The organism is Brooklawnia cerclae, from assembly GCF_011758645.1.
GTDB lineage: Bacteria > Actinomycetota > Actinomycetes > Propionibacteriales > Propionibacteriaceae > Brooklawnia > Brooklawnia cerclae.
The window spans coordinates 57,672-115,342 of the sequence record NZ_JAAMOZ010000003.1 but is presented as its reverse complement, the minus strand read 5'-3'; the positions used below and the strand labels follow the sequence as shown (position 1 = coordinate 115,342).

At 66.3% G+C, this 57,671-nt stretch carries 53 protein-coding genes (2 of these 53 cut by a window edge); 23 read left to right on the top strand and 30 right to left on the bottom strand.

The features are described from left to right. The 17 genes from FB473_RS15130 to FB473_RS15050 form a co-directional block, all read right to left on the bottom strand. Positions 1-371, bottom strand: partial view of an autoinducer 2 ABC transporter substrate-binding protein gene (locus tag FB473_RS15130; protein WP_167170661.1) — the start only. It extends 676 nt beyond the left edge of the window; 371 of the gene's 1,047 nt are visible here — the first part of the coding sequence; its start codon is at positions 369-371; its stop codon lies beyond the left edge, outside the window. Positions 372-460: 89 nt separating this feature from the next. Beyond that, entirely contained in the window at positions 461-2,164 is a 1,704-nt protein-coding gene (locus FB473_RS15125) for a dihydroxyacetone kinase family protein (RefSeq protein ID WP_167170658.1), read from the bottom strand. Between the two features lie 203 nt (positions 2,165-2,367). Then, positions 2,368-3,174: a spermidine synthase gene (locus tag FB473_RS15120; protein WP_167170655.1), complete on the bottom strand. Its 807-nt coding sequence runs from the start codon at positions 3,172-3,174 to the stop codon at positions 2,368-2,370. A gap of 5 nt (positions 3,175-3,179) precedes the next feature. Beyond that, the gene (locus tag FB473_RS15115; RefSeq protein ID WP_167170652.1) at positions 3,180-3,653 is read right to left on the bottom strand and encodes a flavodoxin family protein; all 474 of its coding nucleotides are present in this window, start codon (positions 3,651-3,653) and stop codon (positions 3,180-3,182) included. A gap of 299 nt (positions 3,654-3,952) precedes the next feature. Beyond that, positions 3,953-6,541, bottom strand: a complete 2,589-nt coding sequence (clpB, locus tag FB473_RS15110; RefSeq protein ID WP_167170649.1) for an ATP-dependent chaperone ClpB — start codon at positions 6,539-6,541, stop codon at positions 3,953-3,955. A 79-nt stretch (positions 6,542-6,620) separates the two neighbouring features. Next, the gene (locus tag FB473_RS15105) at positions 6,621-7,196 is read right to left on the bottom strand and encodes a hypothetical protein (protein ID WP_167170646.1); all 576 of its coding nucleotides are present in this window, start codon (positions 7,194-7,196) and stop codon (positions 6,621-6,623) included. A 631-nt stretch (positions 7,197-7,827) separates the two neighbouring features. Next, positions 7,828-8,907: an inositol-3-phosphate synthase gene (locus FB473_RS15100; RefSeq protein WP_167170642.1), complete on the bottom strand. Its 1,080-nt coding sequence runs from the start codon at positions 8,905-8,907 to the stop codon at positions 7,828-7,830. After that, entirely contained in the window at positions 8,904-9,491 is a 588-nt protein-coding gene (locus tag FB473_RS15095) for a PadR family transcriptional regulator (RefSeq protein WP_167170639.1), read from the bottom strand. Before FB473_RS15095 ends, FB473_RS15100 begins: the two co-directional genes overlap by 4 nt. A gap of 132 nt (positions 9,492-9,623) precedes the next feature. Further along, positions 9,624-10,052 carry a heat shock protein transcriptional repressor HspR gene (locus FB473_RS15090; RefSeq protein WP_167170636.1) on the bottom strand — a complete coding sequence of 143 codons (429 nt, stop codon included), beginning with the start codon at positions 10,050-10,052 and terminating at the stop codon, positions 9,624-9,626. Then, positions 10,049-11,224, bottom strand: a complete 1,176-nt coding sequence (gene dnaJ, locus FB473_RS15085; protein ID WP_167170633.1) for a molecular chaperone DnaJ — start codon at positions 11,222-11,224, stop codon at positions 10,049-10,051. Before dnaJ ends, FB473_RS15090 begins: the two co-directional genes overlap by 4 nt. A gap of 36 nt (positions 11,225-11,260) precedes the next feature. Next, positions 11,261-11,887 (bottom strand): nucleotide exchange factor GrpE, encoded by a 627-nt coding sequence (locus tag FB473_RS15080; protein WP_167170630.1) that lies wholly within the window; start codon positions 11,885-11,887, stop codon positions 11,261-11,263. A gap of 66 nt (positions 11,888-11,953) precedes the next feature. Continuing rightward, the gene (dnaK, locus tag FB473_RS15075) at positions 11,954-13,804 is read right to left on the bottom strand and encodes a molecular chaperone DnaK (RefSeq protein WP_167170626.1); all 1,851 of its coding nucleotides are present in this window, start codon (positions 13,802-13,804) and stop codon (positions 11,954-11,956) included. A 405-nt stretch (positions 13,805-14,209) separates the two neighbouring features. Continuing rightward, on the bottom strand, positions 14,210-15,046 hold the full coding sequence (locus FB473_RS15070; protein ID WP_208390843.1) for a tripartite tricarboxylate transporter substrate binding protein: 837 nt from the start codon (positions 15,044-15,046) through the stop codon (positions 14,210-14,212). Positions 15,047-15,267: 221 nt separating this feature from the next. Then, positions 15,268-16,908: a tripartite tricarboxylate transporter permease gene (locus tag FB473_RS15065; protein ID WP_167170619.1), complete on the bottom strand. Its 1,641-nt coding sequence runs from the start codon at positions 16,906-16,908 to the stop codon at positions 15,268-15,270. Positions 16,909-16,921: 13 nt separating this feature from the next. After that, complete coding sequence (locus tag FB473_RS15060) at positions 16,922-17,494, bottom strand: tripartite tricarboxylate transporter TctB family protein (RefSeq protein ID WP_167170616.1); 573 nt, start codon at positions 17,492-17,494, stop codon at positions 16,922-16,924. Further along, positions 17,491-18,510 carry a 4-hydroxythreonine-4-phosphate dehydrogenase PdxA gene (locus tag FB473_RS15055; RefSeq protein ID WP_167170613.1) on the bottom strand — a complete coding sequence of 340 codons (1,020 nt, stop codon included), beginning with the start codon at positions 18,508-18,510 and terminating at the stop codon, positions 17,491-17,493. Before FB473_RS15055 ends, FB473_RS15060 begins: the two co-directional genes overlap by 4 nt. 254 nt (positions 18,511-18,764) lie before the next feature. Beyond that, the gene (locus FB473_RS15050; protein WP_167170610.1) at positions 18,765-19,487 is read right to left on the bottom strand and encodes a GntR family transcriptional regulator; all 723 of its coding nucleotides are present in this window, start codon (positions 19,485-19,487) and stop codon (positions 18,765-18,767) included. A 617-nt stretch (positions 19,488-20,104) separates the two neighbouring features. Here FB473_RS15050 and ahpC point away from each other — a divergent pair. The 4 genes from ahpC to FB473_RS15030 all read left to right on the top strand — a co-directional run bounded on the left by ahpC (position 20,105) and on the right by FB473_RS15030 (position 25,040). Then, positions 20,105-20,668, top strand: a complete 564-nt coding sequence (gene ahpC / locus FB473_RS15045) for an alkyl hydroperoxide reductase subunit C (RefSeq protein ID WP_167170606.1) — start codon at positions 20,105-20,107, stop codon at positions 20,666-20,668. 131 nt (positions 20,669-20,799) lie between these two features. Continuing rightward, positions 20,800-22,374: an alkyl hydroperoxide reductase subunit F gene (gene ahpF / locus FB473_RS15040; protein ID WP_376837125.1), complete on the top strand. Its 1,575-nt coding sequence runs from the start codon at positions 20,800-20,802 to the stop codon at positions 22,372-22,374. A 222-nt stretch (positions 22,375-22,596) separates the two neighbouring features. Then, a complete protein-coding gene (locus FB473_RS15035) occupies positions 22,597-23,160 on the top strand; it encodes an NADPH-dependent FMN reductase (RefSeq protein WP_167170600.1) in 564 nt (187 codons plus the stop codon). An 83-nt stretch (positions 23,161-23,243) separates the two neighbouring features. After that, complete coding sequence (locus FB473_RS15030; RefSeq protein WP_167170596.1) at positions 23,244-25,040, top strand: alpha/beta-hydrolase family protein; 1,797 nt, start codon at positions 23,244-23,246, stop codon at positions 25,038-25,040. Positions 25,041-25,059: 19 nt separating this feature from the next. On the opposite strand, the gene FB473_RS15025 is transcribed toward FB473_RS15030, so the two are convergent. Then, positions 25,060-26,223 (bottom strand): MFS transporter, encoded by a 1,164-nt coding sequence (locus FB473_RS15025; RefSeq protein ID WP_243864048.1) that lies wholly within the window; start codon positions 26,221-26,223, stop codon positions 25,060-25,062. Between FB473_RS15025 and FB473_RS18080 the strand changes: the two genes are divergently transcribed. Next, positions 26,153-26,362 (top strand): hypothetical protein, encoded by a 210-nt coding sequence (locus FB473_RS18080; protein ID WP_243864064.1) that lies wholly within the window; start codon positions 26,153-26,155, stop codon positions 26,360-26,362. The two genes, FB473_RS15025 and FB473_RS18080, sit on opposite strands and share 71 nt — an antisense overlap. On the opposite strand, the gene FB473_RS18630 is transcribed toward FB473_RS18080, so the two are convergent. After that, the gene (locus FB473_RS18630) at positions 26,328-26,924 is read right to left on the bottom strand and encodes an ArsR/SmtB family transcription factor (protein WP_167170590.1); all 597 of its coding nucleotides are present in this window, start codon (positions 26,922-26,924) and stop codon (positions 26,328-26,330) included. The genes FB473_RS18080 and FB473_RS18630 overlap by 35 nt on opposite strands. Positions 26,925-27,002: 78 nt before the next feature. On the opposite strand from FB473_RS18630, the gene FB473_RS15015 reads away from it, so the two are divergent. The 6 genes from FB473_RS15015 (at position 27,003) to FB473_RS14990 (ending at position 33,156) form a co-directional block, all read left to right on the top strand. Then, positions 27,003-27,803 (top strand): class I SAM-dependent DNA methyltransferase, encoded by an 801-nt coding sequence (locus FB473_RS15015; RefSeq protein WP_167170587.1) that lies wholly within the window; start codon positions 27,003-27,005, stop codon positions 27,801-27,803. 169 nt (positions 27,804-27,972) lie between these two features. Next, positions 27,973-29,148, top strand: coding sequence for a radical SAM protein (locus FB473_RS15010; protein WP_167170584.1), 1,176 nt, complete (start codon positions 27,973-27,975; stop codon positions 29,146-29,148). Between the two features lie 206 nt (positions 29,149-29,354). After that, positions 29,355-30,200, top strand: coding sequence for a hypothetical protein (locus FB473_RS15005; RefSeq protein ID WP_167170580.1), 846 nt, complete (start codon positions 29,355-29,357; stop codon positions 30,198-30,200). 179 nt (positions 30,201-30,379) lie between these two features. Further along, positions 30,380-30,883, top strand: coding sequence for a DoxX family protein (locus FB473_RS15000; protein ID WP_167170577.1), 504 nt, complete (start codon positions 30,380-30,382; stop codon positions 30,881-30,883). Between the two features lie 49 nt (positions 30,884-30,932). Then, positions 30,933-31,661, top strand: coding sequence for a response regulator transcription factor (locus FB473_RS14995; protein WP_167170574.1), 729 nt, complete (start codon positions 30,933-30,935; stop codon positions 31,659-31,661). Continuing rightward, positions 31,639-33,156 carry a sensor histidine kinase gene (locus tag FB473_RS14990; protein WP_167170571.1) on the top strand — a complete coding sequence of 506 codons (1,518 nt, stop codon included), beginning with the start codon at positions 31,639-31,641 and terminating at the stop codon, positions 33,154-33,156. Before FB473_RS14995 ends, FB473_RS14990 begins: the two co-directional genes overlap by 23 nt. Positions 33,157-33,386: 230 nt before the next feature. Here FB473_RS14990 and FB473_RS14985 read toward each other — a convergent pair whose 3' ends face one another. Continuing rightward, positions 33,387-34,334, bottom strand: coding sequence for an N-acetylglucosamine kinase (locus tag FB473_RS14985; RefSeq protein WP_167170568.1), 948 nt, complete (start codon positions 34,332-34,334; stop codon positions 33,387-33,389). Between the two features lie 143 nt (positions 34,335-34,477). Between FB473_RS14985 and FB473_RS14980 the strand changes: the two genes are divergently transcribed. From FB473_RS14980 to FB473_RS14950, 7 genes are read left to right on the top strand one after another with little or no spacing between them, the layout of a single operon-like run. Continuing rightward, positions 34,478-35,776 (top strand): sugar ABC transporter substrate-binding protein, encoded by a 1,299-nt coding sequence (locus FB473_RS14980; RefSeq protein WP_167170565.1) that lies wholly within the window; start codon positions 34,478-34,480, stop codon positions 35,774-35,776. 5 nt (positions 35,777-35,781) lie between these two features. Then, positions 35,782-36,768 carry a carbohydrate ABC transporter permease gene (locus tag FB473_RS14975; RefSeq protein WP_167170562.1) on the top strand — a complete coding sequence of 329 codons (987 nt, stop codon included), beginning with the start codon at positions 35,782-35,784 and terminating at the stop codon, positions 36,766-36,768. Continuing rightward, positions 36,765-37,616: a carbohydrate ABC transporter permease gene (locus FB473_RS14970; RefSeq protein ID WP_341770150.1), complete on the top strand. Its 852-nt coding sequence runs from the start codon at positions 36,765-36,767 to the stop codon at positions 37,614-37,616. Before FB473_RS14975 ends, FB473_RS14970 begins: the two co-directional genes overlap by 4 nt. Beyond that, positions 37,613-39,040, top strand: a complete 1,428-nt coding sequence (locus FB473_RS14965) for a glycoside hydrolase family 3 N-terminal domain-containing protein (protein ID WP_167170559.1) — start codon at positions 37,613-37,615, stop codon at positions 39,038-39,040. The genes FB473_RS14970 and FB473_RS14965 overlap by 4 nt, the downstream gene beginning before the upstream one ends. Then, complete coding sequence (locus tag FB473_RS14960) at positions 39,037-40,188, top strand: anhydro-N-acetylmuramic acid kinase (protein ID WP_167170556.1); 1,152 nt, start codon at positions 39,037-39,039, stop codon at positions 40,186-40,188. Before FB473_RS14965 ends, FB473_RS14960 begins: the two co-directional genes overlap by 4 nt. Continuing rightward, positions 40,185-41,153 (top strand): N-acetylmuramic acid 6-phosphate etherase, encoded by a 969-nt coding sequence (locus tag FB473_RS14955; RefSeq protein ID WP_167170553.1) that lies wholly within the window; start codon positions 40,185-40,187, stop codon positions 41,151-41,153. Before FB473_RS14960 ends, FB473_RS14955 begins: the two co-directional genes overlap by 4 nt. After that, positions 41,150-42,040, top strand: coding sequence for a MurR/RpiR family transcriptional regulator (locus FB473_RS14950; RefSeq protein ID WP_167170550.1), 891 nt, complete (start codon positions 41,150-41,152; stop codon positions 42,038-42,040). Before FB473_RS14955 ends, FB473_RS14950 begins: the two co-directional genes overlap by 4 nt. Positions 42,041-42,091: 51 nt before the next feature. On the opposite strand, the gene FB473_RS14945 is transcribed toward FB473_RS14950, so the two are convergent. Beyond that, complete coding sequence (locus tag FB473_RS14945; protein WP_167170546.1) at positions 42,092-42,877, bottom strand: enoyl-CoA hydratase/isomerase family protein; 786 nt, start codon at positions 42,875-42,877, stop codon at positions 42,092-42,094. Between the two features lie 292 nt (positions 42,878-43,169). Between FB473_RS14945 and FB473_RS14940 the strand changes: the two genes are divergently transcribed. Beyond that, positions 43,170-44,159 (top strand): LacI family DNA-binding transcriptional regulator, encoded by a 990-nt coding sequence (locus FB473_RS14940; RefSeq protein ID WP_243864046.1) that lies wholly within the window; start codon positions 43,170-43,172, stop codon positions 44,157-44,159. 80 nt (positions 44,160-44,239) lie between these two features. On the opposite strand, the gene FB473_RS14935 is transcribed toward FB473_RS14940, so the two are convergent. The 7 genes from FB473_RS14935 to FB473_RS14905 all read right to left on the bottom strand — a co-directional run bounded on the left by FB473_RS14935 (position 44,240) and on the right by FB473_RS14905 (position 52,653). Then, on the bottom strand, positions 44,240-45,241 hold the full coding sequence (locus tag FB473_RS14935) for a zinc-dependent alcohol dehydrogenase (RefSeq protein ID WP_167170540.1): 1,002 nt from the start codon (positions 45,239-45,241) through the stop codon (positions 44,240-44,242). Next, complete coding sequence (locus tag FB473_RS14930) at positions 45,241-46,098, bottom strand: SDR family oxidoreductase (RefSeq protein ID WP_167170536.1); 858 nt, start codon at positions 46,096-46,098, stop codon at positions 45,241-45,243. The genes FB473_RS14935 and FB473_RS14930 overlap by 1 nt, the downstream gene beginning before the upstream one ends. A gap of 184 nt (positions 46,099-46,282) precedes the next feature. After that, complete coding sequence (locus FB473_RS14925; RefSeq protein ID WP_167170533.1) at positions 46,283-48,274, bottom strand: acetoacetate--CoA ligase; 1,992 nt, start codon at positions 48,272-48,274, stop codon at positions 46,283-46,285. Further along, complete coding sequence (locus tag FB473_RS14920; RefSeq protein ID WP_167170530.1) at positions 48,274-49,464, bottom strand: type 2 periplasmic-binding domain-containing protein; 1,191 nt, start codon at positions 49,462-49,464, stop codon at positions 48,274-48,276. The genes FB473_RS14925 and FB473_RS14920 overlap by 1 nt, the downstream gene beginning before the upstream one ends. Next, positions 49,461-50,678 carry a CaiB/BaiF CoA transferase family protein gene (locus tag FB473_RS14915; protein ID WP_208390840.1) on the bottom strand — a complete coding sequence of 406 codons (1,218 nt, stop codon included), beginning with the start codon at positions 50,676-50,678 and terminating at the stop codon, positions 49,461-49,463. Before FB473_RS14915 ends, FB473_RS14920 begins: the two co-directional genes overlap by 4 nt. Positions 50,679-50,768: 90 nt before the next feature. After that, positions 50,769-51,251, bottom strand: a complete 483-nt coding sequence (locus FB473_RS14910; protein ID WP_208390839.1) for a MaoC family dehydratase — start codon at positions 51,249-51,251, stop codon at positions 50,769-50,771. Continuing rightward, entirely contained in the window at positions 51,217-52,653 is a 1,437-nt protein-coding gene (locus FB473_RS14905; protein ID WP_167170527.1) for an MFS transporter, read from the bottom strand. Before FB473_RS14905 ends, FB473_RS14910 begins: the two co-directional genes overlap by 35 nt. A gap of 156 nt (positions 52,654-52,809) precedes the next feature. Here FB473_RS14905 and deoC point away from each other — a divergent pair, with 156 nt between their 5' ends. The 3 genes from deoC (at position 52,810) to FB473_RS14890 (ending at position 55,208) form a co-directional block, all read left to right on the top strand. Then, on the top strand, positions 52,810-53,469 hold the full coding sequence (gene deoC, locus FB473_RS14900; RefSeq protein WP_167170524.1) for a deoxyribose-phosphate aldolase: 660 nt from the start codon (positions 52,810-52,812) through the stop codon (positions 53,467-53,469). A gap of 14 nt (positions 53,470-53,483) precedes the next feature. Beyond that, positions 53,484-54,479 carry a substrate-binding domain-containing protein gene (locus FB473_RS14895; protein WP_167170521.1) on the top strand — a complete coding sequence of 332 codons (996 nt, stop codon included), beginning with the start codon at positions 53,484-53,486 and terminating at the stop codon, positions 54,477-54,479. Between the two features lie 69 nt (positions 54,480-54,548). Beyond that, positions 54,549-55,208 carry a hypothetical protein gene (locus tag FB473_RS14890; RefSeq protein ID WP_167170518.1) on the top strand — a complete coding sequence of 220 codons (660 nt, stop codon included), beginning with the start codon at positions 54,549-54,551 and terminating at the stop codon, positions 55,206-55,208. Between the two features lie 151 nt (positions 55,209-55,359). Here FB473_RS14890 and FB473_RS14885 read toward each other — a convergent pair whose 3' ends face one another. Continuing rightward, the gene (locus FB473_RS14885) at positions 55,360-56,559 is read right to left on the bottom strand and encodes a serine hydrolase domain-containing protein (protein WP_167170515.1); all 1,200 of its coding nucleotides are present in this window, start codon (positions 56,557-56,559) and stop codon (positions 55,360-55,362) included. Between FB473_RS14885 and dcd the strand changes: the two genes are divergently transcribed. Beyond that, entirely contained in the window at positions 56,558-57,154 is a 597-nt protein-coding gene (dcd, locus tag FB473_RS14880; protein WP_167170512.1) for a dCTP deaminase, read from the top strand. The two genes, FB473_RS14885 and dcd, sit on opposite strands and share 2 nt — an antisense overlap. A gap of 212 nt (positions 57,155-57,366) precedes the next feature. On the opposite strand, the gene FB473_RS14875 is transcribed toward dcd, so the two are convergent. After that, positions 57,367-57,671, bottom strand: partial view of an RDD family protein gene (locus tag FB473_RS14875; RefSeq protein ID WP_167170508.1) — the end only. It continues 1,228 nt past the right edge of the window; 305 of the gene's 1,533 nt are visible here — the last part of the coding sequence; its start codon lies beyond the right edge, outside the window; its stop codon occupies positions 57,367-57,369.

The following is a 57,671-nucleotide window of genomic DNA, read 5'->3' as shown; positions in this document are numbered from 1 at the left end:
TGTTTCAGCACCTGCTCCACCGCGTCGGGCTGGAACGGGGTCACCAGGAGCGCGGCCACCTTGGACGCGATGAGGTCCTGGAGCACCTTGACCTGGGCGTTCGCGTCGGCCTGGCTGGAGCCCTGGTAGTAGGCGTTGTTGCCGGTGTCGTCCGCATACATCTTGACGCCCTGTTCCATGCGGTTGAACCACGCGATGCCGGTGAGCTTCGGCACCGTCACCATGGCCCCGCTCCCGCCGCTCGACGCGCCCCCTGCGCTCGACGCCGAGCTGCCGGTGTCGGAGGTGGTGCCGCAGGCACCCAGTGCCCCCACCGCGGCGACGCCCGCGCCCACGTAGATGAACTGGCGTCGGCTGAACTGAATGGACATGTGCTGCTTCCTTCCCGAAGATGGGTCCGACGGACCCGCGGATGTGCTTCCGGGGGTGGGTGATGCCGATGCTCGACGACCGGCGACCGTCAACGGACGGCGGCGCGGATCTCCTCCAGCAGCCGCAGGAAGGCGACCGACCCGGGGTCACGGTGGCCGACGGAGCGTTCCCCGACCCAGGCGGCGCGTCCCCGCTGCGAGATCTGGCCGGCCTGACGCTCGACCACCTCGCCGGCCACGCGTACGGCGCCATCGGCGAGCTCGGTGGCCTCGTCGGTCTGAGCCTCGTCGAGATAGTTCGCCACCGCGTCGATGACGTCGATCACGGTCTTGTCACCCACCTCGGCCCCGCCACGGGCCTTGATGCGGTTGACCATGGTGTGCGCCGCCAGCGCCAGCGAGCGGCGGTCGACCGTGTCGTCGGCGAACACACCCGACGCGCCGATCAGCGCGCCACCCAGCAGTGCGGCGAAGGTCGACGGATTGGCGGACGAGAACGCGACGCCCGCAGCCTTGAGCACCTCTCCGGGTGCCGCGTCGCCGGGCAGCGCCTCGACGGCGGCGTGCTGGGCCCGCGCGCCCGCGCCGACGGTGATGCCCAGGTCGCCGTCGCCCAGCGCCGCGTCCAGGGCCCGCAACTCGTCGCTGTGCGACGGCAGAGCCAGCGTGACCGCCAGGACGATGTCACGCAGCACCCCGGGGGCCTCGACGGTCCGCACGGTCACGGTCCCCGGCTCGGCACCGGTCGTCCGGTGCTCGGCGGTCCTGCGAGCGGCATCGGCCGGGGCCACCGACCCGTGCTGGAAGAACGGCGAGCGCGCGGGCGCGTCGATGAGCTCGGCGAGTTCGTCGTCCAGGACACACAGCGACAGTGAGGCGCCGGCCATCTCGAGTGACGTGGCGTACTCACCGATGAACAGGGAACAGACCTCTGCGCCTCGCCCGGTGATCGCCTGGTGGGCGCGGCGGTACACGACGTAGAGCTCCTCCAGGGGAGTGGCGCCCAGGCCGTTGACGAGGACGGCTAGCCGTGTCCCCGGGCGCAGGTCGATCTCGGTGCCCAGTTCGGCCAGGAAACGATCGGTGATCTGGTCGGCGGTCTCCAGTGGCCCACGGAACTGACCCGGCTCACCATGGATGCCGATGCCGATCTCCATCTCGCCCTCGCCGAGCTCGAAGGTCGGCTCGCCCGCCGCCGGGAGGATCGTCGGGGACAGGCCGACCCCCATCGTCCGCGTGTTGTCGCAGGTGCGCTGGGCGATCTCGGTCACGCGGTCGAGGTCGTAGCCTCGCTCGGCGGCTGCGCCGGCGGTCTTGTAGGCGAAGAACAGGCCCGCGACCCCACGCCGGGTGTCCGCCTTCTCGGCGGGCGCCGACAGGATGTCGTCGCGGCCCAGCACAGTGGTGGTACGGATGCCGTCGGCGGCGGACAGGTCCGCGGCGATGTCGAAGTTGAAGACGTCACCGCCGTAGTTGCCGTACAGGTACAGGACGCCAGCCCCGTCGTCGGAGGCCACCGTCGCCGCATGGATCTGCTGGGGTGACGGAGAGCTGAACACGTTCCCGACCGCGCATCCCGAGGCCAGCCCCCGGCCGACGTAACCCAGGAACAGCGGCAGATGCCCCGAACCGCCACCGGTGACGATGCCGACCCGCCCGTTCGTCCCCGCGTCGGCACGCACGAGTGCACGACGAGCAGGGTCCGCGGCCTTCAACTGATCGGGATGCGCCCGCAGGATTCCGTCGACAACCTCGTCCACGAAATCGCCGGGCTGGTTGATGATCTTCCGCATGGATGTACTCCCTTGTACTCTCCAATGGTGCAGTAGCACACACGATATACACCGCCTCCGACGCCCGGCAAGGGTCGTTAAGGGTGCGGCGGTCGCGGGCACGGCGACCTCACGATCGTGACTTCGCGCCTCCCGTCACGAACATCGGGGTTGATCGCGGGTCATAGTCGACCCACGATCAACCCCGATAATCCAAACGCTCTTCACTCGAAGTGGAGCAGCCCCCGCTCCACGGCCGGTGAGGGCAGCGAGTCCGCGTCCGCGAACGGCTCGGCGCTCCCCACGAAGCGTCCCAGGACGAGCCCGTGCAACACCCGGTAGCCGAACACCGAGGCGGCCGCCCGCCGGGTCACGACATCGATCGGGAGCCGAGCATCACTGGCGGCGATCACCAGGTTCCCGTGACGTCTGCCCTTCAGCGTGGCCGACTCGGCGCTCATCGCCACCTCACGGAAGCGCTCGGCCAAGCCGGCGAGAACGCGTTTCGTCCACCCGAACGGGTGTCGATCGATCGCGTTGACGAGCAACAGCCCCTGGTCGGTCAGGACGCGCGCCACATCAGCGAAGAACTCCTCGCTGACAAGGTCGGCGGGCACACATGCGTCGTCGAAGGCATCCAGGATGATCACACGCGCGTAGTCGTCGGGCATCGCCGCCAGCCCGCTGCGGCCGTCGGTCGCCCGCACCTTGATGCCGGAATGGGCAGGCAGCGGCATCTCCCGGCGTACCTCGTCGGTCAGTGCGACGTTGGGTTCGAGAACGATCTGCGGTGATGTCGGACGCCGCGCAGCGACGTAGCGGGCCATCGCCATGCCCGCCCCGCCGATGTGGACCACGCGCATGCGCTCCCTCGGGGGGGCGACGGCATCCAGGTAGTCGGCCATGCGCAGCATGTACCCGAACTCGAGCCGGGTGGGGTCGTCCGGGTGCACCCACGACTGGGCGACCCCGTCCATGACCACTTGAACGCCTTCGCCGTCACGGACGAGACGAAACGACTCGGATGCCATGCAGGCTATGGTCGCACGGAAAGCGCCCGGCCCCACTCGCTCGCACGATCGAGTTCGCCCTCGGCCAGTGGGCCCGCATTGCCCAGCACCTTGAACACCTCGCCGCGCTCGACATCGGTGAACCCGGCTTTCTTCAGCGCCTTGGACGCGGCCTTCGCGGCGGTTCCGAGGAATGTGGAACTCGACGTGTCGAACGTCACCACGTGCACACCCGGGCGTCCCCTCACCGTGGCGGCCCATTCGCGGACGCCCGTGTGCATCTCGGGCGCGCCGTTCTCGGCGGCAGACTTGCGGGTGTTCTCGGACGACAGGCCCAACACGTGGGTCGGGGCGCCCACGACGAGCAGGGAGACCTCTTCGGGCAGTTCGGTCGGGGCATCGGCGACCGGTGTGGCCTCCACGCCCAGGGACTCGGCGACCCGCTGGGCCACCTGAGCTGTGTTGCCGAACAGGGATTCGTAAATGACCAGGGACGACATCGGGGTTCCTCTCGGTCGATGACGACGGAATGGGATATCGCGTGAGCTTCGGTGGAACATTGCGTCGCACGAATTCTCCCCGATCCGGACGCCGGGAGGAGCCCCCACAACCGAACCCCAGGGGCGAGTCAGGGATGCCCCGTCCGTCCTGCCCGGTGGACGACCACACCCAGCAGGACAAACGGGGCACGCAGCGTGACTCAGTTCCTTCAATTCGCCAGCAGCCCGACCAGCGATGGCGTGTGACTACCGCAAACGCCACTCAGGCCCAGCGCTCGACGCAATTTGAAGGAACCTGGTCACATCGTCGGGATGACCCGCAGCCCCGACCGGTCGCTGGTGACATCGAATGTCACCGTGGCACCGTCGGTCACCTCGCCGGCGAGCAGGCGGCGGGCGAGTTCGTCCTCGATCGTGGTCTGCAGCAGCCGGCGCAACGGCCGCGCGCCGTAGACGGGGTCGTAACCGGTCTCGGCCAGCCACTCGTGACCGGCGTCGGTGACCACGATGTTGATCCGGCGGTCGGCGAGCCGCTTGTTGATGCGGCCCAGGTTGATGTCGACGATGCGCGCCAGATCCTCGCGGCTCAACGGTGTGAACATGACGACCTCGTCCAGCCGGTTGAGGAACTCCGGACGGAACGCCTTGCGCACGACGCCCATGACGGCGTTGTACTTGGCCTGCTCGTCGAGCCCGGGGTCGGCCAGGAAGTTGCTGCCGAGGTTGGAGGTCATGATGAGGATGACGTTGCGGAAGTCGATCGTGCGCCCCTGCCCGTCGGTCAGACGGCCGTCGTCCAGCACCTGCAACAGGATGTTGAAGACGTCGGGGTGTGCTTTCTCGACCTCGTCCAGCAGCACCACCGAGTACGGACGACGCCGCACCGCTTCGGTGAGCTGACCGCCCTCCTCGTATCCGACGTAGCCGGGAGGGGCTCCGACGAGCCGCGAGACGGAGTGCTTCTCCATGTACTCGCTCATGTCGATGCGCACCATGGCCTGCTCGTCATCGAAGAGGAACTCGGCCAGGGCTTTGGCCAACTCGGTCTTGCCGACGCCGGTCGGGCCCAGGAACAGGAAGCTTCCGGTGGGCCGGTTGGGGTCGGAGATGCCCGCGCGGGCGCGGCGCACCGCGTCCGACACGGCTTTGACGGCCTGCTTCTGGCCGATCAGGCGGTCGCCGATGCGCTGCTCCATCTCGAGCAGCTTCTGGGTCTCACCCTCGAGCATCTTGCCGACCGGGATGCCGGTCCACGCGCTGACGACCTCGGCGATATCGGTGGAGGTGACCTCCTCGCGCACCATCGACCGAGCTTGGGCCTCCTCGTCGGCCTTCGCCGCGGCCTCCATCTGCCGTTCCAGGGCTGGGATCTCGCCGTAGATGATCTGCGCCGACTTCTCGAGGTTGCCCTCGCGCTGGTACTTCTCGGCGTCGGTGCGCAGGGCGTCGATCTGCGTCTTCAGCTCGCCGACGCGGTTCAGCCCGGCCTTCTCGGCCTCCCACTGTGCCTCCAGGGCACGCAGTTTCTCCTGTGCGTCCGCCAGTTCCGCGTTCAACGCGTCCAGGCGCGCACGCGACGCGGGATCGCTCTCGTTGCCGAGCGCGAACTGCTCCATCGTCAGGCGGTCGACCTGGCGCCGCAGCTGATCGATCTCCTCGGGGGAGGAGTCGATCTCCATCCTCAACCGGGACGCAGCCTCGTCCACGAGGTCGATCGCCTTGTCGGGAAGATAACGGTTGGTGATGTAGCGGTGCGACAGCGTGGCTGCGGCGACCAGGGCTCCGTCGGTGATGCGCACCTTGTGGTGTGCCTCGTAGCGCTCGCGGATGCCGCGGAGGATCGCGATGGAGTCCTCGACGCTCGGCTCGCCGACGTAGACCTGCTGGAACCGGCGTTCCAGGGCGGGATCCTTCTCGATGTGCTCGCGGTACTCGTCGAGCGTCGTCGCGCCGATCATGCGCAACTCACCGCGGGCCAACAAGGGCTTCAGCATGTTGGACGCGTCCATCGCGCCCTCGGCGGCACCCGCTCCGACGACCGTGTGCAGTTCGTCGATGAAGGTGATGATCTGCCCCTGGGCCTCCTTGATCTCGTTGAGGACGGCCTTCAGGCGCTCCTCGAACTCACCGCGGTACTTGGCACCAGCGACCATGGACGCCAGGTCGAGCGACACGACGCGGCGTCCGCGTAGCGAATCGGGCACATCGCCCGCGATGACGCGCTGGGCCAGGCCCTCGACGACGGCGGTCTTGCCGACGCCGGGCTCACCGATGAGCACGGGGTTGTTCTTCGTACGGCGCGACAGCACCTGGACAACGCGCCGGATCTCGGCGTCGCGCCCGATGACCGGGTCGAGGTGGCCCTCGCGGGCACGCGCGGTCAGGTCGACCGAGTACTTGTCGAGAGCGGATTGCCCGCCCTCGGCCTCCGCACTCGTGACGCGTTTGCTGCCCCGGGCCTCGCTGAAGGCCTGGGCGAGCTTGTCGGGCAGCGCGCCCGCACGGTTGAGGATGGTCGCGGCCTCGGAGGTCACCGCCGCCAGCGAGATGAGCAGATGCTCTGTGGCGACGAACTGGTCACCGAGTTCCTCGGCGCGGGTCTCCGCGTCCGCCATGACGCGGGCGAGCGGGCCGGACAGCTGAGGTTGGGTGACCGAGGCGCCCGAGGTGCTGGGTAACCGCTTGACGGCAGCGAGCGCCTGCTGGTCGATCTGGCCGGCGTCGGCGCCGACCTTGGCGAGCAAGGGGGCTACCGAGTTCTCGGGGACGAGCAGCAGCGCGTGCAGCAGGTGCACCGGCTCGGCCGAGGGGTTGCCGTTGGTGAGGGCGAGTCGCAGCGCAGTCGATACCGCGTCGCGGCTCATGGTTGTGAGTTTCTCCGTATCCATGGGGTCTCCGCGTTCGGTGAATCAGGACAAAGTTGAGTCTATGTCACTCAACCCTGGAACGAAGGCTGATATTCCCCAGTCATTCCCCGGATGCGAACCGGATTCCGGTCGCCTCGCAGGCTCTCCGGAGTTGTTCGACGCGCTCGGCATTGCCACCCACACCCACGTCGGCCAGCATCGCGGACCCGGTGGCGGACAGCACCGTCAACCGCCAGGTCGGACGCTGCAGCCCTCGGCGACGCCGTGCCGCCCGCGTGGAGCGCAGGCTCCCGGGGTGATCGACCACCCCCGGGCCACGACCGGAGGCGAGACCGCCGTCACGGACGGGCGGATCAAGACGGATGCCGCCGATCTGGCCTCGCGGAAACCGGACCTCGTCGCCGCGCCGTGGGACGAGCGCCACCTCGTCGTCCCCGACGGTGACGACTGCCCCGGGAAGTGCCCTGAACTCGAGCACCAGCGACGCCAGTGCCAGCACGACCACTCCCACCCCGAGAATCACGGTGCCCTCGTTCACCTCACCGGTCAGAGCCGTACTGAGCGCGAGGAAGACACCGACCACCAGCCCCAGTCCCACCCAGACGAAGGCATCGAACAGCTGGTATCGGGTCGGCCCCAGGTCGATCCTCGCCGGAGGGTTCTCGGCAGCGTCCATGCGGCTCATCCTAGTGAGGTGGGTTGCGTGCCCCTTCTCGGCGTCGTTTCGACAAGCTCAACGACCACAGACCCACGATCCTTGAGCCTGTCGAAAGGACCACCTCGTTCCGGCAGGCTCAACGAGCACAGACCCACGATCCTTGAGCCCGTCGAAAGGACCACCTCGTTCCGGCAGGCTCAACGAGCACAGACCCACGATCCTTGAGCCCGTCGAAAGGACCACCTCGTTCCGGCAGGCTCAACGAGCACAGACCCACGATCCTTGAGCCCGTCGAAAGGACCACCTCGTTCCGGCAGGCTCAACGAGCACAGACCCACGATCCTTGAGCCCGTCGAAAGGACCACCTCGTTCCGGCAGGCTCAACGAGCACAGACCCACGATCCTTGAACCCGTCGAAAGGACCACCTCGTTCCGGCAGGCTCAACGAGCACAGACCCACGATCCTTGAACCCGTCGAAAGGACCACCTCGTTCCGACAGGCTCAACGAGCACAGACCCACGATCCTTGAACCCGTCGAAAGGACCACCTCGTTCCGACAGGCTCAGCGAGCGGAAGAGCGGCGGAACGGCACGGGGCGGGCCCCGAAGGACCCGCCCCGTGCGAGAGACGACGTGCTCGCCGTGCCGATCAGCGCTCGACCTCTCCGCGGATGAACGCCTCGACCGACTCGAGAGCGTCCTCGTCGTGACGCTGCTCCGGCGGGGACTTCATGAAGAAGCTCGCGGGAGACAGCAGCGGGCCGCTGATGCCCCGGTCCAGGCCGATCTTGGCCGCACGGATCGCGTCGATCACCACGCCGGCGGAGTTGGGGGAATCCCACACCTCGAGCTTGTACTCCAGGCTCACCGGTGCGCCGCCGAAGTTGCGCCCCTCGAGGCGGACGAACGCCCACTTGCGATCGTCCAGCCAATCGACGTAGTCGGACGGGCCGACGTGGATGTCGCGATCCTCGAAGTGATGCTCGACGTTGCTGGTGACGGCTTGGGTCTTGGAGATCTTCTTCGACACGAGGCGCTCGCGCTCCAGCATGTTCTTGAAGTCCATGTTGCCGCCGACGTTCAGCTGGTAGGTGCGCTCGATCTGAATGCCGCGCTCCTCGAACAGCCTGGCCAGCACGCGGTGCGTGATGGTGGCACCGATCTGGCTCTTGATGTCGTCCCCGACGATCGGCAGACCGGCGTCGACGAACTTCTGTGCCCACTCCGGGTTGGAGGCGATGAAGACCGGGAGGCAGTTGACGAACGCGCACCCGGCGTCGATGGCGCACTGCGCGTAGTACTTGTCCGCCTCGTCGGAACCCACCGGCAGGTAGCTGACGAGAACATCGACCTTGGCGTCCTTGAGCGCCTGAACGACGTCCACCGGCTCCGCGGGCGATTCCTCGATGGTCTCGCGGTAGTACTTGCCCAGGCCGTCGAGGGTGACACCACGCTGGACGATGACGCCCGTGGGCGCGACGTCGCTGATCTTGATGGTGCAGTTGTCACTCGCATTGATGGCATCGGCAAGGTCGAGGCCGACCTTGAGGGCATCGACGTCGAACGCGGCCACGAACTCGATGTCACGGATGTGGTAGTCGCCGAACTGGACGTGCATCAAGCCGGGCACAGTCTCATCCACAGGGGCGTCCCGGTAGTACGTCACCCCCTGGACGAGGGATGACGCGCAGTTGCCCACGCCGACAATCGCGACGCGAATCGTGCTCATCTGTTCTCCTTGGTTGAGTAGGCGCCTGACGGGACAGTCCCGTTCACGGACGCGTTTTCTTCTGCGGCGATGACCTGGTCGAGCCAGGCCACTTCCTGCGCGACGCTCTCGCGCTGGTGCCGCACAAGCTCCTGGGTATAGGCGTCCTGGTCGGGCTGGACGCACTCGTCGAGCGCCACCAGCCGGGACCAGATGTGGTCACGTCGTCCACGCAGGACGAACAGCCGGGTGCGGGGATCGGTGATCCCGAACAGGCTGAAGCGGACGCCGAAGTCGTCGTCCGACACCGCCTGGCGCTCGGCAGCGGCCAGTTCACGCGTGAGGTGCTCCTGGCCGGAGGTGGTGAGGTGGTACACACGTCGCGAACGGTTGCCGACGATGAGGGTCGTCCGGCCCGCTCCGCAGTCACAGATGAATCCGCTGTCCAGCAGGCGCCGCAGCGCCGGGTAGAGGGATCCGAAGGAGACCTTGTGCAGGTATCCCATGACCACGTTGACGTGCTTGCGCAGTTCGTACCCGTGCGAAGGCCCGCGCATCAAGCGACCGAGGATCGCCAGATCCAGGGTCTGCTGGCGCAGTGACATGGGAATCCTCACACTCGGGACGACTTACGACGCGTTCAATATATCGTGCCGATGTATCACTGCAGCAACGACGCCTTTCAGGTTAGGACGTTTCGCGGTCCCGCGCCACCATGCGCGACCCCGGGAGGACCCTCAACTCCCGGGTAGGGCCAACGGCCGACGGGGACGACGCCCCTGCGCCACGTATCCCGATGATCCCGCGGCGAACACGCGCGGGGCCATCGTCTCCCGTTGTTCGGCGAACTGCCGGACGAGCGAGGCCAACTCGTCCAGACGATGGCGGGTCTCGTCCAACTCGGACTGGAGGTCGATGATCCGCCGGATGCCGTTGAGGTTGATGCCCTCCTCGTGCGACAGATGCTGGATCAGTCGCAGCTTGCCGACGTCACGCGGGGAATAGCGTCGTCCTCCGCCTCGTGCCCGGCTGGGGACGACGAGCCCCAGCCGGTCGTAGGTGCGCAACGTCTGGGGATGCATGTCGGCCAGCGCCGCCGCGACGGAGATGCTGAACGCCGGGGCGTCCGGGTCCATCAGCTGAGGGAGCCGCTCGGAGGTGTTCATCGCGCCCGCGCCAGCAGCCCGGCCCGCGGATTCGGCTCACCGGCGGCGCCGGCATAGGCCTCGAGGGCCTCGCGAGCGGCGTTCGACAGCGATCCCGGTACCTGCACCTCGATGGTGACGAGCAGGTCACCCCTGGTCCCCGACGACTGGGCTCCGGCCGATCTGGCGACGCCACGGCCCCGGACACGGAACGTCCGCCCGTTGGGTGTCCCCGCCGGAACCCGCAGCTTGACCGTCGAGCCCTCGATCGTGGGCACCTCGATCTCCGCCCCGAGCGCGGCCTCGGCGAACGTCACGGGAACCGTGACCGTCAGGTTGTCCCCCTGGCGTCCGAACACCGGGTGCGGACGCACATGGACGACCACGTACAGGTCGCCGGCCGCTCCACCGTTCTCGCCCGCGCTGCCCTTGCCCTTGATGCGGATCTTCTGCCCGTCGATCACGCCGGCGGGAATGCGCACCTGCATCGTGTGCCGGCTCTGGGAACGCCCGGAACCGTGGCAGACCTCACAGGGATCGTCGACGATCAGGCCGCGGCCGTGGCATTCGCGGCATGGCTCGGCGACCTGGAAGACGCCCCCCGAGGTCGACTGCTGCATGCCCGATCCCTGGCAGGTCGGGCAGACGCGCGGTGACGTTCCCGCCTTTGCCCCGGTGCCGTGACAGGCGGGGCAGGCGTCCTCACTGATCATCTGGACGCCGACGGTCGCACCCTCGACCGATTCGTTGAAGCCGATGGTGACCTCGCCCTCGACGTCAGCCCCACGACGCGGGCCACGGCCGGACGCGCGTCTGGTCGGCGAGGTCGCCTGTCCGAACAGGTTGCTGAACAGATCGCCCAGACCCGTGTCGCTCACCGTACGGAAGACGTCCTCACCCGACGCGTGAGCGGTGCTCGCCTGACCCCCGCGAGGGAAGTGGAAGCTCGAGCCCCCGCCGAACAGACTGCGCTGATCGTCGTACTCGCGCCGCTTCTGCGGGTCGGAGAGGATGTCGTGGGCCTCGGAGGCCTCCTTGAACCGCTGCTCGGCGGCCTTGTCGCCGGGATGCTGGTCGGGGTGGTTCTCGCGCGCGATCTTGCGGAACGCCTTCTTGATCTGCTCGGGCTTGGCGTCCTTCGACACACCGAGGACCTTGTAGTAGTCCTTCTCCAGCCAGTCTCTCGAGCTCACCGTTGGATCCCCCTTCCCATCGTCACCGGGTCGCCGTCACCGAGCCTCGTCGGCCTCCGGTCGCGCCTGATCCGCGTCGCCGCTTCCCGCGTCCTCCGCAGCCCTGGCCGCCTCCGAGCCGTCGTCCGTGCCGTCGGGCACCGCCACGACCACCCGGGCGGGACGAACCACCTGGTCGCCGATCCGGTAGCCGACCTGCATGACGTCCTTGACGGTCATCTCGCCGGTGCCGGGGACGGCGACCTGCATGAGCGCCTCGTGCAACCGCGGGTCGAACTCGTCGCCCGGCTCGCCGAACGACTCCAGGCCATGGGCGTGTGCCACCCTCGTGAGCTCGTCGGCGGTCAGCTTGAACCCACCGGCGAGTTCGTCGTGCCGACCGGCGGCCACGATCGAGTCGAAGACCGGCATGAGATCGCGCAGCACCGACTCCGCCCCGGCCTGCCGGGCCAGCGACCGATCACGGTCCACACGCTTCTTGTAGTTGATGTACTCGGCCTGCACACGTTTCAGGTCCTCGGTGCGCTCGTCCACCAAGGCCTGGAGACGCCGGGAGGCATCCTCCGGGGACTCGGTCGCCGCCGCTGTGGCCCGATCGTCGTCCACCACGTCCGGACGCTCGTCCTGGGCCTGCTCGGCCGGCCTGTCCACGGGTTCAGTCATTGTGTTGTCCTCCTACGAGAGCGCGCCTGCGGCGCCCGGTTGTCCCGGGCGCCGCCAGACTCGTGCTCATTCCTTCTTGTCGTCGTCCACGATCTCGGCGTCCACCACGTCGTCCGGGCCCTGCCCGGTCTCGGTAGTCGGCTCGTCGGCGGACGGGGCTGCCTGCTGCTGGGCCTGCGCCGCCTCGTAGACAGCCTGCCCCATGGCGGCGGCCTTGTGGTTGAGGTCCTCCATCGCGGTCTTCACCGCGTCGTCGTTGTCGGTGCCCTTCAGGGTCTCCTTCAGCGCGGCGAGGGACTCGACGACCGGAGTCTTGACGTTCTCCGGGATCTTGTCGCTGTTCTCGTCGAGCAGCTTCTCGGTGCGGAAAGCCAGCGCGTCCGCCTCGTTGCGCATCTCGACGGACTCGCGACGCTTCTTGTCGGCCTCCTCGTTGGCCTCGGCCTCCTTGACCATGTGGTCGATCTCGTCCTTGCCGAGTGCCGAGCCACCGGTCACCGTCATCGACTGCTCCTTGCCGGTGGCCATGTCCTTCGCATACACGTGGACGATGCCGTTGGCGTCGATGTCGAACGTGACCTCGATCTGCGGCAGGCCACGGGGAGCGGGCATCAGGCCGGTGAGCTCGAAGTTGCCGAGCGACTTGTTGTCGCGGGCGAACTGCCGCTCGCCCTGGTAGACCTGGATCATCACGGACGGCTGGTTGTCCTCGGCCGTGGTGAAGATCTCGGAACGCTTCGTCGGGATCGTGGTGTTGCGCTCGATGATGCGCGTCATCACGCCGCCCTTGGTCTCGATGCCCAGCGACAGCGGGGTGACGTCGAGCAGCAGGACGTCCTTGACCTCGCCCTTCAGAACGCCGGCCTGCAGGGACGCGCCCAGCGCGACGACCTCGTCCGGGTTGACGGACTTGTTCGGCTCCTTGCCGCCCGACAGTTCGCGAACCAGGTCGACGACCGCCGGCATACGAGTCGAGCCGCCCACCAGGATGATCTGATCGATCTGCGAGACGGCGACCTTCGCATCGGACAGCACGGCGTTGAACGGGCTCTTGCAGCGGTCGAGCAGGTCCTGGGTCATGCGCTGGAACTCGGCGCGAGTCAGCTTCTCCTCGAGGTGGAGCGGGCCTTCCGCGCCGGCGGTGATGTACGGCAGGTTGATCTCGGTGCTCTGCACCTGGCTGAGCTCGATCTTGGCGCGCTCGGCCGCCTCCTTCAGGCGCTGGCCGGCCATCTTGTCCTTCGCCAGGTCGACGCCGGTCTTGTTCTGGAACTGCTTGACCAGGAAGTCGATGATCCGCTGGTCCCAGTCGTCGCCGCCCAGGCGGGGGTCGCCCTTGGTGGCCTTGACCTCGAAGACGCCCTCGCTGATGTCGAGGAGCGAGACGTCGAAGGTGCCGCCGCCGAGGTCGAAGACCAGCACGGTCTGCTCCTGGTCGGTCTTGTCGAGGCCGTAGGCGAGAGCCGCAGCGGTGGGCTCGTTGATGATGCGGTCGACGGTCAGGCCTGCGATCTCGCCGGCCTCCTTGGTGGCCTGGCGTTCGGCATCGCCGAAATAGGCTGGGACGGTGATGACCGCATTGGTGATGGGCTCGCCGAGGTAGGCCTCACCGTCGCGCTTCAGCTTCTGCAACACGGACGCGCTGATCTGCTGCGGACGATACGTCTTGCCGTCGATGTCGGTCGTCCAACTCGTCCCCATGTGCCGCTTGACAGAGCGGATCGTCCTCTCGGGGTTGGTGACGGCCTGCCGCTTGGCGACCTCGCCAACCAGCACCTCGCCGTTCTTGGTGAACGCGACCACCGACGGAGTGGTACGCGCGCCCTCGGCGTTGGGAATGACGGTGGGTTCACCGCCTTCGAGCACGGCGATCACCGAGTTGGTGGTGCCGAGGTCGATACCGACTGCACGAGCCATGTGTTTCCTCCTGATAGTGCGCCCGGCGGAGCCGGGAAGTTCTGGCCTGCGGATCAAGCCGGCGGCCTGAGCCGCGTGACGAAGTTGAGTCTAACGCACTCATCCGACCAAGTTGAGTCCACTCGACTCAACCGTGTGCCGATCAGGGTTATTCCCGGGCTGCCATCCGGGTCGGTACTTGGGTCACGCGGGTCTGCATCTGCTCCACGCGGGTCCATCATGCGTGCTTCACGCGGGCCGCCTGACCTCACGCGGGTGTTGTGTTCTCCCGCGGGTGGTACAGCGCCCGCGGGAGAACCGGGCGTCCTCGGGAAAGACACGCGGCCCGCGTGAACTGAGGCGGACATGAAGGAGGTGCCATCCCCTCGGGGCGAGAATGGCACCTCCAGTGGGCGGAGAGGACGATCAGCTCTCCAACCCGGCCTTCAGATCAGCCTCGTAGGTCTCGAGATAGGACGCGAAATCGTCCCCGAAGAGCGGGTCTGTCTGCATGTAGTTCGTCGACATGTACTCCTTGAAGGCATCCGACTCGACATAGGTCCTGGAGGCATCGATCCAGTAGGCCTTGGCCTCGTCCGAGATACCACCGGGGGCGATGATGCCCCGGAACTGCGAGAAGGTGACATTGATCCCTTGCTCAACAGTTGTCGGTATGTCGGCAAGTTCGGGGTATTCATAGCGCTCTTCCGCGATCACGCACAGCGGCTTCAGATCGCCGGCTTCCAATTGCCCCATCACTTCGCTGGGGTTGGTGAGCGACACGTCGACATGCCCACCGAGGAGGGCGGCGATGACCTCACCGCCCGATTCGTAGGGGACACGCTGGAACTCGACGTCCTGGTCCTGCTCGATAAGCCCGAACTGGATGGCATCGTTTCCCGTGACTCCTCCGGAGACCGCCACGCGCACCTGCCCCGACCTTGCTGCATCCACGACATCCGCGCACGTCTCGAAACTGGCGCTCGTGGGAACCACCATGATTGTGGAGTCCTGGCCGACTTTCATGATCGGGGTGAAAGAACGCCATGTGAACGGCACATCCTCGGTCAACGGCAGGTTGACCAGTGCGGTCTCAGTGGCGAGTAGGTACGAGGCGTCCCCTTCATCACCCATGAACGCCGCGTATCCCACGGCACCACCCCCACCTTCCAAGTTTTCGACGGAGATCGTCTGCCCGACCACGGACTCCAAACCTGACGCGATGGCACGTCCCGAAAGATCCGAGCCGCCGCCGGCGGCCATGGGGACGATCATGGTGAGGCGATTCCCCGGGTTGAAGCTCCCGTCACCACTAGGGGTGCTACCACCGGAGCATGCTGTGAGCGACACCGCGACGGTGGCGCAGGCAATGAATCTTGCTGCTTTGCGAGTGTTCATTGATGTGGTTCTCCTGATCACTATTCGTTGCACGAAATCGGTCTGCTTCGTCCCGGCCGCCACCGGGAATCGGACGCATGAGTCACTCAGTCGGGCATGGCGCGCGATGACGCCGTACTCGTGGCGCGCTCGCTGCCACCAGCTGTCGCAGAACTGATACCCGCCTCGGGATCAGGAGCCGCGGCATCGCTCTCAGCCACTGGAGCGTCCGGGGTACCGCTGCTCGCGCCGATTCCGGCATCACCCCGCTTCTTGCCGGCCGACGCAATCCGCTTGACCAGGCTCGGCACGGCCATGATCGCGACGGTGAGAACGAGAATCGCGAGTGCGATCGGCTCGGTGAAGATGACGCTCAGGTCACCGTTGGCATACGAGGAGGTTTGGACCAGCGCCTTTTCCGCCATCGGGCCGAGCACGAGTCCGAGGATCAGCGGCGCTGTCGGGTAGTCGTACTTCTTCAGGAAGAAACCCGCAACCCCCGCAGCCAGCACCACGATCAGAGCAAACGAGTTGTTGCCGACCGCGAATGCGCCGATCAAGCTGAAGAACAGAATCGCCGGATAGAGGAACGCGTAGTTCAGCCTCAAGACCTGTGCAAAGGCCGGAGCCAACGGCAGATTCAGTACGAGCAGGATCACGTTGCCGATGAAGAACGACGTCAGTAACCCCCAGACGAGAGCTGGCTGGTTCTGAAACAGCAGAGGGCCAGGCTGCACGCCGTACATGACGAATGCTCCGAGCAGCACCGCCGTCGTTGTGCCGCCCGGGACGCCGAGGGCCAGGGTCGGGACGAAGTTGGCGTTGGCCGCAGCGTTGTTGGCCGACTCCGCAGCCGCCACGCCCTGAATGGCGCCATGGCCGAAATTCGCCTTGAACGGGCTGACCTGCTTCTCCACTCCGTAGCTCACCAACGCCGCCAGCGTGGAGCCCGCCCCGGGCAGGCAACCGAGCAGGAACCCGACCCCTGTTCCCCGGAGGATGGAAGGCAGCGACTCTTGGATGTCCTTCCTGCGGATCACCATGTCGCGCATCCTCGTCCGGATCGGTTGCACTCCACCCGCCCCGATCTGACTGACGACCTCGCCGATCGCAAAGACTCCGATCATGACGACGACGAAATCGATGCCGCCGAGCAGATTGACGCTGCCGAAAGTGAACCGGGACTTCGCGAAACCCGACGACATGCCGACCGTCGACAGGAACAGGCCGACCCCCGCCATCATGAGCCCCTTGGCCAGGTTCTCACCGGAGAAGGAGATGATCGTCAACAATCCCATGATCATGATGGCCAGCATCTCGGCTGGCCCGAACTTGAGAGCGAACGTCGCGATCGGGGCAGCCACCAGGCACAACAGGACCAACGAGATGATGGCCGCCACGAACGAGCCGATGGCGGCGATGGCCAGCGCCTTGCCAGCTTGTCCTTTTCTGGCCAGGGCGTAGCCGTCGATGACCGTCGCCACTGCGTTCGCGTCACCGGGCGTCGCGATCAGGACCGCCGCGATCGTTCCGCCGTACTGACAGCCGTAGTAGATGCCCGCCAGCATGATGAGCGCCGTCACCGGATCCATCGAGAGAGTCAACGGAAGGAGAATCGCCACACCGGTAGTCGCTCCGAGCCCCGGCAACATGCCGATGACCGTACCTAGGACCACGCCGATGAGGCACCACAGCAGGTTCTCAGGGGTAAGGGAGGTTTGAAATCCCAGAAGGATGTTCTCGAGCATTGTCTCCACTTCCTCAGATCAGACCGAGCATCCCGGTCGGCAGCGGAACCTTGAGTGCAAGGCCGAACACCAAGTAGCCGAACAGGAACGCCGCCACCCCGCCAAGAAGGCCGACCCACCAGCGCTTTTTCTCTATGAGCACCAACAGGGCGATGACCATGAGACTCAGCGCCAGCAGCAGCCCGATGACGTAGGTCAACACGACCGTCACCGCCAGGACGAGGAACACGAGAACGACTGCCCGATTGCGCTGAAGCGTGCTGCGCCCGAAATTGTCCAGGTCCTCTGGAGCAGACGCCTCGACGGTATTCGCAATCCGGGACGCGGTAGCGTCCGGGCCCGCGCTACGACGCTCCAGCAGGAACGTCCGCACGCACTCCCACAGGGACGCCACCACGGTCACCAGGCCCGCCGCGAACGGCACCAGGCCTGGGCCGACGAGTCCCGCGTCCGTCTCGAGGCCGTACCCGACTCCCGCGACCAGAACCGCGACACCGACCACGAGAAAGACCAACCTCGTCGCCCAGGCACCTTTGTCGACGGCAATGCCGTCTGCGCGCGCCGGCCCCGCGATCGGCGTGCTCATCGTCCGGCCCCCACTCGGTTGGCAACGGTGCGATGCCCGAGCGCGACCGCTATGTCGAATGCCTGCTGCGCCGCCCCGACATTGGCTTTGTTCTGCCCGACGATGCCGTAGGCAGTGCCGTGCGCCGGTGTGGCGATGGGCACTGGGAGTCCGCCCTGAACGGTGACCCCGGCGTCGAAGCCCATGAGTTTCATGGCGATCTGTCCCTGATCGTGATACATCGTCACGACGCCGTCGTAGGCGCCGTCACGGGCCGCGATGAAGACCGTGTCACAGGGGAAAGGCCCCGATGCATCGATGCCCGAGTCCCGCGCCAACCGGATCCCCGGCACGATGTGATCGATTTCCTCGCGCCCGAACCGGCCAGACTCGCCCGCGTGCGGATTCAGGGCACACACCGCCAGCCGCGGCTTGTCGATTCCATTCGCGCTGATCACCTCGTGGAGCAAGCGGATGGCATCGAAGACCGATCGGGCATTGACGCGTTCCGGAACCTCCTTGATCGCGCAATGGGACGTCACCCGTGAAGTTGTGAGGCCTCCGGCAAAGTTGAGTTCGGAGGTCACGCCCTTGTAGCCGAGTTCCTTCGCGAACCAACGCAGTTCGTCTTCCTCGTGCATCCCGGCGTCATGGAGGGCCGACTTGTTGAGCGGCAGGAACATGATCGAGTCGACGCGGCCCTTCTTGAACAGATCAAGGCAATCGAGCAGATCGCTCATCGAGCGCCTGCCGCCAGCCATTGATGCGACGCCCCGTTCCACCGGTTGATCGGCCAACCTTGAGCCCACCAGGGTCACATGGCCGGGTTCCCCATGCGCCGATACGGGAACGGCCTCACCGACTTCGTTAGCGAAACGCTCCAGTTCATCTGCGGAGGCAAGCAGAAGTACGTCGGCCTTGTCTCGATTGAGCGCGGAGGCAAGCAGCCTGACAGCCAACTCCGGGCCTATGCCCGACAGATCGCCGAGCGTCATTGCCAGTCGTGGGCGGGTGGTTTCGGTCGTGGTTGTACCCATTCGGGGTCCTCTCTTTCCCGTCGATCCGCGCTCGTCACCGCCAGCATCGGCAGCTGACGCCGTGTCGGCCACCATGGCCCCCAGCGCTCCATCCGGGTCTTCGCCCGTGCGACTCACCCTCGGATCGGCGCCTTGCGCGGAACGACGCCGTTCACCTCGTGCTGTCTCCTTTGCCAGCGATGCCTTGATGACGCACTTACTAATATCGTATATATTTTGGAGTCAGTCAACCTTCGCAGAAAATTGCTGGCCGATCACCGGGAGGGCTGCTCCGGCTCCTCACCGATCCGCTCGCGGCGGACACGCATGCGGAGGTTCGCCAGATGCAGCGTCATCGCGGCCTCGGCGGCGAGCGGGTTCTGGTCACGGATCGCGTCGATGATCGCGCGATGCTCGGCCAGGGTCTCGTCCCGGTCGGTCACCACGGTCTCGTTGAACGACCGGTACCTCTGCACATGACTGCCGAGCATGTCGAGCGCGGTCGACAAGAACCTGTTGCGTGCCGCCTCGGCAATATGGGCATGAAACACCCGGTCGCCGTTGAGAAAGCCCGTGAAGCTCTCGAACGTCGACTCTTCGCCGCATCGTCTCTGGTAATCAAGCGCCTCTTCAAGATGCTCGATGAGCGAATCGTCCACCCGCGTCGATGCCAGGCGCGCAGTCTGTGCCTCAAGGGCGATGCGCGCCACGAACAGATCGTCCAGTTCCGCCGCGCTGGGTCGCGGAGCGACCCGGAAGCCTTTGTTGTTCTCTCGGGTGACGATGCCTATGGCGCTCGCCCGGACGAGAGCCTCGCGCACCGGGGTCGCCGACACCCCGAGCCGACGGGCCAGAGCGTGGATGCGCAGGGGCTGCCGGGGGGTCAGCTGACCCTGGAGGATCAGCCCCACCAGGCTGTCGTAGACCTGCCCCGCCAGACCCAGCGGATGATCGTCCGCCGTCTGATCCGAAAACGACTCGAGTTCCTCATCGAGCATCGCCGACACCTCCTACATACACACGCGTCGAGCAAAATTGTATGCAATAAAGCTTGCAACGCATCGCAGGGCGCTCCGCGACCCGACGGGTCGCTCTTGCACCAACAGCGTGCTTCACGCGGGCCGCCTGACCTCGCGCGGGTGCCCCATCTTCCCGCGGGCGGTACAGCACCCGCGGGAGAACCGGGCGTCCTCGGGAAGCACACGCGGCCCGCGTGAGCCACACCGCAGCGGCTGTGGCGTTTGGCCGGGGTGCCGTCCTTGTACGCGGCCCGCGTGAGCCGCACCGAAGCCGCGGCCCACCGCACCAACCGCAGCACCGAGGAGGTCAACTCGGGCGTCCACCCGGATGTCAGGACGACAACACGGACGACGGCACGAGCGCGATCCCGCGCCGAAGCGGCAACTGAGGCCGCCGGAACTCCCACGGCGGCGAGCCGCGGGCGTCGTCCCAAATTGGATCAAGTCAAAATAACTACTATCTCTCATAGTTCACCGGGGAAATGGTTTCTTCCACGATGCGGGATTCGGCCGACCCGGGGAATGAACCCCGGACGAGCACACGTTGCAGCCAATGGATCCCCTGTACAGCCCAGACACCAAGGAGCGATCGAGCCATGTCACTGATCAACACCAAGATCCTGCCGTTCACCGCGCAGGCGTACCACAACGGCGAGTTCGTCGAGGTCTCCGACACCGACGTACTCGGCAAGTGGGCCATCTTCTTCTTCTACCCCGGCGACTTCACCTTCGTCTGCCCCACCGAACTCGGCGATCTGGCCGACTACTACGCCGAACTCCAGGAGCTGGGCGTCGAGGTCTACTCCGTCTCCACCGACTCGCACTTCGTCCACAAGGCATGGCACGACGACAGTGACGAGGTCGGCAAGGTTCGCTACTTCATGCTCGGTGACAGCAACGGGCAGGTCACGACCAACTTCGACAACATGCGTGAGGGCCTGGGGCAGGCCGACCGCGCCACCTTCCTCGTCGACCCCCAGGGCGTCGTCCAGTACATCGAGCAGACCGCCGAGGGCATCGGCCGCAGCGCCTCTGAGCTGCTGCGCAAGGTGAAGGCCGCCCAGTACATCGCGGCCCACCCGGGTGAGGTGTGCCCCGCCAAGTGGGAAGAGGGCGCCAAGACCCTCACCCCCGGGATCGACCTCGTCGGCAAGATCTGATCGGCTCCGTACCCCCAAGCCACATCGCGGTGGCGGACGGACCGCCGCCCGCCACCGCTTCGTCCCACCCCCACCCCCTTTTGCCCCCGATCCACAGCATCCGAAGGAGAACCATGCCCACTCGTGCCCGCCTGCTGGACGACAACCTGACCGCGCAACTCACCGCACTGATGCCCCGCATCACACGCGAAGTCGAACTCGTGGCATCGCTGGACGACCGCCCGCAGTCCGAAGAACTCGAACAACTGCTCACCGACATCGCGGCCCTGTCAGACAAGGTGACCGTACGCAGGGACGACGACGCCTCGGATCGGAAGCCGGCCTTCGCGATCACGAGCCCGGGCACCGACATCTCCGTCCGCTTCGCGGGGATCCCGATGGGCCACGAGTTCAGCTCCCTGGTCCTCGCACTGCTCCAGGTCGGCGGCAACCCGATCAAGGAGTCGCAGGACCTCATCGACCAGGTGAAGCAACTCGACGGGCCCCTCGAGTTCGTCACCTACATGTCGCTGTCGTGCCAGAACTGCCCCACCGTCGTCCAGTCGCTGAACACGATGGCCGTGCTCAACCCGAACATCAAGCACACCGCGGTCGAGGGCTCACTGTTCGGCGACGAGGTCGCTGCCAAGGACGTGCTGGCCGTGCCCACGATCTATCTCAACGGGGAACTGTTCGGCCAGGGCCGCACCACCATCGAGGAGTTCGTCAAGCGCCTCGACTCCGGGTCGGCGGCACGGCAGGCCGAGGCGCTCAACGAGAAGAAGCCGTACGAGGTGCTGGTGGTAGGACAGGGACCGGCCGGGTGCGCGGCGGCCATCTACCTCGCCCGCAAGGGCATCAACACCGGACTGGTGGGCGAACGGTTCGGTGGCCAGGTGCTCGACACCCTCGGCATCGAGAACATCGTCTCGATCCCCTACACCGAGGGCCCGCGCTTCGCGGCCGCCCTGGAAGAGCACGTCAACGCGTACGAGATCGACGTGATCACCTCACAGGTGGCCACCGCGCTGGTTCCCCCCTCCGAGCCGGGCGGCCTGTTCACGGTGAACTTCGGCGACGACGCCTCCCTGAGGGCGCGCTCGGTCGTCGTCGCCACCGGCGCCCGGTGGCGCAACATGGGCGTCCCCGGCGAGCAGGAGTACCGCAACAAGGGCGTGACCTACTGCCCGCACTGCGACGGCCCGTTGTTCAAGGGCAAGGACGTCGCCGTCATCGGCGGCGGCAACTCGGGCATCGAGGCGGCGATCGATCTGGCCGGCATCACCCGGCATGTCACCGTCCTGGAGTTCATGCCCGAGTGCAAGGCGGACGACATCCTGCTCGACAAGGTGCGCTCGCTGCCGAACGTGACGATCATCACCAACGCCCGGACCACCGAGGTGCTCGGGGACGGCTCCCGGGTGACCGGGCTCGGCTATGTGGACCGAGCCACCGACGAGGCGAGGACCGTCGAGATCGCGGGAGTCTTCGTCCAGATCGGCCTGCTGCCCAACACCGAGTGGCTGAAGGGCACCCTCGACCTCACGCCGCGCGGCGACATCGTCTCCGACCCCCGCGGCGCGACCTCGGTCGAGGGCGTGCTCGCCGCCGGCGACTGCTCCAGCACCCCCTACAAGCAGATCGTCGTCGCTCAGGGCAGCGGGGCGGCCGCCGGCCTGAGCGCCTGGGACTACCTCATCCGGACGAAAGCTCCCGCTCTCGCCTGACGGTCGGGCAAACAGTGTGGAAAGTTGTGGTCCGACTTCGCGCCACAACTTTCCACACTGTTTGCGCAGTGCCGATCTCCGCCCGGAGGAACGGGATCGGCGCCCGTCTCGCCGCGAACATCGGCCGCCCACTCCCGCCCACCCGGAGTGATGATTGAGAAACGAACCACCCCACAGGGCGCCGACGGTTTCCACGCCCCCACCATCGTGATCAGGAGGATCATGTCTCACACACTGCTCGTCATCGTGGCCAGCACCCGCCCCGGCCGCATCGGCCGCGCCTTCGGCGATTGGACGGTCGACTTCGCACAGTCACACAGCGACTTCGACGTCCAACTCGCCGACCTGGCGGAGATCGACCTGCCTCTCTACGACGAGCCCGAGCACCCCCGGTTCGGCAACTACCAGCACGAGCACACCAAGGCCTGGGCGAAGATCGTCGGCGGCGCGGACGCCTTCGTCTTCGTGACGAACGAGTACAACCACTCCTTCAACGCGGCACTCAAGAACGCCCTCGACTACCTCGGCCCGGAATGGCGCGGCAAGCCCGCCGCCTTCTTCTCCTACGGCGGCGCCTCGGCGGGTCTGCGGGCCACCAACGCCCTCGACAGCGTTCTGGCATGCCTCGGCATCATCTCCGTGCAGCCCGCCATCTCCGTGCCGTTCGCCATGCAGTACGTCAAGGACGGCGTGGCCACACTCCCCGATGCCGTGGCCTCCGCAGGGCCGGCGATGCTGGCCGAACTGCAGCGCATGACCGACCTGCTGCGTCCCGCAGCGCAGTGAACGGCCCCGCGTGCGGGCCGGTGCAGCAGACCGGCCCGCACGCTGAATGGTTGCTCACCAGCCGATGCCCCTAAGCTGAGCCCATGCGCCTGCACAACCCGTTCAGCGGAAGTCGGCTGATCGGCAGGAACGGGGTCATCCTGCACGGCGGCCGGTTGAGGCCCGGCCGGGTGGGACGAACGGGGAAGACGCTGGCCGCGCAGGTCACGGCGCTCACCGTCCCCGAGGTGGCGACCGGCATCGCCGGCTACGCGGCGTCCTACACCCCCAGCCTGCTTCCCCGCCCGTGGTATTTCCAGGGTCTGGTCGCGGGGATAGGCGCGATGAGCGGCTATCAGCTCGGCTTGCTGGCCACCTGGCTGGCGGAGACGGTGGCCGGACGATTCGGCGTCCGCATCAAGCCGGGCGTGCGCCGCGGTGGCATCGCCGCGGGTGCGGCCGTGGCCGGTCTCGGCATGGTCGCCATTCCGTTGCGATCCATCCGCTGGCACCGGCAGACCGCCGCCTATGTGCGTCACCCGGGCCCGGACGCGTTCTGGGCGGTCGCCTCGGCCGGGGCGGCGTCCGGTGTCTTCTGGCTGTTCCTGGCCCAGTGGCGCCTCACCCTCGCGTCCATCAACATCCTCTCCACACATCTGCACAACCGGTTCGCACGCGACCTGGTCGCGCGAGCGGTGTCGACGCTCGTCGTGCTCGCCACGATCCTGGTGCTCCTCGATCAGGTGATCCTGCGTGGCGTCGTCGGAGTGGCCACCACCGCGTCCGCGCAGGTCGACCTGCGCACGCCACCGAACGTGTTCCAGCCGACCACGCCGCTGCACTCGGGCAGCGGCGAGTCGCTCGAGCCCTGGGACAGCCTGGGCCTGCAGGGCAAGCGTTTCACCTGCGCGGGTCCCACGCTCGCGCGCGTCGCCGAGGTCATGGCCGGTCTCCCTGCGGCCTCCGAGGAGCCGCTGCAGCCGATCCGTGCCTATGCGTCGATGAACGGCCGGACGCTGCCCGAGGTCGTCGACGCGGTACTCGCCGAACTCGACCGGACGGGGGCATGGGAGCGCAAGGCGATCCTCGTGGTGACCACGACCGGACGCGGGAACGTCAACGAATGGAGCACATCGGCGTTCGAGTACCTGATGAGGGGCGACAGTGCCGTCGCTGCCATGCAGTACTCGGGGCTGCCCTCGGCGGTCACCATGATCAGCTCGAAGGCCGTGCCCGTGAACGCCTCCCAGATGCTGTTCGCCGCGATCGAGGAGCGCGTAGCGTCCCTGCCCGAATCACGGCGCCCCAAGCTGTACGTCGCGGGCGAGTCGCTGGGGGCGTTCGGATCGAACGGGATCTTCGAGAGCCCCGACGACCTGTTCAGCCGCGCCGCCGGTGGTGTGTGGACGGGCTGCCCCGGCTTCACCCCCTTGCAGTCGGCGTTCACCAGACGCCGCAGCCCGGACTCGACGCAGGTCTGGCCGGTGGTGGACGACGGCCGCCACGTGCGGTTCGCCACCACCGGCGACCACCTCGTCACCGATCCGTGCGACGTGCCGTTCGGGCCGTGGGACGAACCCCGCTTCGTCTACCTGCAGAACGACACCGATCCCGTGGTGTGGTGGGCGCCGAAGCTGCTGTGGCGCAAGCCCGAATGGATGGACGAGATGCGGGGGACGAACACCCCCATGGGACGCATGACCTGGGTTCCGGTCATCACCTTCTGGCAGATCGCGGCCGACATGCCCGTATGCCGCAGCATCGGCGCGGGGTACGGGCACAAGTACGCCGCGGAGCAGTGCGTGCCCGCATGGGCCGGCGTCCTCGGCCTCGACCCGGCCACAGACTGGACCCCGCTGCTGGACGCGCTCAACACCGACGTCCCGCCGGTCGCACCCTGAGGCCTTGCCGGGTCAAGGGTCAATCCTTCTCCGGGCAGTCCGCGATGGAGTCGCTCCACGTATTAGCCGTGATCGACCTCACACTCGGAACAATTAGCGGGGCTGCGGCAGAAACAAGGATCACCAATGCGGCGAGCGGAAGTAGTAGATCCCCGTGAATCGGCTGAAGAACTCCAGCGAGACTGGTCCCAATGGGCACAGCCACGTAAGAACCGAGCGCGTCGAAAGTAGAGACGCGGCCGAGTCGATCCTGCGGTACGTTGAATTGCAGCACACTGAGCCAGCAGATGCTGAACACTTCCATACCGATGCCGGCAACCAGAAAGGCGCAAGCCACTGGCAGAGCACTTGGGACGGCCCAGAGGCACAACGGGGGCAGCGCAATGGTGGTGGCACTGACAAGTCCGGAGACTAACGGGTGGCGTGGGCGCATGCGGTACATAACGATACCGGCAATGAACATACCAGCGCCCATCGCAGCGATAGCCAAACCCCAGCCTGATTGCCCAAGACCTCGATGGGATACCGCCACTATGGGGCCAATTACGCTCTGAACGCCGGCAAAGACCGCGTTGACAAGTGTGAAAGCGAATACGACCGACCAGATCCAAGAGCGGGACACAAAGTCAACCCATCCTTCCCGGATATCGTCGATAAGCCTTCGTCCAGCAGACAGATCGGTCGCAGGCGCCCCAAGTCTCAATTGACCGCAAAGGCATGCAGACAGAGCAAACAGCGCCGCATTAAGCGCGAGACCAGCACTCGGACCTGAAGAGATCAATAAGCTGGCCAATAGTGGTCCAACGATCGTTGCGGCACTACGAACCATGGTGATAGCGGAGTTAGCCTGGACAAGATGTCTATCCTCGACGACGGCCGGAACGATCGCCATGAACACCGGAAGAGCCAACGCGCTGGCCCCGCCGTTGATGGCCTCCATTACGGTCAACAACGGAATCTTTGGCAGTGAAGCATGCAGTAGGAGAGCCGCACAGGATTGGCTCAGAGCCGCGATGGCGTGTGCAGTCACAAGGATCGTGCCAGGACGAACTCGATCTGCCGCTACTCCGGCGACCGGCAAGAGCACAAGCATAGCCAGAGTTCGAGCGATTGTGACTACAGCCAACTCGTGTGCGCTGGTGCTGATCGAAAGTACTGCAAACGTCACGACCAGCGGGGCCATGCTGACGGCCAGCAGCGATATCGCGCGCGCGCCAAAGTACCTCACGAAAGCCTTATCGCCGCTCAACCAGATGCTGGCTGGCCCAGCCCGCCGGAAAGATGAGTTCACGCTCGCGGCTGTCCCATCGGTATTGACATGAACGATACGAACACATCACGGGCAATTCCTGAAGCTGGCGTGCATTGCCGCCACCGCGCGATGACCTCGAGGATCTCATCGCGGAAGTTCTCCGCCTGGTCGGGCGTCAACTTCAGTACAGAGTCAGTGTCCATGGCTGCCTCGCGCCAAGCCGACGGCCACGATGCGAGCGACTGCCGCCAAGCACGGACAGCATCGTCGCGTCGACTCTGGATGACCGTCTGGGCTTCGTCTACAGCCGACAAGTACTGCAGTTCGCCGGGATCAGAAGGTGACTCCCATCGGATCCCTCCCGGGACTGCCCGCCAGAAGCGCGAACGCCGATCAGGCGCTAGCTCGTCCGCCCTGACGACAAAGCCGTCTTGATACATGACCCGAAGGTGATGGCTGACCGAGCCGACCGCTAGCCCAAGCGCCCCTGCGATCGCGCTAACCCGGGACGAGCCTGTGCGGACCAGAAACTCATAGATTCTGATCCGATCTGGCGTGGCGACTCGCCGGAGAGTAGCGGCATCACGGATGAGAGGAGTCCGTTGCCCGTTCGAGGCCTCAGGTTGATCCATGAAACGAGCGTAACATCTACCAACTTCAATGTACAACACCTCTTGTACAACTGTGCTTGTACGACTAGTATCTAGGCCATGCCGCTCGACAACCTCCCACCCATAAGCACCGCCGACGCCACGTACAGTCAGTTCGCCCCCATATACGACCTCTACAAGAGCGTTGACGACTACGGGCGGGCCGCTGAGCTCATACTTGAGATCGCCGCACTGGACGGGTGCCGTCCCGTCGATGTTCTCGACGCCGCGACAGGAACCGGGAACCTAGCAGAGCAGTTCGCGCGCCATGGCATGAGCGTATGGGCATTTGATTACTGCGACGAAATGTTAGACGTGGCCAGAAAGAAGCCTTCACTTTCGCGAGCCACCATATTCAACGCAGACATGCGCCATCTACCGATTTTTGCTGAATCATTCGATTTGGTGACATGCTGGAATGATTCTATGAATTACCTGCTAACCCTTCACGACTTTCGTCAGGCAATACAAGGGTTTTACGCAAGGATGCGCAGTGGAGCTGTTCTCGTGTTCGATCTAAACACGCTCAATACTTACAGAGCTATTGCAGAAGGAGCGGTTGTCTATGAGACGGCTGCCGGATCGTTTACTCTGCGCCCTAAGTATAACGAAATTCAGGCTGGTAGACTTTTCCAATACACTCTAGGCCAGGAATACGGAACGGGCATGTGGCGTGGTGATACCGAACACAACTCGATTCATACCCAGCGTCACTATAGAGTCTCCGAAGTCACGAGAGTCCTCAAGGATGCGGGATTCACTAGGGTCCAGAAACGAGGGATTCGATCCCGAAATCTGTTTCGGGCCGACGGCGAGCAGGACTTTCGCAAGATTGTATATTCGGCGCTTCGTCTCCCATGAGGGCACAGTTTTTCCAAGAAATGTTTACGGAGGAGGTGACGAGAATGATTAAGCTTATCAAGCGCTCACGGCGCGGGGTCTGCGGCATCTTTTGATCAATAGGAAAGTTCTCCATGAACCGGGTTGCCGACCTTAAGGTCGGCAACCCGGTTCAAAGAAAGGTGACCTCATGAAGATTCTAAAAGGGTCCGAAGGCTGGTGGGTCTTTGGGAGCGAAACCATAGCACTCCTACCCACTACCGCAGTAAACGAGCAGGGAATCATCGCCGATCATGTCATGCTGGATCTCGAAAATGGCGGCTTTTTTCAGTCGAGCGACGGGGACGACGCCACTTACTATTTGACTGTCCTAACGTCGACGAGCTGCAACTGCGGTTGTAACTACTGCTTTCAGAATACGGGAGCCGCTTCTCATGGTGTCCAGAATCCGCCTCGACTGAAGTCTTTGAGACTCGACGTTGACACAACCGCCAAAATCCTGAGGTTCACTCAGCAGCAGATGCGGTTTGCGTCCAAGACAGGTCTCCACATACTGCTATTCGGAGGCGAACCGCTGCTCAACCCTGAAGGATGTTTGGATTTGCTGAAACGCGCACGCCCGCTTGGTTTAGTAGGCGCAATCATGGTCTCAAATGGTTATCTCCTAGGCGATGAATTGGCCAACGAGTTGGCGCACTACGGGCTGAAGCGAGTTAAGGTCACATTCGATGGCGCCCGTCGGGCGCACGACACAATTCGCACCACACGTTCCGGCCGTCCTACGTATGAACAGATTCTCACAAACCTCCAGCGGTGCACTGACAAGACCGTGATCGATTGGGACATCCGGATCAACATCTCAAAGCAGAACATCGACTCGATAGACGAGTTGACGACCGATTTGATCGAAAGATTGGATGGCAGGCGTTGCGCTGTCGACTTTGCCCCCGTTTACGACATAGGTAATGGATACTCGGTCGGCCTCGACTTGCAAGATGAGAGCTTTTCGAATTCTGATTTGATCTCGCTTCTAACCTCCTGTAGCGTCAAACTCCTCGAACATGGATTCACGCTGGCGCCTCCGCCTTCCTCCAAAGGGTGTGTCTATTGTGCAGAAGCTCGAGGTTTGAACGGTGCGGTAGTAAACGCCGACGGGAAACTATACAGTTGCTGGGAGACTGCAGGAAGAGTCGGCTGGGATGTTGGCGACGTCGATACGGGATATCTACCGGACGAACTTCTTCGAAACCGTTGGGTTTCGTGTGGTTTCGACCAAACTAATTTCTCATCTGAAGATTTAGAGGAATTGTTCGACCGCGTAGCAGTAAACGTACTTGAGTGGCAGCTCGCTGCCGGTCGCCTGTAGCATTCAGTGTTTTGTTCCTTTGTCATGGAGGCGGAGGAACTCTTTCTGGCCTGGGTGCCCGTCACCCACAACCTGGTTCTTCTGCTTGCTCGATAAGGTCGTTAACGTCCTCGGGCTCGTCCGCCAGCGAAAGATTCAGAACCGGGAAGGCGCAGGGCCGCAAGAGCGCGAAGGCCGGTGACTTCGTGCGCGAATAGGATCGCGCCATGAGGAGACGAGGGACGCTCGCCGCGGCGATGGCGCTGGTGCTGGCGGGCTGCACGGCTCCGGTCACTCCTCTGCTGGACCAGGCTGCCGCTCTGCTGGACGAGGCCATCGCGGAGCACGGTCGGCCGGTCGCCGCGATCGTCGTCCGCTCGTCCGAGCTGCAGCTCAACCTGCGGTCGGACGACGGCGGGGTGACGCTCGTGACGCTGCTGCCCGAGCGATCCGAGACCACCACGGCGAGCCAGCCCGTCGCCGCGAGACCGTCGGCGGAGTTTCCCGTGGCCGAGACGGTGTCGCGGGCCAGCGCACTGGACGACGTGTGCGAGGGCTCGTGGCAGCTGGACGTCAGCACAGCCTCCGAGGCCGCGCTGCTCAGCCGGTCGGCCTGCGACGGGAACCCCACGTCCACGCAGCTGAACGACACCGCGCTGCCCGCGCTGGCAGCCGAGTGGGACGACGCGACCCTGACCACCCTGTGGTCGGAGCTGGAGCTCCTCGCGCCCGAGATGAGCGTCCTCAGCGTCCAGCTCGGCCCCGAGCAGGCGTACGTACTGCTGGCCGCCGACGCCACCACCCCCGAGGGCTGGGCGCCCGCGTGGTCGCGCAGCCTGGCGAGCCCGTCCGACTCGGCCGTCGTCCTGCGCCAGGCCGCCGACGGCGGCACGCCGATCGACCTGACGGCCGTCACACCGCAGACCGTCGCGGGCCTGGTGACCGCCGGGCAGCGCGCCGCGGGCATCGCGGAGGCCGACGGGCTGTCCGTGTACATCGCCGACACGGGCGAGGGACCGGCCGTCACCGTGAGCAAAGGCGCGCAGACGGCCACCCTGCCCGTGGGCGGCTGATGCTCCCGACGCCGGACGAACCCCCAACCGACAAGGAATGAACCTGATGATCGAGCGAACCGACGAGCACCAAGTGATCACCGTCCGCGTGGCGGGTTCCGACGTGGACGGCGAGGACATGCCCTGAGGTCAACCTCGTTGTCGCAGGCCTGGGCTAACGTTGAGCCGGGAGGTGCCCCATGGCCTATACCGCATCCGCTGTCACTGCCCCCAACCGGGCGGGGACCGTCGTCCGCAGCCTGCTGCTGTTCATAGCCCGGCTGGCGTTCGCCGCGATCCTGCTGGCCCACGCCTGGTGGCGCTGGAGCGTCGCCGGCATCGACGCACAGACCGCCATGCTGCGTGACCACCAGATCCCCCAGGCCGAGGTGCTCGCCTACGCCACCATCGTCTTCGAGGCCATGGCGGGCGCACTGCTCGTCCTGGGGCTGCTCACGCGCTTCGTCTCGGCGGTCGTCGTCATCGAGCAGGCGCTGGTCATCGCGCTGATCAAACTGCCGTCGGGCGTCTACCTCGCCGACGGCGGCTTCGAGTACAACGCCGCGCTCGCCACGCTCGGGGTGGTCTTCCTCGCGGTCGGTGCACACCACGTGGGGCTCGACGCGCTGTTCGCCCGCGGCCGGCGTGCCGATCGGGACGACGATGAGCTCTACCAGCCCGCCCTCGGTTCTTCACAGCTGTGACACAGCAAACCCACAGCGGTTCCTGCGGTCACAGTGGAAGGCTTGACACATGCCCAGCGAAGACATTGACGAACTCACCCGGCCCGACGGCTCACCGATTCGCGTCCTGGCCGTCGACGACGAGCCCAGCCTCACCGAGTTGCTGAGCATGGCGCTGCGCTACGAGGGCTGGCAGCCCTACACCGCGGCGTCGGGCAACGAGGCCGTACGCGTGGCCCGTGACACGAAGCCCGATGCCATCGTCCTCGACATGATGCTGCCCGACTTCGACGGCCTGGAGGTGATGCGCCGCGTCCGCACCGATCAGCCGGACATGCCGGTGATCTTCCTCACCGCACGGGACGCGGTGGCCGACCGCATCGCCGGCCTCACCGCCGGCGGCGACGACTACGTCACCAAGCCGTTCAGCCTCGAAGAGCTGATCGCCCGGCTCCGCGCGCTGCTACGCCGCAGTGGCGCGGCCAGCCGCAAGCCCGACGCGCTGCTCGTCGTCGGCGATCTGACCCTGGACGAGGACTCGCACGAGGTCACCCGCAGCGGCGAGCCCGTGCACCTCACGGCGACCGAGTTCGAGTTGCTGAGGTACCTGATGCGCAACCCGCGGCGCGTCCTGTCGAAGGCCCAGATCCTCGACCGGGTGTGGAACTACGACTTCGGCGGCCAGGCGAACGTCGTCGAGCTCTACATCAGCTACCTGCGCAAGAAGATCGACGCCGGGCGCAAGCCGATGATCCACACCATGCGCGGAGCGGGGTATGTCCTCAAGCCGGTCTCGTAGCCCGACGCTACGGCGCCAGCTCGTCGTCCGCATCTGCCTGATCGTGGCCGCGGTGACGATCGTCATCAGCGCGCTGTCGACGTTCGTCGTCCACACGATCCTCGTGAGCAACCTCGACCAGCAGCTCAACTACGCCGTACACGCCTCCGACGAGGGACCCCGCGGGCACGTGTCCGACGAGACTCCCGATCTGCAGCCTGACAAGCTCAGGCTCGGTGGCATGCCGCAGGGCAGCATCTCGCTGACGGTCTCCCCGGGTGGCCAGGTCACGGCGACCGTGGTCGCCGCCTCGGGATCGACCACCGCGGAACTCGATCAGATCCAGGCCCTCGCCGGGCTCGCCCGCGACGGTCAGGTTCGCACGATCCACATCGACGACCTGGGCAGCTTCCGTGCGGTCGCCGTCACCTACCAGGGGTACGCCCTGGCTGTGGCGGCGCCCCTCGAAGTCACCGAGAGCGTGATCCACCAGATGATCGCCATCGAAGCCCTGCTGGCGGTACTCGCCCTCGGAGTGGCCGCGGTGGTCTCGAACGTGATCGTGAGGGCTTCGCTGCGTCCCCTGACCAGACTCGCCGACACCGCCTCCGAGGTCGCCACCCTGCCGCTCGAATCGGGGGAGGTCGACCTCGGCATCCGTGTGCCGACCAGTGGGCTCGACCCCACGAGCGAGGTCGGACGCGTCGGGTCGGCCTTCAATTCGATGCTCGACAACGTGGAATCGTCCCTGCAGGCCCGACAGGCATCCGAGACCCGCGTCCGGGAGTTCGTCGCCGACGCCAGCCACGAATTGCGCAATCCCCTGGCCTCGATCCGCGGATACGCCGAACTCACCCGCCGCAGCCGGGAGCCGCTGCCGAGCGACACGGTGTTCGCACTCGGACGCATCGAGTCGGAATCCGAGCGGATGAGCCGCCTCGTGGAACAGATGCTCCTGCTCGCCCGGCTCGACAACGGGCCCAACCACGAGGTCACCGACGTCGACCTCACCGAGACCGTGCTCAACGCGGTGAGCGACGCGCGGGCGGCCGGCCCCGGCCATGCCTGGACGATCACCATGCCGGACGATCCCGTGGTCGTCCGGGGGGACGCGAACCAGTTGCTCCAGGTGGTCTCGAACCTGCTCAGCAACGCACGCAAGCACACCCCCGAGGGCACCCGGGTCGACACCAGTCTGGCCATCGACGGCCAGTACGCCACCATCGCCGTCACCGACAACGGGCCGGGAATCCCCGAAGCGCTACGAGCCACCATCTTCGAGCGGTTCACCAAGGCGGACGAGGCCCGCACCCACGACCGCGAGGGGTCGACCGGGTTGGGGCTGGCGATCGTCGCCGCAGTGGCAAAGGCTCACGGCGGATCGGTCACCCTCGACAGCCGTGCCGCGGCTGCCGGGCAGCCGGGCTTCTCCCGGTTCGTCGTGCGGCTCCCGCTGCCGCAGGCCCATGCGCCTGCCGCGTCGACGCCGAGGGCGGGCACGCCGGGTGATCGGTGAATCCTCCGAGGTGCTCGTCGAGGCTGTCTAGACCAGCACGTCCCTTCGACAGGCTCAGGGACCTACTCCACATGCCTGCGTCCCTTCGACAGGCTCAGGGAGCCACCTACGCGCCTGCGTCCCTTCGACAGGCTCAGGGAGCCATCCCTACACGCCTGCGTCCCTTCGACAGGCTCAGGGAACCACACCACCCCTTCGACAGGCTCAGGGAGCCACACCACGCTGCGGGATCACCCGCCGGCGCCGCCTCGCTCGGCATCCTTGCGGTCGAGCGCCGCGAGCAACGCCGCCCTGTCGAGGGGAGCGCCGGCCGAGTCGGCGGCCAGTGCGCAGGCCCCCACCACCGGGTGAGCCGCATAGGGGCCGGTGAAGCGGCGCAGCAGTCGCGCGCGGAGCGGGCCCGCCGCCAGCAGACCCCCGGCGAAGACCACCTCGTCCTTCGCGGAGACCGCCTCGGCGATCGCCGTCAGCCGCGCGGCTGCCTCGTCGAGCAGGGCGTCGGCGACCGCGTCCCGCCCGTCGAGTTCCAGAGCCGGCGCGGCGAACCGTCCCCAGGCTGCCGCCGGCAGGCTTGCAGCAGCGGCGATCAACGGCTGGCGCGGGTCGCCCGCGTCCGGCACACCGAGTTTCCGCAGGACCTCCCCGGTCAGCGCGGTGGCGGGGCCCCGCCGGTCGAGGTCGGCGGCCGCGGCACGCAGCACCTCGCGTCCGAGCCAGACCCCCGACCCCTCGTCGCCCAGCAGCCACCCCATGCCGTCGCACCGCGCGACCTGTCGCCACCGGCTGTACCGCGCCGCTCCCGAGCCGGTGCCCGCCAGCAGCAGCACCCCGTCGGAGGCCGGCGCCGCCGAGCGGAACGCGATGTCGGTGTCGTCCACGAGCACGGGCGTGGGGATTCCCCGAGGCCGGAAGGTCTCCTCGAGCATCGCCGACACGGTCGCGCGCCCGCCTTGCGCTGCACCGGCGGCTCCGACGGCCGCGGCGTGGACCTGTGAGCCGTCCAGGCCGGCCGAGCCCAACGCCTGACCCAGTGCATCGTCCAGGTGGGAGACCGGATCTCCGTCGGACGAACGGAAGTTGGCCCCCCCGGAGCGTCCGCGCCCCACCAGCGTCCCGGCCTCGTCGGTGACGACCGCACGGACGCTGGTTCCACCGATGTCCATCCCCAGCAGATACATAGACCAACCCCACTGTAACGATTCCGTTTCAGGTCGCCCCGCCGACGATCCGCGATGCTATGTTTCAGCACTACAGCAAACTGTGTAACATTCTTTCACAGCGCCACTGTCCGGAGCCACCCGGACAGTTACAAGGAGGAATCATGAAAAAGCTCCTGTTGGGCCTGACAGCGGGCGTCATGGCCTTCGGCCTCGCCGCCTGTAGCGGCGGGACGCCGGGCACCGACGCATCCAGCTCCGGAGGCAAGATCGGCGAGGGCAAGACCCTCACGGTCTGGATCATGGAGGGCACCAACCCCGACGCCACCGCGTTCTTCGACCAGGTGAAGACGTCCTTCAAGGATTCCACCGGTGCCGACGTCGACATCGAGATGGTCCCCTGGGCCTCGGCCAAGGACAAGTTCGCCACCGCGATCGCCGGCGGCACCACTCCCGACGTCGCCGAGGTCGGAACCACCTGGACCCCGGAGTTCGCCGACGCGGGCGCCCTGGTCGACCTCACCGACCGGGTCGAGGCCGACGGGCTCACCGACGACCTGGTCGACAGCCTGGTGGACGCGGGCACGGTGGACGGCAGCCTCTACGGCATGCCGTGGTACGCCGGAGTCCGGGCGTTCCTCTACAACAAGGAGATCTTCGAGAAGGCCGGCGTCAGCGAGCCCACCAACTGGGACGAGCTCACCGAGGCCGTGACGAAGATCAAGGAGACCCAGCCCGACGTCACCCCGTTCCCGATCGCGGGCGGCAGCGAGTACGGCGTCTACCCCTGGATCTGGGGCAATGACGGCGAGATCGCCACCGAGTCGGACGGCCAGTGGACCTCGCAGATCAACTCCGCCGACGCCGTGGAGGGCATCGAGTACTACACCGGACTCGCGCTCGACCACAACTCCTCCGAGGCCGCGGCGGCCACCTGGAAGGAAACCGACCTGCTCAAGGCATTCGAGCAGGGCAACACCGGAATGGTGATCCAGGGCTCCTGGACCCCGGCCCGCATCGCGGCCGACGCGCCCGACCTCGCCGGCAAGATCGGCGCCTTCGTCATTCCGGCCAAGGACGGCGGCATCGCCCCCTCGTTCGTCGGCGGCTCGCACCTGAGCATCTTCGAGAACTCGGAGAACCAGGATCTGGCATGGGAGTTCGTCAAGCTCATGACCACCGGCGACCTCGCTCAGGAGTGGGCGGAGCAGAGCAACTACTTCCCCGGCCTGAAGTCGATGCTCAATGAGCAGATGGAGTCGGGCGACGAGCTCACCCAGGTGTTCGCCCGCCAGATGGTCGAAGGCGGCGCCTCGGTGCCCGTCACCCCGCTTTGGGGCAAGGTGCAGGGCAAGCAGGTGACCACGACCATGCTCCAGTCGATCCTGTCGGGTAGTGCGGACGCCCAGACCGCCGCGGACACCGCAGCGGCGTCCATGGACGAGACCTTCGCCGAGGCGTGACCGCGATGGCATCACCGCACACCGAGCAGGGGACCCCGGCCACCCCGGGGGCCCCTGCCGGCGTGCCCGCGAGCCGGGGACGCCGCTTCAGCAGCCGTCGCGCCGCACTGAGGCGGCGTCCCTGGCTCCTGCTCGCACCGATGCTGATCGTGCTGGCCATCCTGCTCGTCTGGCCACTCGGCCGGGTGATCTGGCTGTCGTTCCAGAACTACGGCCTGCGCGAGCTCAACCGCGGCACCACGAACTTCGTCGGGTTCGACAACTACGCCGCGATCTTCGGCGACGAATACCTGTACAGCGTGGTGCTGCCGAACACGATCGGCCTGGCGGTGGCCTGCGTCGTCCTGACCGTTGGTCTGGGGACGCTGGTCGCGCTCTTCCTGAAGGGCCTGCCCACTTTCTGGCGCTACGTCGTGTCGACGGCGCTCATGATCGCCTGGGCGGTGCCCGCGGTCACCGGCACCTACGTCTGGGTCTTCGTCTTCGACCCCTCCAACGGTCTGGCCACCAACCTGCTGGGCAGCCTCGGCGTCATCGAGCCGGGCACGGTCAACTGGTTCCTGGAACGCTGGAGCTTCTACTCCATCGTCACGCTGAACGTGGTGCAGCACTCGATCCCGTTCGTCGCCGTCACCGTGCTGGCCGGGCTGCTCACGGTGCCCGACGATCTCTACGAGGCGGCGAAGATCGACGGCGCCGGAGCCTGGCAGCGGTTCTGGAACGTGACCGCGCCCAACCTGCGGCCGGTGTTCGCCGTCGTCACCATTCTCTCGACCATCTGGGACTTCAAGGTCTTCACCCAGATGTGGCTGATGCCCGGCGGGGGCGGCACGAACCCGCAGGTCTTCAACCTCAGCGTCTGGGCCTACGTCCAGTCGTTCGCACAGAGCGAGTACGGCATGGGATCGGCCATCGCCGTGGTGCTGACGCTCGTGCTGATGGCGATCACGCTGGTCTATCTGCGCACCCTGTTCAAGGAGGACGAGCTGTGAGCCGCCCGGATGCCACCCGCCTCACCCCACGCAAGCTCGCCACCGCGATCGCCCAGGGCGTGGGAGTGATCGTCTGTGTCGTCTTCTTCCTGTTCCCCGCCTACTGGATGATCTCGACGTCGGTGGACGCCGACGCCGCCACCCGCGGTGCGGAGCTGATCCCCTCCGAGTTCACCCTCGCGCACTTCCACACCGTGCTCGGCCGCGCCGGCTTCGGGCGCTACCTGCTCAACTCCGCACTGGTCGCCGTCGTCACGGTGGTGATATCGAGCCTGATCGCCCTGCTGGCGGCCGTCGCCGTCGCCCGGTTCAAGTTCCGGGGCCGCACCGCCATCCTCGTGATGGTGCTGATCGCACAGATGATTCCCCAGGAAGCCCTGGTGATCCCGCTGTTCCTGCAGGCCCGGTCGCTGGGCATGCTGAACAGCCTGCTGGGACTGTCCATCGTCTATCTGGCGTTCAGCCTGCCGTTCGCCGTGTGGATGCTGCGGGGGTTCGTCGCCGCCGTGCCCGTGGAGGTCGAGGAGGCCGCCTACGTCGACGGCGCCAGCTGGGGCCGGATGTTCTGGTCGATCCTGTTCCCACTGGTCGCGCCCGGCCTGGTCGCCACCAGCGTCTTCTCGTTCATCACCGCGTGGAACGAGTTCATCTTCGCCCTGACCTTCCTGCAGAACGACTCGAAGTACACCGTCGCCATCGGGTTGCAGCGCTTCTTCGGCCAGAACACCGCCGACTGGGGGCCGATCATGGCCGCGTCCACGCTCATCACGATCCCGGTGATCATCTTCTTCGTCGCCGTGCAGCGCAACATGGTCTCCGGCCTGTCCGCGGGGGCGGTGAAGGGATGAGCCTCGCACATGGCGTGCTGATGCCCGGTTTCCCCGGCACCTCGATACCCAGTTGGCTGGCCGAGGCGCTGGACGCGGGCCTGGCGGGTGTGGTGCTGTTCGCCGAGAACACACCGTCCGTCGAAGCCACCCGGCGCATCACGGACGCGGTCCACGCGATCCGGCCGCAGGCCGTGGTGAGTTGCGACGAGGAGGGCGGCGACGTCACGCGCCTGCAGGCGTCGTCCGGTTCGTCGCTGCCGGGCAATGCCGCGCTCGGTGTGCTCGACGACCCGGCTCTCACCCGCGAGACGGCCGCCGCGTACGGACACCTGATCGCCATGGCCGGCATCGACCTGGCCCTGTCACCATGCCTGGATGTCGCCGGCGAGCCGCTGAACCCGGTCATCGGCGTCCGTTCGTTCGGCGCGTCCGCCGAACTGGTCGGACGTCACGGCCGGGCCTTCGTCGCGGGGCTCGCCGACGCCGGGGTCGCGTCCTGCGGGAAGCACTTCCCCGGGCACGGCGACACGAAGGCCGACAGCCACCTGAGCCTGCCCGTGCTGGACGTCGACGCCACGACGCTGCGCGAGCGCGACGAACAGCCCTTCGCCACGGCTCGTCCCGACGCCGTGATGACCGCCCACATCGTCGTCCCCGCCCGGGGAACCGAGCCGGCCTCGCTGTCGGCCTGGGCCACGGGCGACATACGCGGCCTGGGGCTGGGTGGCCCGATCATCACCGATGCGCTGGGCATGCGAGCCATCTCCGACCGCTGGGACATGGGCGAGGCCTGCGTCCGGGCGCTCGAGGCGGGCGCCGACCTCCTGCTGCTGGACGCCCCCCACAATCGCGATGCCCGTACGGGCCTGGAGGAGGCCGCCGCCGCGATCGATGCGGCCGTGGCCTCCGGAAGGCTGCGTGCCGCAGACCTCCGGGCTTCGGCCACCCGGAACGCGACGCTCGCGCGTCCCGGCCGCCCGGACTTCTCGGTCGCCGGGACTGCCTCGCTGCTCTCGCGGCTGGACGGGCTCGGGGACCGGATCGCCTCCGCGGCACTGGTCAGCCAGGGTGACGTACGGCTACGGGGGACACCGGTGCTGGTCGACCTGCGCCGCCGCGTCAACCACGCCTCGGGAAGCCAGGGCAACCCGCTGCTGACGAGCCTGAGGGCGCGAGATCCGCGCACCCTCACCGCCGATGTCGACGGCCTGTCATCGGTCGGCGACGCTCAGCAGGTGGTCGCGCTCACCCGCCAGCCGCTGGGCGACCCCGAGGAGGGCAGGGCACTGGCCAGGCTCCTGGAGGCCAGGCCCGACGCCGTGGTCGTGCACACGGGAACGGCTGCGGCCGCTCCCCGGTCCGAACGGCTGGTGCTCACCCACGGGGGCGGTGCGGCGAACGCCCGTGCCGCGGTGGCAGCGCTGATGGGGGCACAGTCGTGAAGGTACTGGGAGTGCTGTCGGGCACGTCGATGGATGCCATCGACCTCGCCGTCGCCGACTTTCAGGCCGACGGAGAGGTACTGCGGCTGCGCCCGATCGGGCACGCGGAGCGGCCGTGGCCCGCGGATCTTCGTTCCGACCTGCTCGGCGCGCTTCCTCCGGCCACCAGCAACGTCGCGACCTGGTGTCGGCTCGAGACCGAGGCCGGGAAGGCATTCGGGGCTGCGGCCCGGTGGGCGACCGAGGAGTTCGGCCCGGTCGACCTCATCAGCTCCCACGGCCAGACCCTGTACCACTGGGTCGAAGGAGGCAGGGCGCTCGGCAGCCTGCAGATAGGCAACCCCGCCTGGATCCATGCAGCCACCGGCGTACCTGTCGTCAGCGACCTGCGCAGCGCCGACATCGCCGCCGGTGGCCAAGGCGCTCCCCTGGCCTCCACGTTGGACACCCTGTGGCTGGGAGATGTGCCCAGCGCCGCCCTCAACCTGGGCGGTATCGCCAACGTCACCGTCGTCGGCCCCGGACGCGTCCCGACGAGTGCGGACACCGGGCCCGCGAACTGTCTGCTGGACGCCGCGGCCCAGCGGTGGCACGGATTGCCGTCCGACATCGACGGCGCACTGGCGCGATCGGGCCGGGTGGACGACGCCGCCCTCACGACCCTGCTCACCGATCCCTACTACGCACTCGACTGGCCGAAGAGCACCGGACGCGAGTACTTCCACGCCCACTACGTCGAACAGTTGCTCGGCGATCGCACTCCGCGCGGCGGCGACCTGTTCGCCACCCTCACCGAGCTGACCGCCGTCACTGTGGCGGACGCGATCACCGCCGCCGGCGGGGTCGAGCGTGTGGTGGCCTCCGGAGGAGGTCTGCGGAACCCCGCACTCGTGGACCGGTTGCGCGCGCACCTGCGCGTCCCGCTCGTGAGCAGCACGGAGATGGGCCTGCCGTCCGACGCCAAGGAGGCCTATCTGTTCGCGCTGCTCGGATATCTGTCGGTGAACGGGCTCCCCGGAACGGTCGCCGGTGCGACCGGGGCCCGGCACCCCGCCGTGCTCGGCAGCCTCACCCCACCGGTGGGACGCCTCGTCCATGCCTGCCGGCCCGTACGGCGGGTCGAGATCAACGGCCAGGAGGACCATTGACCCCCCATATCGAACCCCAGGACGACACACTCGAGTGGAGCACCGAACAGCTCAACCCGGCGTCGGTCGACCTCGACACCAGGCCCACCGCGGAGATCGTCGGTATCCTGCTCGCGGCCGACACAGCAGTGGCCGCCGCGGTCTCGGCCATGGCCGACCGGATCGCGGCAGCGACCGACCTCGTGGTGTCCGCGATCGCCGCGGGCGGAACCGTGCACTACGTCGGCTCGGGGACGTCGGGCCGGTTGGGGGTGTTGGACGCCGTCGAGCTGTGGCCGACGTTCCACGTCGACGAGAGTCAGGTCTGTGCCCATCTGGCCGGCGGAATCGAGGCGATGACCCGGGCCACCGAGGGCGCCGAGGACGACGAGGAGGCCGGTGCGTCGATCGCCGCGGCCGCCGGGGACAGCGACGTCGTGATCGGCCTGGCGGCGTCGGGACGCACCCCGTTCGTCCGGGGTGCCCTGGCGGAGGCCCGGCGGCGCGGGCTGCGAACCGTCCTGATCTCGACCAACCCTGCTGCGCCCCTGGCGGACCTGTCGGATGTTGCGATCCTGCCCGACACGGGCCCGGAGGTGCTCACCGGCTCCACCCGGCTCAAGGCCGCCACCGCGCAGAAGATGGTGCTCAACGCGATGTCCACGGCCGCGATGGTGCGGCTGGGCAAGACCTACAGCAACCTGATGATCGACATGATCCCGTCGAACGAGAAGCTGCAGGCACGTTCCGTGCGAATGCTGGAGCAGGGAGCCGGGGTGGGCGCCGAACAGGCCGCGGCCGCCCTGAACGCTGCCGGAGGATCGGTGCGCATCGCGCTGGTCAGCCTCCTCGCCGGGGTGGACGCCGACACGGCGGCCCAATCGGTCGCGGCGCACCCGGCCGACCCCTGTCGTCCGGGCGATCCGTCCGGCCTGCGCGCCGCAGCCGCCCAGGCACGGTCGGCGTCGCCTACCGTACGTCTATGAACCCCGATCCGGTCACAGCGCGGTTGCGCGGATTGTTCGACGGGCTCCAGGGCGCGCAGCGCCGTGTGGCCGAGGTGATCCTGGCCGATCCCGTCGGCAGCGCATCACTGCCGATCGCGGCCCTGGCCGCGGCCGCCGGAGTCTCGCAGGCGTCGGTCAGCCGACTGTGTCACACCCTCGGTCTGCCCGGTTACCCGGAGTTGCGCCTCGCGCTCGCCGCGGACGGCGCCAACGGCGGCCCGGAGGAACCCGCCGGCGACATCGCCGAAGGCGACGACCTGGCATCCGTCGTCCGCAAGATCGCCCAGTTGGACGCCCAGGCGGTGCGCGACACCGCCGATCTGCTCGACCTGGACGCCCTCGAACGCGCGATCGACGCCCTGCAGGCCGCCCGGCGCACCGATGTGTACGGGGTGGGCGCGTCCGCGATCGTCGGAGCCGACTTCGTGCAGAAGCTCACCCGCATCGGCAGGACGGCGGTCTCGTACGGCGACGCCCACCTGGGTCTCACCTCGGCTGCCCTGCTCGGCCCGAGCGACGTGGTGGTCGCCATCTCGCACTCCGGCAGCACCACCGACACCCTCGACATGTTCCGGGCCGCCCGAAAGGGCGGTGCCGTCACCATCGCGGTCACCAACAACCCGACATCACCGATCGCCCGCGAAGCCGATCACGTGCTCGTGACCGCGGCCCGCGAGACGGTCTTCCGCTCGGGAGCCACAGCCTCGCGGCTCGCACAGCTGGTGGTGATCGACTGCATGTTCGTCGGCCTTGCCCAGCGCATGTTCGATGCGTCCCAGGCCGCTCTGGAGGCCACCTGGCTCGCCGTCCACAAACGTCCGGAATCACCCCGTGGACGCGGCGTCCGCGGGTCGGGACGCGCATAGTGCCTCAGCAATCACGCGCTGGCGTAGAGCACGATGCCGGTGCTACAGCGGTCAGCTCCGTGTGAACGTCGGGTCACGTTTCTCGGCGAAAGCGCGTCGGCCCTCGCGTGCGTCTGCTGTCGCGAAACAGATGGCCTGCAGGTCACGCTCATATTGCAGCGATTGCTCCACAGACATACCGGCTAGTGCCCGCAGGTTCACCTTTGCCGTCTCCGCGGCTATCGGTGCTCGCCGCGCGACAATGGCAGCTATCTCCCGCGCCCGGTCAAGCAACTCCTCGTGGGGCACGACCTCGCTGACGAGATGCCACTCGCGAGCATTCTCGGCCGTGATGGGTTCGCCGGTCATGAGCATGAGTGCCGCGTTGGACGGGCCCGCCGCCGCGGAGAGGAGCGCCGCCATGCCGCCTCCACCGATCCATCCCAGCTTGATCTCGGGGGCGCCCAGATGCGCCCGCTCGGAGGCGATACGAATGTCACAGCTGAGTGCCGTCTCCAACCCTCCGCCGAGTGCGTATCCGTTGATAGCTGCGATCGCCGGTTTGCGCGAGCGTCGGATGGCATCGCAATAGTCGACTCGATTGCGGAAATCCCATGGTGTCGCGTAGGAGGCGAGGGTGCTGATGTCGGAACCGGCGCTGAATGCCTTCTCCCCGGCACCCGTGAAAACGACCACGCGCACCTCATTGCTGCGGTCACACCAGTCCACGACATCGATCAGCGTCGCAGCCATCTCGGGCGTCAACGCGTTGAGCTTGGCGGGACGACTGAACGTCACCGTGGCCACGAAACGGTCGACAGAGACGAGAATCTCGGCCGACGACGGGCAGTCACACATGCCTCTCCTTCGATTGCTGGTTAGGGGGACCATCTGCGGTGTGGACCGGAGACTCCAAGCCCTGGTTCCCGTCATGGGCGTCCGTCCACTTCGACCAGACGAGTTTAGCGCTAACGTTTCGGGCCGTGCGGTCAATCCCTCGCGGCTCGGACCCATCGCAAGAATCTCTGACCACCTGTGTTGCATTTCTCACCAGGACTCGCGCCTTGATAACCTCGACCAGTCGGTTTTGGGAGGCTGAATGAGTGGGACACGGCGCAAGAGAACGCGATCAGCAACCCAATCGGTGACCATGCTCGACGTCGCCGAGGCCGCCGGAGTGTCCGCTCAGACCGTCTCGCGGGCGCTCAACAGGCCCCAAGAGGTCTCCGAGGAGACACGACGACGAGTCGAGCTCGCGGTGAAGTCGACAGGCTATCTAGGGAACCTGGCGGCAAGCCACCTGGCATCGAATCGCAGTCGCACGATCGCCGCCATCCTGCCCGTCATCTCCACATCGGTCTTCTCCGACACGCTTGGGGCGGCCGCGAGTCTCCTCACACCGGCCGGGTATCAGCTCATCGTCGGTTTCACGAACTACGAAGAGTTGCGCGAAGAGGCACTCGTCCGCAGCTTCATCCAACGTCGTCCCGATGGCTTCATCATCATCGGAACGGTTCACACGAGCGAGACCGTTCGGTTGCTGCGCGCCTACGGCGCGCCTGTCGTGGAGACCTGGGACTGGAACGACGATCCGGTAGACGCACTGGCAGGTTTCTCCAACCAGGAGGCCATGCGCGAGTTGGTCCACCGACTCCATGACACGGGCTACCACGCGATCACCTTCGCGTGCACCATCAGCGCCGGCGATCACCGAGCCATCCGGCGGCTGGACGGCTTCAAGCAGGCCATGCGTGAGATCTCGCCAGACGATCCGCCTCGCTTGGTGGAGCTACAGAATCGGGCGATCGCCATGTCAACCGGTACGGAGATGCTCGGCATCGCGCTGGAGCGGTATCCCGACACCGATCTGCTTGTCTTCGCGTCCGACGTGTTCGCCTCCGCGGCCCTTCTCGAGGCGCAACGACAAGGAATCAGGGTGCCAGACGACCTGGCCATCGCTGGTTTCGGCGATTTCGAACTAGCCCGGCACCTCAATCCCCCATTGACCACCGTGAGCGTTGACGGGATGGCGATAGGGCGGCAGGCGACCGACCTCTTGCTGAAGCGTCTCCGTGGCGAAACATCTGACCACGCGATGGTCGATGTGGGTTACCAGATCGTACGCCGCGGAAGCGCCTGACCTCGACCTATCGGATCGGGGGTGCACGGCTCTTCGAGTTCACCACAGAACTCCATGCTCCGGTCACGGATCATCTCCCCTCATGGCACCAGCAGGGTCTTCAACGAGTTCTGACCCAGGCGGGCTTCGTCGAGTGCCGCGTCAATATCGGCCAGCGGGAAGAGCGACACGGGAAACTCCTCCAGTTCCTTCCACTGGCTTGCCACGATGGCGATCGCCCGATCGATGTCCGCCCCGCTGTACACGCGGGTCCCCGTCACGGTCTTTTCCGCCCTGGAGAGCCCACGCAGATCGAATCCCACCTCCGCGTCCTTGTGCAGGGCGACGACGATCATGGTGCCGTGAGTCCTCGTCCATTTCAGCGCATCGCGCGCGGCTGAGGCGACCCCCGCGCACTCGAGCACGACATCGAAGCCAGTCCGGCCGACCTCGGCCACCTCCGGCCGATCCGTCGATTCCACCGCCTGCAGAGACAGCCTCTGAAGCAAAGCGCGGCGAACCGGGTTGGGCTCGACAACGAGCGTCCGCGCGCCGACCCGCTGTTCCAGGATCGCGCACAGCGCTCCCACTGGGCCGCCGCCGACGATCAGCACCCGATCGTCCTCTCGGAGCGGCGCCCGCCCGGTGGCATGCACAGCCACCGCCAACGGTTCCACCAACGCGGCCACCCGGAGCGAGGTTCCCGCCGGCACCCGGTGCAGCCGCGAAGCCTCGTACGCCGTCGCTTCCGCGAGAGAGCCAGGCTCTTCGACGCCGTAGAGACGTAGATCGTCACAGACGTGGGTCTCGCCCCGCTTACATGTCTCGCACTTTCCACAAGGCAGCAACGGCTCGGGAACAACGACATCCCCGAGGGCGAGCCCCTTCGATCCCGGACCGAGACCGATGACCGTGGCCACAGATTCGTGGCCGATGATCTGCCCCGGTTGAGCGCGTGGATGTTTGCCGGCGACGATGGTCAGGTCGGAGCCGCAGATACCCATGTACTCGTTGCGGACCAGCACTTCTCCGGGCCCCGCGGTGGGACGTTCGACCTCAACGAGTGCGGCCGACCCGGGCGCCTCATAGACCACTGCCTTCATCACATCACCGCCACCGTGCCGCCGTCGACGAACAATGTCTGCCCCGTCACATAGTCCGACGCCGCAGAGGCCAGAAAGACGACAGGCCCCTTGAGATCGTCAGGAGTGCTCCAACGGCCGAGCGGAGTTCGCCTCTCCACCCATCGATCGAAGTCGGAGTTCGTCGCCAAACTCGCCGTCAGCTCGGTTTTCACATGGCCCGGCGCCAATGCATTGACACAGATCCCCAGCGGTGCCCATTCCGCAGTCATAGCTTGCGTCAGTAGCCGAACCCCACCCTTGGCCGCGGTGTAGGGCCCGACGTTCGGACGCGTGATCTGCGAGGCCAACGAAGCGACGTTGATGATCTTGCCGCGGCATCCCCTCGCCAGCATGCGACGTACCGCCTCCCGGCTGACGAGGAACACCGACGTCAGATCGCCGTCGATCACGGTATGCCAGTCGTCCTCGGTCAACTCCAGCATGGGACCGCGCCGCTGGACTCCGGCATTGTTGACCACGATGTCGATCGGCCAGCCCTCCTTCTCCAGGAGATCGAAAGCTGACCCGATCGCGGTCGGGTCAGTGACGTCGAAACACTGGCGACGGGCACGGCCCGCCCCGATGCGCTCGACGGCAGCCTGCGCTTTACGCTCATTGCGACCGTTGATCACCACCCGCGCCCCAGCAGCCGCGAGTCCTTCGGCGATGGCGTAGCCGATCCCGCTCCCCGCACCGGTAACGAGCGCGACGTGCCCACGCAGATCGAACAGGTCGGTGGTAGCAGTCGTGTTCGAGGAACCGGTCGCTGCTTGCCTACCGTTCTCGGCCGTTTGCGACGAGGCACTGGACGGAAGGTCTGCCTGTTGGTTGATCATGTTCAGCTCCATTGCTATCGACGGAGTGCGTCGCCTATGTTGCGGTAGCGCTAACAATCCTGATTGTTAGCGCTACCTATCGATCGAAGGACTACGGTTCTGCCGTGCACCCGCACCGCCTGCAGGTCGACATCACGTCTGGCGTCGACCCACGACATGGCACACGAACGAGCGGCAGTCCGTGTCAGCCCCGAGCAGATGGGACCTCTTGGAAACAGCCGGAAGGCCGCCAGCCGGAACGAAGCCTCGACGCGAAGCCGAAGAACCAATCAAGGTCATCCGGATCCGAAGCCGACTCGCACACCGCGTCACCACGGTGGACCCGACCGAGCAGGATTCTCTTCACCAGGATGTCCAGCTTCTTGCCCGTCTTGCCGACAGGGATGGCGGGGACGGGAACCACCACGTCGGGAAGATGGTGATGAGAGGCATCGGCCCGGATTCTTGTGGTCACCTCCTCGAATAGCCCCTCTGACCACTCGGACCCGGCGGCCAAGGCCACGAACAGTGGCATGAAGTACTCACCGTCCTCGAGCTCGATTCCGACGATCAGGGAGTCCCGAATCTCACGGACGCGTGTCAAGGCGTTGTAGACCTCCGCGGTTCCGACACGCACGCCGTTCTTGTTCAAGGTGGCATCCGAGCGGCCGTGGACCACGAAACCTCCATGGGAGTACCGCGTGGCCCAGTCGCCATGGAGCCATGTCCCGGGAAACCGGGAGAAATAGGTCGAGAGGTAGGCCGTGCCGTCCTCGTCGCCCCACAGTTCCACCGGCATGGACGGCATCGCCTGGACGATGACGAGTTCTCCCATACGATCCCGGATCTGGCGTCCGGAGTCGTCCCACACCTGGACGTCGGTGGCAAGCATCGGGCCGTCGATCACACCCGGTCTCGGCCTCGTCCAGGCATTAGGCCCGATGAACGCCGAAGCCACTTCCGTTCCACCGGATTCGGACGTCACTCGCACATCATCCCCGAACCCGGCCTGGAGCCACCTCCACGCTGCGGGGCGGAACACCGACCCGCTGGTGAACACCTGGCTCAGCGTCCCTCTGCCGTATTGTCGCGCCGGGTGAACGCCCTCCTCGTACACGAGGTGAAGGTAGGCGGAACCGACAAAGAACGCCGTTGCTTCCGCCCGGTGAAGGACCTCGAAGTGGCGCAACACATCGGGGTATTTCGGCGATCCGTCATACGTGACAATGGTCGCGCCAGTCAGCATCGAGAGCACCAACTGGTTCCAGATGACCCACGACGTGTTCCCCGCCGCATAGTAGCGATCACCCGGCGTGAGCCCACGATGAAGGCTGTTTGTCTTCAGTCCCTCAAGAACCATTCCGCCATGAGTGTGGACTATTCCCTTCGGCTGTCCGCTGGTCCCGGAGGTGAACAGGACCCACAGGGGATCATTGAACGCCGTGTTTGCATAGCAAGGAGACGCGAGGTCCGTCACCAGATCCGTGAAACGGGACCACCCTTCCCATGAGGTGTCGTTCCCCGTCCGGGAAACGACGATCTTGGTCCGCAAGCTGGGCAACGCGTCCGCTACACGCTCAAGTTGGCCGCGCTGGTCCCAACGATGCCCGCCGTACTCATAGGCGTCGACCCCGATCAGCACCTTCGGGGACAGCTGTCCCATCCGGTTCACGACACCCTGGTATCCGTATTCGGGTGAACAGACCGCCCACACTGCTCCGATGCAGGCGGTGGCCAACAACGAGACGACCGTCTCGGGGCAGTTGGTGAGGACACCTGCGACGACATCGCCCTTGGCCACGCCCAGGTCACGCAGGGCAGCGGCCAACGACGCGACCTGCTGGCTCAGTTGTGCCCACGTCAGCACCGAGTTGGTCAGGTTCTCGTCATATCCGATGATTGCAGGCCGGTCTTTCATCCGCTGATCCACGGCCGGGGTCAGAATCACCTCCGCCCAATTGATGTACGCATCCGGAAACCACACACATCGCGGCATGGCCCCGGCGGTACGGACCTTTCCGAGATCCCCTCGAAGGGGCAATTCGTAAAACTCCACGAGACGCGCCCAGAACCGCTCCACATCGTCCACCGACCACTGCCACAACCGCTCGTACGAATCGAACCGGACGCCGTCGCGACTTCCCAGCCACGCGCTGAACTCGTCAAGTGGTACCTGTCCTGAGCCACAGAACCGCACTATCGATCCGCCTCCCGAACCCCTTGTGCGGCGCGCCCGCTGGGCCGCCGACCGCCTGATATCGTGCGGGAACCGTCAAGCAGGAGATCCCTGACCCCACGCACGGTCGCCCTTACGTCCCCTCCTGCCATCAAATACGCTCTCACTTCGGCAGACGCTCTTTCTTGCACGGGGCTGAACCCAGCCCAGCGCGGACGGACCCAGGCAGATCGGCACGTTCGAAGTGTCCCTGAATAAAAGTCGTTGCTCAGGTCGTTCACCCGCTCGTCCCCCCAGGCCGACTCCCTCATAGGCTGACCGCCGTGGTCGGGCAGGAACGTGCGTTGCGCCGCCTCGCTGGTGAGCCACAAGACATAGTCGACAAGGGCACTAGGATCCGTCACGCGGCTGCTGATGGCCACGCCGACACCTCCTAGAGTGGATCCGCTGCACGACAGGTCGCTCCACCTCGGCGCATCGAGGAAGACGACGTCGTTCTGACACGCGTAGGTGACATAGCCGAAGACCGCCGGGCAGTAGTCCAGATACCCCCTTGCCACACGATCCAGAAGCCCGATGGGATTGTCCGACAGGGCCTCCGCGTCGCAGCAGGAGACCACCCGGGCCAGGAGTTCCAGGCACTCGACGCCGAGCGACTCCGGAGCCACATAGCCCCTCGCGTCCACCAAGGGAACCCCCCTGGATCGACAGACGGATGCCCAGGCGAGCAACGCGTGAGGGCCGGCCAGCGGCAGGCTCATCCGGCCGCTGGGCCGCTGGCATTCGTCCGCCAACACCTGCCATGAGGGAGGCCGGAGTGCCCAGGCGCGCAGTTCGCGAGGGTCCATGCGCCCTGGGGCCAGGGCCGCCACCTGGCAAGCGGCGTCCACGGGCAGAGCCCACACGTGCCCGTCGAGCACATAAGAATCGAACGAGGCCCCCACCGCGTCCTCGCGAAGCCGTCGCAGGGTTTCCGGGTCGATCAGTTCGTCCATGGGGAGGAGCGCCCTCTGTGCGCTCGCTTCCCCGACGTGCGGGTGATCGATCATGAGCAGGTCGTATGCGCTGGCCAGCTCTGAGACGGGCTTGGACTCGAAACCCTCGAGAGAGTGCGTGTGCCAGGTGATCAGCCCCGGCCACACCTCCTCGGCGGCCACGAGCGGCTGGTAACCACGGGGGTGATCCCAGGTGAGTCCCGTGTATGAACTCACAGTTCCTCCTGGGCCACCACACCCTCGCCGAGGAGGCCCTCGATCTCCGTCTCGGACCGGCCAAGCCCCCGGAGAACCTCCGTTGTGTGCTGGCCGACCAGCGGGGCTCCCCTGCGCACCTCAGGCGGCGTCGCGGAGAACTGATACGGGTAGCCAGGAACGGTCACAGTCCCCTCGGTCGGGTGGTCGTAGGTGATGAACGAGCCATTGTGCTTGACCTGGGGATCTTCCAGTAGGTCCGCGAACCCGTACACCGGTCCCGACCAGACCCCGGCAGCTTCCAGATCCATAAGCCACTCGTCGCTCGTACGCGTGACCAACCGGTCGGATAGCATCCGGTGGATCTCATCCCGGCGAGCCCAACCATCGACCTCCTCGTCGAACTGCTCGAACGCAGGCTCGCCCACGACCGCCCCCAGTTCTTTCAATCGGGCCATGGCCACGACGATGTACCCATCTGCCGTCGCAAAAACCCCATAGGGAGCTCGGATATAACAGTGAGCATGGGGCTCGTCAGTACGCTGCTGAGGCTTCTTGCCGACAGTGAAGACGGAAATCTCCTGCTGCTGAATAGCGACCATCGTATCCAACATGTTTACCTTCACCAGTTGGCCGACTCCTGTTCGACCACGGCAGATCAGTGCCGCCATGGCACCTTCGAAAGCCGCGCTGGCGGTGAGAGAGTCAACAAGGAATATCCCTGCAGGAACGGGTGGGTCTGACCTGCGGCCGGCACACATCATGAGCCCAGACATTCCCTGGAGGATCATGTCCTGCCCCGGCCTATGTGCATAGGGACCGTCTTCCCCGTAGCCCGATATCGATACGTAGACAAGTTTGGGATTGAGTTGCCTGAGCGTCTCATAGTCCACACCGAGTCGCGCCGCGACGCCCGGACGATAGTTCTGCAGGAAAACATCGGCGTCGGCCACCATCTCGTAGACGATGTCGCGTCCCTTCTGCGACTTGAGGTTCAACGCGATGGATCGCTTGTTTCGATTGAGCGACAAGAAGGAGACATTCATACGATTGCCTTGGGCTCCACCGGCTGCCGCATATCGCTGCCATTCCCCCTTCAAAGGTTCGACTTTGACGACATCGGCGCCGAGATCGCCCATTCTCTGCGTCGCGAACGCCCCGGACATCGCTACGCTGCAGTCCACGACCTTGATGCCATCCAATGCCCCGGCCGGTAGACCCATAGTCACTGACATTCCCCAACCCGTCCTTTCTGATCCGTTGTCTTCACCGGTGCGATGCGCGGCTCGCACCTCGCACACGAAGGAGCGCAGCCCTCCACCCTCTCAGGCGGATGTACCACGGCGGGCGACTGCCAATGTGTGCTCACACGACAGCACAGTCAGCCCCTCCTGATTGGTTCCCGTGTACCGCTTGACCACCAGGCCACGACCGGATTTCTCGTGAATTCGGGTCGACACGACCTCCGAGACGGCGGTGATCGTGTCACCACATTTCATGGCGTTGGGGAATCGAATGCGGTCATAGCCGTACGCGAAGGCCAAGGGGTTGTACTCCACCGTCAGCCCGACGACGACCGAAAAAGTTAGCGCGCCGTGAACGAGGCGTCCGCCGAATTCTTTCGTGGCGAAGACTACGTCCATGTGAGCCGGGTGAAAGTCCTGGGTCAGACCCGCAAACGCCGCGACCTCGGCCTCCCCGATCGTGCGGGAGCCGCACTCGACGCGTTCCCCCACTTCGAAGTCCTCGAAGTAGCGTGCATGAAGCTCCATGTCAGCCGACCTCCTTCGATGCTTCGACTCCGCCATTCAGGAAGGACGCATCGTTCCACTGCTCATCGTCGCGCCGGAACTTCTTCGAATACCACGCACAGGCGAAGGCCACTGTGGCCATGACAACCATCCACGTCGCGACGGGCCACCAGTGCCCGGCCCAGGCCAGAAGAGCGGTGGCGATAAGGGGAGTTGTGCCACCCAGCAAGGCGCCGGACACCTCTCGTGCGAAGGCGATGCCCGAGTACCGCAGAGCCGAGGGGAACAGTTCCGGCAGCATGGCCGCCTGCGCCGCGTATGTTGCGGCGACCGATCCAGCAAAGCAAACCAGAAGGGCCAAAGTCGTCAGCACAGGGTTTTTCAGATCGATGATCGCAAAGACTGGGAACGGCCACAGCACTCCCAGACCAGCCGCCCACAAGAAGAGACGCCGACGCCCGAACGTGTCGCTGACTCGTCCGAAGCACAGCACCGTCACCGCTCCAACAGTAAGAAGTACAGCCTGGATCACTAGCGATATCCCCGCCGCCATCTTGATGTCGTTCGTGAGGTAGCTGAGGATCCACGTCTGGGAGATATAGGAATAGCCGGTCAGGATGAAGTTCGTTCCCAGAGCGGTGAACAAGCGCCTCTTCTCAGACCGGAGCAGGCTCACGAGCGGAACATTGTCCTGCGTCGTTCCTTCCTCACGAGCCTTCTTGACCTCTTCGAACGCCTTGGTCTCCTGGACATGCTCCCGGATGAGGAAGGCAACAACAAGGAGCAGCGCGGAAACCAGGAACGGGATGCGCCAGCCCCAGACCTCGAACTTGTCACCCGTAAGGGACAGTGAGACACGGAATGCGAACAACCCGATGGCCGAGCCGATCCAGACACCTGCTGGCGACCACGACGCGTACCAACCTCTGTGCCGGGCAGGCGCGGACTCCGACGACAGGGTCACCGCTCCCGCATATTCGGCACCTGCGCCTAGCCCCTGAAGAATGCGGAGCGAGATGAGCAGGACGGGAGCCACCGCGCCCACCGTGGCATACGTGGGGAGGAAACCGACCAGCGTCGTTGACAGACCCATCAGGACCAGCGTGAGGACCATGACCGGCTTTCGGCCGACCTTGTCACCGAGATGCCCGAAGAATATTCCGCCCAGCGGCCGTGCGAGGTATCCGACCGCGAACGTCGCGAAGGCGGCAAGCAGGCCACCTACTTGAGACCCAGTGCCAAAGAACTGGTGGTTAAAAATAAGTGCGGCGGCCGCCCCGTACAGGCTGTAGTCGTACCACTCGATGGCACTTCCGACCGCAGCGCCGATCGCCGCTCGTCTGGTGTTCTTCAGTGGCGCCTGAGCGGCATCGTCCGGAAGCGAAGTCTGTATGTCAGTCATGATTAGCTCCGTTGCTCTGTATGACCGTAAGCGCCACATCGTCGATAGCGCTAACACAAAGAGATGTTAGCGCTATCGACACCCTGTCTGCAATCCCCTCACGCAGCAACCGCAAACCCGCACCTGCGAAAGCTTGTGGGACGCAAGACTGGCCGGCCCAGTTTACGGGCCCCTGGGAACTAGGCTTGGTCAGTGCCCGACCGAAGGAGCGACATGGACCTCACCCCCGCGCAGCTCGCGAAGTACCTCGACCACACCTTGCTGCGTCCCGATGCCACGGCGGACGACGTGGCATCCCTGGCAGCCGAGGCGGTGCGGCTCGGCACCTGGTCGATCTGCGTGTCGCCCAGCATGCTTCCCGTCGCGGCCGATCTCGGCGAGGTCAAGCTCGCGGTCGTCTGCGGCTTCCCCTCCGGCAAGCACACTCCTTCCGTCAAGGCGGCCGAGGCCCGCGAGGCAGTCGCCCACGGCGCGGACGAGGTCGACATGGTGATCGACGTCGGCCTGCTGCGCGCCGGGCGACTCGACGACCTCACAGCCGAGATCGCACGGGTCAAGGCCGAGGTCCCCGGGGTGCTCAAGGTGATCATCGAGTCCGCGAAGCTGTCGGACGACGAGATCGTCTCGGCTTGCCAGGCCGCAGAGCGCGCCGGCGCGGACTTCGTCAAGACCTCGACCGGATTCGACCCCGCGGGTGGGGCCAGCGTCCACGCCGTCCAGCTGATGGCGCAGACCGTCGGCGGCCAGCTCGGGGTCAAGGCCTCCGGCGGCATCCGCGACTACGCCACCGCGATCGCCATGATCGAGGCGGGCGCGACACGCATCGGGTGTTCGGCCAGCGCAGCGATCCTTGCGGGGGCGGCTGAGAAGTGATCACCCTCAGCGACGTGGCACGCCGCGCGGGTGTCTCCCTGGCGACGGCTTCCCGGGCGCTCAACGGGTCACCCGGGCGCAGCGTCCGCCCGGAGCTCCGGGAGCGGGTGGCGGCCGCCGCGGACGAACTCGGCTATCTGCCGCACGCCGCCGCCCAGACCATGGCCCGCGGCCACTCGTCGAACGTCGGGCTGCTGGTCAACGACATCTCCGACCCCTATTTCGCGTCCGTCGCGGCTGGAGTGACCAGCGCCGCGTCCCGCTACGGCTGCATCGTGACCCTGTCGTCCACGGGCCTGATGGCCTCGGCGAAGGCGCCCGTCGTCGACCTCATGGCGGGCCAGCGGGTGCGGGCACTCATCCTGGCGGGCGGTGTATGGGCCGGCGACCCGGCCCTTCCCGATCTCGCCGAGTCGCTGCGGCGGCTCGCGGCGACCGGCGCGCGCATCAGCACGGTCGGGGCCGAGGTGCCCGGGGTCAGCAACCTGCTACTGCCCAACCACAGTGGTGCTGCCGCCCTGGCCACGGCATTGTTCGACCTGGGGCATCGCACCTTCTCGGTGATCTCGGGCCCCGACGAGCAGCCGACGTCGGTGCAACGCACCGAGAGCTTCATCTCGACGGTCGGCGAACTGGGCGGACGCGTCCTCACGCGCGTGCGCGGGGACTACACCCGCGAAAGCGGGTACGCGGTGATGGGCGACCTGCTCGACGCGTGGCCGCTGCCCGACGTCTTCTTCGCCGTCAACGACCTCATGGCCCTCGGCGCCATGAGGCGGCTGCGCGAAGCGGGCCTGCGCGTCCCACGTGACGTGGGGCTGGCAGGCTTCGGCGACATCGACTCGGTGCGCGACGCCGTCCCTCCCCTGACATCGGTGGCCATGGACGCCGTGCAGGCCGGCGAACTGGCCACCGAACTCGTCCTCGGGGACGATGACCAGCCCCGGACCATCGAGCTGGGATTCACGCTGTCGTTGAGGGAATCCACCGAACGCGTCCGGCGCGGCTGAGTACCACTCACCCGGATGCTACGGTGAGCCTCGTTCCTCCCCAGCACATTCCTGCCTCTGGATGGCGCCATGACTTCGTCGACCCGATCCACCCTCGTCAGGACCGCGCCTGCCCTCGTGTGCGGCGCGATGTTCGGGTGGCTGACCTCGGCGGTCAATCACGGCTTGGGCGGTGAGACAGCCGCCTACGTGTCGAAGGTTCTCGGCACGACCTGGGGATGGCTCGCGGCCGGCCTGATCGCCACCTGGCCGGGCCGGTCGTGGAAGGACGGATTCCTCCGGGGCGTGGCCTTCTACGCTCCAGCGGTGCTCGCCTACTACCTGGCCGATCTCCACGCCGGCGTCTACGACAGACTCGCCATCGATCTCCAGAACCCGGCCGACGCCGATGTCGAGTCGTTCGTCGACATCGGCAGCATGGCCGTTGAGACGGCCTTCTACGTCGTCGCCGGAGCCGCCGCCAGCGCCCTGCTGTCGGGGATTCACGCCGCCCGTCGTCATGGAGGCCTTCTCGCGGTGTCGGCGTGCGTCGCGCTGCCCGCATACATCGCTTTCGACGCGTTCACCGCTCACCGGGAGCTCTACGGCTCCCCCGTGCCGATCGACCCCGTCAGCGCGATCGTCACCGCCGCCGTGGGATGGGTGGCGCTGGCAGTCAGCGGCATCGTGCTCGTCCATGGCGTCTGGCGGTACGTCATCGTCCGCGAGCCCGTGCCCTCTCGCGACTGACCAGAGCGATCGCGTCGACGAGTGCCGACTCCGCAACCGGCCGCCTGAGAAGTTGCACCGGGAAGATGCCGATGCCGTTGCGGCCGAAGAGCTGTCGCGTCTCCGCCATGCCCTGGCACCGTCCAACGCCACAGATCACACATGCCGGGCCTCACCGGCACGCCCCCAGCAGCGCGTCCGCGAGCCGTCCCATCATGGCTGCGTCCCGCCTCGGGCCTCGCATCAGATTGCACGTGTACCCGACGGCGAGCCCGGAGGTCGGGTCACCCCAGCCGATGCAGACCCCACTGCCGTTGTGTCCGAAAGTCGCCCGGCTCGAGGTATGCCCCATCGGCTCGATCGCCGGGCGTCCGACCGCCGGACCGCCCAACTGAAAACCCTGCGACCAGTTCATGTGGTAGCGCAGCAGGCCGTCGATCTCGTCGTCCGCCGTGCTCGGGGCGCGAGCCGCAGCCAACGAACCCCCGGTCAGCAGGCGACCCTCGCCCGCCGCACACGCGACCAGGTCACGGTAGAACCGGGCCAGGTCGGCGGCCGTCGACGACACCCCTCCGGCCGGAATCACGGCCGTGCGCGTCCGAGGCGAATTGACGACACGTTCGACGACCACGCCGCCCGGCTCGGCCACACGCAACGGCACCGCGCGAGTCAGCAGGGGCTCGGGCAGCCCGAGGAACGTGTCGGCCAGCCCGAGGGGGACGCAGATGCGCTCGCGCACCAGGTCGCCGACGGCTCGTCCGGTGGCGCGCTGGATCACCTCGCCCAGCAGGAACCCGTAGGACAAATACTCGTACGCGGGTTTTCGCCCGGCCTGCCAACGCGGTCGTGCCCGCTCGTAGCGGCGCCGTGAGGCTGCCCAGTCATGCATCACAAGCGCATCAGCCAGAGGGCCGCCCGGGCCCGTGGGCAGCCCCGAGCGATGTTGCAGCACGTGCCGGATCGTGACCGCATCCTTGCCCCGCCCGGTGAACTCGGGCCACCAGCGCGTCAGCCGGTCGTCGAGGCCGAGCACGCCCTCCTCGACGAGTTGCCAGGTGAGCACGGTCATGAAGGGCTTGGACGCCGACCACAGCCAGAACAGATCCGGCCCGGTCGCATGGGACGATCGGTCCACCACGCAGCGCGCGCCCCGCCAGCAGGCCAGCTGCCAGCGTCCACCACGTGCCTCCGCCTCACCCACCGCAGCCAGCAGGCCGGAGGGATCCATTCCCGCCGCAGCGGGCTCGACCTCGTTGCCCTGGGGACGCCATCCCTGCACGCGTCCATTATCCAGCCGGCGTACCCCTGCCGTCCCGGGCAACATCCCGACCCTGCCGTCGGCCACTGCCCGGTCGGCTAGATTGGCGCACATGCTCCTGTCCGATCACGACATCATCAGCGCAATCGATGCTGGACGGGTTCGCCTCGACCCGTGGGACCCCACCATGGTGCAGCCGGCCAGCGTCGACGTCCGGCTCGACAGGTACTTCCGCATCTTCGAGAACCATCGGTACGACGCGATCGACCCGGCCACCGACCAGTCGGAGCTGACCCGCATGGTCTCGCCCTCGGGAACTGACCCGTTCATCCTTCACCCCGGCGAGTTCGTTCTCGGCGCCACCTACGAATACGTGACGCTGCCGGACGACATCGCCGCGCGCTTGGAGGGCAAGTCGTCCCTCGGTCGGCTTGGCCTGCTCACCCATTCCACCGCCGGGTTCATCGACCCCGGGTTCCAGGGCCACGTGACACTGGAGCTGTCGAACATGGCCACCCTGCCGATCAAGCTGTATCCCGGGATGAAGGTCGGCCAGTTGTGCTTCTTCCGCCTGAGTTCGGCCGCCGATCACCCGTACGGGTCGGCCACCACAGGCTCGCACTACCAGGGCCAACGCGGCCCCACTGCCAGCCGGTCGCACCTGAACTTCAGCCGCATCGACATTCCTCCAGAACGCGACGGCCAGTAGCGTGACACAGTTCCTTCAATTCGTCGTGTCAGCTACTGGCCAAATGCATCTGGCGTAGCCACAGAGAATACGGGAAAGCCTCAACGGAGATTGAAGGAACTGAGTCACGCCCGGCGCACATGACCGGGCCGCGCGGGCCGCAAACCGGGATCCGATCGCGAGAAACGACGCCGGATACCCAGGACGGGCCTTCGCTCGGGCGGAACGGCCGCTCAGGAACGCGAGGACGACGCCGGGTAGCGCAGCACCTGCAACTGCCGCTCCCCGAACGACACCACCTGCCCCTCGTGCAGGCGCACCATCGCGTTCGCCGCACACGGTTCGAGGGCTCCCGAGGACGTCATCAACGCGGTGCCGTTGGTCGAGCCCCGGTCGAGCACGAACATGCCCTTGGAGTCGACGCCCAGGGCCAGATGGGTCTTGCTGACGGTCCTCGCCGGTTCGCCCGCCTGGACGAGAGTGGCGTCCTGCTCGGTGGGCCTGGGCTGCGGGTTGCGGCCGATCAGCACGAGGGTCT

Coding starts and splice junctions, on each gene's coding strand:
- FB473_RS15125 (WP_167170658.1), bottom strand. CDS start 2,164: ATGCGGAAGATCATCAACCAGCCCGGCGATTTCGTGGACGAGGTTGTC.
- FB473_RS15120 (WP_167170655.1), bottom strand. CDS start 3,174: ATGGCATCCGAGTCGTTTCGTCTCGTCCGTGACGGCGAAGGCGTTCAA.
- FB473_RS15115 (WP_167170652.1), bottom strand. CDS start 3,653: ATGTCGTCCCTGGTCATTTACGAATCCCTGTTCGGCAACACAGCTCAG.
- clpB (WP_167170649.1), bottom strand. CDS start 6,541: ATGGATACGGAGAAACTCACAACCATGAGCCGCGACGCGGTATCGACT.
- FB473_RS15105 (WP_167170646.1), bottom strand. CDS start 7,196: ATGGACGCTGCCGAGAACCCTCCGGCGAGGATCGACCTGGGGCCGACC.
- FB473_RS15100 (WP_167170642.1), bottom strand. CDS start 8,907: ATGAGCACGATTCGCGTCGCGATTGTCGGCGTGGGCAACTGCGCGTCA.
- FB473_RS15095 (WP_167170639.1), bottom strand. CDS start 9,491: ATGTCACTGCGCCAGCAGACCCTGGATCTGGCGATCCTCGGTCGCTTG.
- FB473_RS15090 (WP_167170636.1), bottom strand. CDS start 10,052: ATGAACACCTCCGAGCGGCTCCCTCAGCTGATGGACCCGGACGCCCCG.
- FB473_RS15080 (WP_167170630.1), bottom strand. CDS start 11,887: ATGACTGAACCCGTGGACAGGCCGGCCGAGCAGGCCCAGGACGAGCGT.
- dnaK (WP_167170626.1), bottom strand. CDS start 13,804: ATGGCTCGTGCAGTCGGTATCGACCTCGGCACCACCAACTCGGTGATC.
- FB473_RS15070 (WP_208390843.1), bottom strand. CDS start 15,046: ATGGCCGCCGGCGGCGGCTCGGATCTTTCGGGACGTGCCATCGCGTCA.
- FB473_RS15065 (WP_167170619.1), bottom strand. CDS start 16,908: ATGCTCGAGAACATCCTTCTGGGATTTCAAACCTCCCTTACCCCTGAG.
- FB473_RS15060 (WP_167170616.1), bottom strand. CDS start 17,494: ATGAGCACGCCGATCGCGGGGCCGGCGCGCGCAGACGGCATTGCCGTC.
- FB473_RS15055 (WP_167170613.1), bottom strand. CDS start 18,510: ATGGGTACAACCACGACCGAAACCACCCGCCCACGACTGGCAATGACG.
- FB473_RS15050 (WP_167170610.1), bottom strand. CDS start 19,487: ATGCTCGATGAGGAACTCGAGTCGTTTTCGGATCAGACGGCGGACGAT.
- ahpC (WP_167170606.1), top strand. CDS start 20,105: ATGTCACTGATCAACACCAAGATCCTGCCGTTCACCGCGCAGGCGTAC.
- FB473_RS15035 (WP_167170600.1), top strand. CDS start 22,597: ATGTCTCACACACTGCTCGTCATCGTGGCCAGCACCCGCCCCGGCCGC.
- FB473_RS15030 (WP_167170596.1), top strand. CDS start 23,244: ATGCGCCTGCACAACCCGTTCAGCGGAAGTCGGCTGATCGGCAGGAAC.
- FB473_RS15025 (WP_243864048.1), bottom strand. CDS start 26,223: ATGGCCCCGCTGGTCGTGACGTTTGCAGTACTTTCGATCAGCACCAGC.
- FB473_RS18630 (WP_167170590.1), bottom strand. CDS start 26,924: ATGGATCAACCTGAGGCCTCGAACGGGCAACGGACTCCTCTCATCCGT.
- FB473_RS15015 (WP_167170587.1), top strand. CDS start 27,003: ATGCCGCTCGACAACCTCCCACCCATAAGCACCGCCGACGCCACGTAC.
- FB473_RS15010 (WP_167170584.1), top strand. CDS start 27,973: ATGAAGATTCTAAAAGGGTCCGAAGGCTGGTGGGTCTTTGGGAGCGAA.
- FB473_RS15005 (WP_167170580.1), top strand. CDS start 29,355: ATGAGGAGACGAGGGACGCTCGCCGCGGCGATGGCGCTGGTGCTGGCG.
- FB473_RS15000 (WP_167170577.1), top strand. CDS start 30,380: ATGGCCTATACCGCATCCGCTGTCACTGCCCCCAACCGGGCGGGGACC.
- FB473_RS14995 (WP_167170574.1), top strand. CDS start 30,933: ATGCCCAGCGAAGACATTGACGAACTCACCCGGCCCGACGGCTCACCG.
- FB473_RS14990 (WP_167170571.1), top strand. CDS start 31,639: ATGTCCTCAAGCCGGTCTCGTAGCCCGACGCTACGGCGCCAGCTCGTC.
- FB473_RS14985 (WP_167170568.1), bottom strand. CDS start 34,334: ATGTATCTGCTGGGGATGGACATCGGTGGAACCAGCGTCCGTGCGGTC.
- FB473_RS14980 (WP_167170565.1), top strand. CDS start 34,478: ATGAAAAAGCTCCTGTTGGGCCTGACAGCGGGCGTCATGGCCTTCGGC.
- FB473_RS14975 (WP_167170562.1), top strand. CDS start 35,782: ATGGCATCACCGCACACCGAGCAGGGGACCCCGGCCACCCCGGGGGCC.
- FB473_RS14965 (WP_167170559.1), top strand. CDS start 37,613: ATGAGCCTCGCACATGGCGTGCTGATGCCCGGTTTCCCCGGCACCTCG.
- FB473_RS14950 (WP_167170550.1), top strand. CDS start 41,150: ATGAACCCCGATCCGGTCACAGCGCGGTTGCGCGGATTGTTCGACGGG.
- FB473_RS14945 (WP_167170546.1), bottom strand. CDS start 42,877: ATGTGTGACTGCCCGTCGTCGGCCGAGATTCTCGTCTCTGTCGACCGT.
- FB473_RS14940 (WP_243864046.1), top strand. CDS start 43,170: ATGCTCGACGTCGCCGAGGCCGCCGGAGTGTCCGCTCAGACCGTCTCG.
- FB473_RS14935 (WP_167170540.1), bottom strand. CDS start 45,241: ATGAAGGCAGTGGTCTATGAGGCGCCCGGGTCGGCCGCACTCGTTGAG.
- FB473_RS14930 (WP_167170536.1), bottom strand. CDS start 46,098: ATGATCAACCAACAGGCAGACCTTCCGTCCAGTGCCTCGTCGCAAACG.
- FB473_RS14915 (WP_208390840.1), bottom strand. CDS start 50,678: ATGTCAGTGACTATGGGTCTACCGGCCGGGGCATTGGATGGCATCAAG.
- FB473_RS14910 (WP_208390839.1), bottom strand. CDS start 51,251: ATGGCGGAGTCGAAGCATCGAAGGAGGTCGGCTGACATGGAGCTTCAT.
- deoC (WP_167170524.1), top strand. CDS start 52,810: ATGGACCTCACCCCCGCGCAGCTCGCGAAGTACCTCGACCACACCTTG.
- FB473_RS14890 (WP_167170518.1), top strand. CDS start 54,549: ATGACTTCGTCGACCCGATCCACCCTCGTCAGGACCGCGCCTGCCCTC.
- dcd (WP_167170512.1), top strand. CDS start 56,558: ATGCTCCTGTCCGATCACGACATCATCAGCGCAATCGATGCTGGACGG.
- FB473_RS14885 (WP_167170515.1), bottom strand. CDS start 56,559: ATGTGCGCCAATCTAGCCGACCGGGCAGTGGCCGACGGCAGGGTCGGG.